The sequence below is a fragment of the Acidovorax sp. GW821-FHT09A11 genome (assembly GCF_059418365.1).
On sequence record NZ_JBWKPS010000001.1, the window covers coordinates 751925 to 808516 of the forward strand.

49 protein-coding genes and 1 tRNA gene (2 of these 50 only partly in view) are annotated in these 56592 nt (G+C 68.0%); 28 read left to right on the forward strand and 22 right to left on the reverse strand.

What is annotated here, in order from left to right:
* From AC07PV_RS03455 to AC07PV_RS03480, 6 genes are all read left to right on the forward strand, one after another.
* On the forward strand, positions 1–376 hold the 3' end of the coding sequence (locus AC07PV_RS03455; RefSeq protein ID WP_494629398.1) for an FAD-dependent oxidoreductase. 926 nt of this gene lie to the left of the window's left edge; 376 of the gene's 1302 nt are visible here — the last part of the coding sequence; the start codon falls outside the window, past its left edge; the stop codon is at positions 374–376.
* A complete protein-coding gene (locus AC07PV_RS03460) occupies positions 373–1419 on the forward strand; it encodes an Ldh family oxidoreductase (RefSeq protein ID WP_494629399.1) in 1047 nt (348 codons plus the stop codon). Before AC07PV_RS03455 ends, AC07PV_RS03460 begins: the two co-directional genes overlap by 4 nt.
* A 128-nt stretch (positions 1420–1547) precedes the next feature.
* Complete coding sequence (locus tag AC07PV_RS03465; RefSeq protein WP_492245325.1) at positions 1548–2186, forward strand: TRAP transporter small permease; 639 nt, start codon at positions 1548–1550, stop codon at positions 2184–2186.
* A gap of 16 nt (positions 2187–2202) precedes the next feature.
* Positions 2203–3468: a TRAP transporter large permease gene (locus AC07PV_RS03470; RefSeq protein ID WP_218295176.1), complete on the forward strand. Its 1266-nt coding sequence runs from the start codon at positions 2203–2205 to the stop codon at positions 3466–3468.
* A 57-nt stretch (positions 3469–3525) separates the two neighbouring features.
* Positions 3526–4527 (forward strand): TRAP transporter substrate-binding protein, encoded by a 1002-nt coding sequence (locus AC07PV_RS03475; protein WP_218295177.1) that lies wholly within the window; start codon positions 3526–3528, stop codon positions 4525–4527.
* A gap of 104 nt (positions 4528–4631) precedes the next feature.
* The gene (locus tag AC07PV_RS03480) at positions 4632–5306 is read left to right on the forward strand and encodes a GntR family transcriptional regulator (RefSeq protein ID WP_218295178.1); all 675 of its coding nucleotides are present in this window, start codon (positions 4632–4634) and stop codon (positions 5304–5306) included.
* A 105-nt stretch (positions 5307–5411) separates the two neighbouring features.
* On the opposite strand, the gene AC07PV_RS03485 is transcribed toward AC07PV_RS03480, so the two are convergent.
* Positions 5412–6830, reverse strand: a complete 1419-nt coding sequence (locus tag AC07PV_RS03485) for an aminotransferase-like domain-containing protein (RefSeq protein ID WP_218295179.1) — start codon at positions 6828–6830, stop codon at positions 5412–5414.
* Positions 6831–7018: 188 nt separating this feature from the next.
* Here AC07PV_RS03485 and gabT point away from each other — a divergent pair, with 188 nt between their 5' ends.
* The 6 genes from gabT (at position 7019) to AC07PV_RS03515 (ending at position 14384) form a co-directional block, all read left to right on the forward strand.
* Positions 7019–8311 (forward strand): 4-aminobutyrate--2-oxoglutarate transaminase, encoded by a 1293-nt coding sequence (gene gabT, locus AC07PV_RS03490; protein WP_494629401.1) that lies wholly within the window; start codon positions 7019–7021, stop codon positions 8309–8311.
* 43 nt (positions 8312–8354) lie between these two features.
* Entirely contained in the window at positions 8355–9455 is a 1101-nt protein-coding gene (locus tag AC07PV_RS03495) for an ABC transporter ATP-binding protein (RefSeq protein ID WP_494629403.1), read from the forward strand.
* A gap of 79 nt (positions 9456–9534) precedes the next feature.
* Entirely contained in the window at positions 9535–10566 is a 1032-nt protein-coding gene (locus AC07PV_RS03500; protein WP_494629404.1) for an ABC transporter substrate-binding protein, read from the forward strand.
* 34 nt (positions 10567–10600) lie between these two features.
* Positions 10601–11866 (forward strand): ABC transporter permease, encoded by a 1266-nt coding sequence (locus tag AC07PV_RS03505; RefSeq protein WP_494629406.1) that lies wholly within the window; start codon positions 10601–10603, stop codon positions 11864–11866.
* Positions 11867–11887: 21 nt separating this feature from the next.
* Complete coding sequence (locus AC07PV_RS03510; protein WP_218338699.1) at positions 11888–12709, forward strand: ABC transporter permease; 822 nt, start codon at positions 11888–11890, stop codon at positions 12707–12709.
* A gap of 184 nt (positions 12710–12893) precedes the next feature.
* Positions 12894–14384: an NAD-dependent succinate-semialdehyde dehydrogenase gene (locus tag AC07PV_RS03515; protein ID WP_492805345.1), complete on the forward strand. Its 1491-nt coding sequence runs from the start codon at positions 12894–12896 to the stop codon at positions 14382–14384.
* Positions 14385–14467: 83 nt separating this feature from the next.
* Here AC07PV_RS03515 and AC07PV_RS03520 read toward each other — a convergent pair whose 3' ends face one another.
* Together AC07PV_RS03520 and AC07PV_RS03525 are read right to left on the reverse strand one after the other, a co-directional pair.
* The gene (locus tag AC07PV_RS03520; RefSeq protein WP_494629407.1) at positions 14468–15694 is read right to left on the reverse strand and encodes a YeeE/YedE family protein; all 1227 of its coding nucleotides are present in this window, start codon (positions 15692–15694) and stop codon (positions 14468–14470) included.
* A 174-nt stretch (positions 15695–15868) separates the two neighbouring features.
* Positions 15869–16834: a sulfurtransferase gene (locus tag AC07PV_RS03525; RefSeq protein WP_494629408.1), complete on the reverse strand. Its 966-nt coding sequence runs from the start codon at positions 16832–16834 to the stop codon at positions 15869–15871.
* A 166-nt stretch (positions 16835–17000) separates the two neighbouring features.
* Between AC07PV_RS03525 and AC07PV_RS03530 the strand changes: the two genes are divergently transcribed.
* A tRNA-Gly gene (locus AC07PV_RS03530) sits at positions 17001–17074 on the forward strand.
* Between the two features lie 101 nt (positions 17075–17175).
* On the opposite strand, the gene AC07PV_RS03535 is transcribed toward AC07PV_RS03530, so the two are convergent.
* On the reverse strand, positions 17176–18090 hold the full coding sequence (locus tag AC07PV_RS03535; protein WP_218338701.1) for a pseudouridine synthase: 915 nt from the start codon (positions 18088–18090) through the stop codon (positions 17176–17178).
* Positions 18091–18390: 300 nt separating this feature from the next.
* Between AC07PV_RS03535 and AC07PV_RS03540 the strand changes: the two genes are divergently transcribed.
* Positions 18391–20730, forward strand: a complete 2340-nt coding sequence (locus AC07PV_RS03540) for an AsmA family protein (RefSeq protein WP_494629410.1) — start codon at positions 18391–18393, stop codon at positions 20728–20730.
* A 53-nt stretch (positions 20731–20783) separates the two neighbouring features.
* Here the strand turns inward: AC07PV_RS03540 and AC07PV_RS03545 are convergent, their stop codons facing one another.
* From AC07PV_RS03545 to imuA, 3 genes are read right to left on the reverse strand one after another with little or no spacing between them, the layout of a single operon-like run.
* Positions 20784–24083: an error-prone DNA polymerase gene (locus AC07PV_RS03545; RefSeq protein WP_494629411.1), complete on the reverse strand. Its 3300-nt coding sequence runs from the start codon at positions 24081–24083 to the stop codon at positions 20784–20786.
* A gap of 20 nt (positions 24084–24103) precedes the next feature.
* Entirely contained in the window at positions 24104–25627 is a 1524-nt protein-coding gene (locus AC07PV_RS03550) for a Y-family DNA polymerase (protein WP_494629413.1), read from the reverse strand.
* Positions 25590–26468 (reverse strand): translesion DNA synthesis-associated protein ImuA, encoded by an 879-nt coding sequence (imuA, locus tag AC07PV_RS03555; protein WP_492245923.1) that lies wholly within the window; start codon positions 26466–26468, stop codon positions 25590–25592. The genes AC07PV_RS03550 and imuA overlap by 38 nt, the downstream gene beginning before the upstream one ends.
* A 167-nt stretch (positions 26469–26635) precedes the next feature.
* On the opposite strand from imuA, the gene AC07PV_RS03560 reads away from it, so the two are divergent.
* Positions 26636–27256 carry an IPTL-CTERM sorting domain-containing protein gene (locus AC07PV_RS03560; protein WP_218295189.1) on the forward strand — a complete coding sequence of 207 codons (621 nt, stop codon included), beginning with the start codon at positions 26636–26638 and terminating at the stop codon, positions 27254–27256.
* A gap of 66 nt (positions 27257–27322) precedes the next feature.
* Here AC07PV_RS03560 and AC07PV_RS03565 read toward each other — a convergent pair whose 3' ends face one another.
* On the reverse strand, positions 27323–28633 hold the full coding sequence (locus AC07PV_RS03565; protein ID WP_494629414.1) for an HD-GYP domain-containing protein: 1311 nt from the start codon (positions 28631–28633) through the stop codon (positions 27323–27325).
* A gap of 473 nt (positions 28634–29106) precedes the next feature.
* On the opposite strand from AC07PV_RS03565, the gene AC07PV_RS03570 reads away from it, so the two are divergent.
* Together AC07PV_RS03570 and AC07PV_RS03575 are read left to right on the forward strand one after the other, a co-directional pair.
* On the forward strand, positions 29107–29394 hold the full coding sequence (locus AC07PV_RS03570) for a DUF4148 domain-containing protein (RefSeq protein WP_492254866.1): 288 nt from the start codon (positions 29107–29109) through the stop codon (positions 29392–29394).
* A 92-nt stretch (positions 29395–29486) separates the two neighbouring features.
* Entirely contained in the window at positions 29487–29783 is a 297-nt protein-coding gene (locus AC07PV_RS03575) for a DUF4148 domain-containing protein (protein WP_494600433.1), read from the forward strand.
* Positions 29784–29913: 130 nt separating this feature from the next.
* Here AC07PV_RS03575 and AC07PV_RS03580 read toward each other — a convergent pair whose 3' ends face one another.
* Genes AC07PV_RS03580 through AC07PV_RS03590 form a run of 3 tightly spaced genes read right to left on the reverse strand, consistent with a single transcriptional unit; the run spans position 29914 to position 33987 of the window.
* Positions 29914–30669 carry a GntR family transcriptional regulator gene (locus AC07PV_RS03580; protein ID WP_218295192.1) on the reverse strand — a complete coding sequence of 252 codons (756 nt, stop codon included), beginning with the start codon at positions 30667–30669 and terminating at the stop codon, positions 29914–29916.
* A gap of 1 nt (position 30670) precedes the next feature.
* Complete coding sequence (locus AC07PV_RS03585; protein WP_494629415.1) at positions 30671–32446, reverse strand: glycerol-3-phosphate dehydrogenase/oxidase; 1776 nt, start codon at positions 32444–32446, stop codon at positions 30671–30673.
* The gene (locus tag AC07PV_RS03590) at positions 32443–33987 is read right to left on the reverse strand and encodes an FGGY family carbohydrate kinase (RefSeq protein ID WP_494629416.1); all 1545 of its coding nucleotides are present in this window, start codon (positions 33985–33987) and stop codon (positions 32443–32445) included. The genes AC07PV_RS03585 and AC07PV_RS03590 overlap by 4 nt, the downstream gene beginning before the upstream one ends.
* Positions 33988–34168: 181 nt before the next feature.
* On the opposite strand from AC07PV_RS03590, the gene AC07PV_RS03595 reads away from it, so the two are divergent.
* The 6 genes from AC07PV_RS03595 (at position 34169) to AC07PV_RS03620 (ending at position 40250) form a co-directional block, all read left to right on the forward strand.
* Positions 34169–35215 carry a substrate-binding domain-containing protein gene (locus tag AC07PV_RS03595; RefSeq protein ID WP_218295194.1) on the forward strand — a complete coding sequence of 349 codons (1047 nt, stop codon included), beginning with the start codon at positions 34169–34171 and terminating at the stop codon, positions 35213–35215.
* Between the two features lie 11 nt (positions 35216–35226).
* Positions 35227–36747 (forward strand): sugar ABC transporter ATP-binding protein, encoded by a 1521-nt coding sequence (locus AC07PV_RS03600; protein ID WP_494629480.1) that lies wholly within the window; start codon positions 35227–35229, stop codon positions 36745–36747.
* Positions 36744–37778, forward strand: a complete 1035-nt coding sequence (locus AC07PV_RS03605; RefSeq protein ID WP_218295195.1) for an ABC transporter permease — start codon at positions 36744–36746, stop codon at positions 37776–37778. Before AC07PV_RS03600 ends, AC07PV_RS03605 begins: the two co-directional genes overlap by 4 nt.
* Positions 37775–38782, forward strand: a complete 1008-nt coding sequence (locus tag AC07PV_RS03610; protein WP_494629417.1) for an aldo/keto reductase — start codon at positions 37775–37777, stop codon at positions 38780–38782. The genes AC07PV_RS03605 and AC07PV_RS03610 overlap by 4 nt, the downstream gene beginning before the upstream one ends.
* Positions 38783–38832: 50 nt before the next feature.
* Positions 38833–39675: a class I fructose-bisphosphate aldolase gene (locus tag AC07PV_RS03615; protein WP_494629418.1), complete on the forward strand. Its 843-nt coding sequence runs from the start codon at positions 38833–38835 to the stop codon at positions 39673–39675.
* A gap of 281 nt (positions 39676–39956) precedes the next feature.
* Positions 39957–40250: a DUF4148 domain-containing protein gene (locus tag AC07PV_RS03620; protein WP_494629419.1), complete on the forward strand. Its 294-nt coding sequence runs from the start codon at positions 39957–39959 to the stop codon at positions 40248–40250.
* 139 nt (positions 40251–40389) lie between these two features.
* Here the strand turns inward: AC07PV_RS03620 and AC07PV_RS03625 are convergent, their stop codons facing one another.
* Positions 40390–41028, reverse strand: a complete 639-nt coding sequence (locus tag AC07PV_RS03625) for a 3-oxoacid CoA-transferase subunit B (protein WP_492244832.1) — start codon at positions 41026–41028, stop codon at positions 40390–40392.
* 2 nt (positions 41029–41030) lie between these two features.
* Positions 41031–41738: a CoA transferase subunit A gene (locus AC07PV_RS03630; RefSeq protein WP_218295200.1), complete on the reverse strand. Its 708-nt coding sequence runs from the start codon at positions 41736–41738 to the stop codon at positions 41031–41033.
* Between the two features lie 77 nt (positions 41739–41815).
* Here AC07PV_RS03630 and AC07PV_RS03635 point away from each other — a divergent pair, with 77 nt between their 5' ends.
* Complete coding sequence (locus tag AC07PV_RS03635) at positions 41816–42358, forward strand: PAS and helix-turn-helix domain-containing protein (protein ID WP_218295201.1); 543 nt, start codon at positions 41816–41818, stop codon at positions 42356–42358.
* Positions 42359–42362: 4 nt separating this feature from the next.
* On the opposite strand, the gene AC07PV_RS03640 is transcribed toward AC07PV_RS03635, so the two are convergent.
* The 5 genes from AC07PV_RS03640 to AC07PV_RS03660 form a co-directional block, all read right to left on the reverse strand.
* Positions 42363–42752 (reverse strand): carboxymuconolactone decarboxylase family protein, encoded by a 390-nt coding sequence (locus AC07PV_RS03640; protein WP_218295202.1) that lies wholly within the window; start codon positions 42750–42752, stop codon positions 42363–42365.
* A 119-nt stretch (positions 42753–42871) separates the two neighbouring features.
* On the reverse strand, positions 42872–45082 hold the full coding sequence (gene katG, locus AC07PV_RS03645; RefSeq protein ID WP_494629421.1) for a catalase/peroxidase HPI: 2211 nt from the start codon (positions 45080–45082) through the stop codon (positions 42872–42874).
* A 275-nt stretch (positions 45083–45357) separates the two neighbouring features.
* Positions 45358–46302, reverse strand: a complete 945-nt coding sequence (locus tag AC07PV_RS03650; protein ID WP_494629422.1) for an NAD(P)-dependent oxidoreductase — start codon at positions 46300–46302, stop codon at positions 45358–45360.
* A complete protein-coding gene (locus AC07PV_RS03655; RefSeq protein ID WP_494629424.1) occupies positions 46299–46985 on the reverse strand; it encodes an RraA family protein in 687 nt (228 codons plus the stop codon). The genes AC07PV_RS03650 and AC07PV_RS03655 overlap by 4 nt, the downstream gene beginning before the upstream one ends.
* Before the next feature lie 275 nt (positions 46986–47260).
* Positions 47261–48268 carry a Bug family tripartite tricarboxylate transporter substrate binding protein gene (locus AC07PV_RS03660; RefSeq protein ID WP_218295206.1) on the reverse strand — a complete coding sequence of 336 codons (1008 nt, stop codon included), beginning with the start codon at positions 48266–48268 and terminating at the stop codon, positions 47261–47263.
* A 133-nt stretch (positions 48269–48401) separates the two neighbouring features.
* Here AC07PV_RS03660 and AC07PV_RS03665 point away from each other — a divergent pair, with 133 nt between their 5' ends.
* The 3 genes from AC07PV_RS03665 (at position 48402) to AC07PV_RS03675 (ending at position 50556) form a co-directional block, all read left to right on the forward strand.
* Positions 48402–49217 (forward strand): IclR family transcriptional regulator, encoded by an 816-nt coding sequence (locus AC07PV_RS03665; protein ID WP_255594671.1) that lies wholly within the window; start codon positions 48402–48404, stop codon positions 49215–49217.
* Positions 49218–49269: 52 nt separating this feature from the next.
* Positions 49270–49851, forward strand: a complete 582-nt coding sequence (locus AC07PV_RS03670; RefSeq protein WP_218295207.1) for a peroxidase-related enzyme — start codon at positions 49270–49272, stop codon at positions 49849–49851.
* 90 nt (positions 49852–49941) lie between these two features.
* On the forward strand, positions 49942–50556 hold the full coding sequence (locus tag AC07PV_RS03675; RefSeq protein ID WP_494629425.1) for a hypothetical protein: 615 nt from the start codon (positions 49942–49944) through the stop codon (positions 50554–50556).
* An 18-nt stretch (positions 50557–50574) separates the two neighbouring features.
* Here AC07PV_RS03675 and AC07PV_RS03680 read toward each other — a convergent pair whose 3' ends face one another.
* Together AC07PV_RS03680 and AC07PV_RS03685 are read right to left on the reverse strand one after the other, a co-directional pair.
* On the reverse strand, positions 50575–50994 hold the full coding sequence (locus AC07PV_RS03680; RefSeq protein WP_218295209.1) for an acyl-CoA thioesterase: 420 nt from the start codon (positions 50992–50994) through the stop codon (positions 50575–50577).
* Between the two features lie 143 nt (positions 50995–51137).
* Positions 51138–51920: an SDR family oxidoreductase gene (locus tag AC07PV_RS03685; protein ID WP_218295210.1), complete on the reverse strand. Its 783-nt coding sequence runs from the start codon at positions 51918–51920 to the stop codon at positions 51138–51140.
* 140 nt (positions 51921–52060) lie between these two features.
* On the opposite strand from AC07PV_RS03685, the gene AC07PV_RS03690 reads away from it, so the two are divergent.
* Positions 52061–53761, forward strand: a complete 1701-nt coding sequence (locus AC07PV_RS03690) for an electron transfer flavoprotein-ubiquinone oxidoreductase (RefSeq protein ID WP_218295211.1) — start codon at positions 52061–52063, stop codon at positions 53759–53761.
* A 71-nt stretch (positions 53762–53832) separates the two neighbouring features.
* Here AC07PV_RS03690 and AC07PV_RS03695 read toward each other — a convergent pair whose 3' ends face one another.
* Together AC07PV_RS03695 and AC07PV_RS03700 are read right to left on the reverse strand one after the other, a co-directional pair.
* Positions 53833–55497 (reverse strand): methyl-accepting chemotaxis protein, encoded by a 1665-nt coding sequence (locus tag AC07PV_RS03695; protein ID WP_494629427.1) that lies wholly within the window; start codon positions 55495–55497, stop codon positions 53833–53835.
* A gap of 101 nt (positions 55498–55598) precedes the next feature.
* A protein-coding gene (locus tag AC07PV_RS03700) for a hydantoinase B/oxoprolinase family protein (protein ID WP_494629429.1) crosses the window boundary here: on the reverse strand, positions 55599–56592 show its 3' end. Its footprint extends 2669 nt past the window's final position; the window shows 994 of its 3663 coding nt (coding positions 2670–3663); its start codon lies beyond the right edge, outside the window; it ends in the stop codon at positions 55599–55601.

A 56592-nucleotide genomic window follows, 5' to 3' on the forward strand; every position in this document is an offset into this window, starting at 1 on the left:
TGCCGCCGCGGGCGACACGGCCCGGGCCCAGGCCCGCCAAGCCGCCCTGGCCCGCTGGCAAGGTTTCGCGGACCTGCTGCACACCCAGTTCGAGCTCGGCGAGGCGGTGCGCCAGCTGGCCGCCCCGGACACCCTCGTCTGCCGCTGCGAAGACGTGCCCTTGCGCGAGCTGGCCTCCCGCAGCAGCTGGATCGACGCCAAGCTGCACACGCGCTGCGGCATGGGCGCCTGCCAGGGCCGCGTGTGTGGTGCCGCCACCCATGCGCTGTTCGGCTGGACGCCCGCCCCACCCCGCCATCTGCTGGCGCCCGCGCGCATCGGCACGCTGGCGCAATGCCCCACCCCGGTGGACGAATCCACCGGCATCCGCCCATGAACGACACCACTCCCCTTCCCGCCCCCGCCAGCTCCGCGATGGTGCACGTCCCCCTGGACGACCTGATGGCCCTGGCGCGTGCCGTGCTGCTGCGTCTGGGCCTGGGCGAAGCCCACGCGGGCGCCATGGCCTGCGTCATCGTGGCCGGGCAGCGTGATGCCTGCCAATCGCACGGCGTCTACCGGCTCACCAGCTGTGCCCACACGGTGCGCACCGGCAAGGTGGAGCTGCAGGCCCTGCCAGTGCTGCAGGCGGGCGCTGGCCCGGTGGTGCGGGTGGACGCCCAGGGGGCGTTTTCACCCCTGGCTTTTGAACAAGGCCTGCCCGCGCTGGTGGAAGCCACCCGCCGCCACGGCATGGGTGCGCTGGTCATCAACCGCTGCGTGCACTTCTCGGCACTGTGGCCCGAGATCGAGGCCCTCACCGCCCACGGCCTGGCGGCCCTGGCACTCACGCCCAGCCACGCCTGGGTGGCGCCGGCCGGCGGGCACCAGCCCGTCTTCGGCACCAACCCCATCGCCTTCGGCTGGCCACGCCCGGGTCCCCACCCCTATGTGTTCGACTTCGCCACCAGCGCCATCGCGCGCGGCGACCTGGAGCTGCACCGCCGCGCGGGCCAGCCCCTGCCCGAGGGCTGCGGGGTGGACGGCCAGGGCCGGCCTTCCACCGATCCGGTGGCCGTGGCCCGGGGCGCCATGCGCACCTTTGGCGGGCACAAGGGCTCGGCCCTGGCCACCATGGTCGAGCTCATGGCCGGCACGCTGATCGGCGACTGGACCAGCCGCGAATCCATCGCCCACGACGCGGGCGCCGGCGCCACGCCCCTGCATGGCGAACTGGTGCTGGCCTTCGACCCCGCCCAGTTTGCGGGCGGCGATGCGGCTCCCCACCAGGCGCGTGCCGAGGCGATGTTCGATGCCATCACCGGCCAGGGCGCCCGGCTACCCTCGCAGCGCCGCTTCGCCGCCCGGGCGCGCAGCCTGGCCGAGGGCGCGGCGGTGCCGCGCGCCCTGTACGAAGAGATCCTCGCGATGGCAGGCTGAACCCGGCAGCGCGGGCGCGCCGACCGGTACGCGCGCCACCCGCGGGCATTCATCTTGCTTCTACATATATCAAGAAGATATTTAAACCGGCGCCCCATTCCCGACACCCAGACCACGGAGCCCACCCCATGTCCACCGCCACCGCTTCTCCCACCCCACCCGGCGGGCCCGCGCCCGCAGCGCCGGCCCGCGCGGTCCTCGCCCTGTCCAGCCTGGTGCTGCGCGCGGAGCGCAACTGCCTCACCGCCCTGATGACCTTGCTGGTGGCGCTGATCCTGCTGAACGTGGCCACCCGCTACACCGGCTTTCCCATTTACTGGATCGACGAGGCGGCGGTCTACACCGTGGTCTGGCTGACCTTCGTGGGGGCCTCGGTGATGACACGGCTGCGCATGGACTTCGCGGTGGGCATGCTGACCGAGAAGCTCTCCGAGAAATGGGCCAAGGCGGCCAAGGTCATCGCCACCACGGGGGTGCTGCTGTTTGGCATCGCCATGCTGGTGATGTGCTGGCTGTGGATGGACCCGGTGGGCATCGCCCGCTACGGCTTCGACGCCAAGGAATTCGGTGCCGAGACCTTCAACTTCCTCTATACCGAGCGCACCCAGACCCTGAACTGGCCCACCTGGGTGCTGCAGCTGATCCTGCCGCTGTTTTCCCTCACCTTCACGCTGCACGCGCTGGCCAACCTCATCGAGGACATGGGCCTGGCACCGCGCCGCAGCCACCCTGGTTTCGACGTCGTCAGCGCCGACGCCGTGAACTGACCCCGGAGCCCGCCCCATGTTCACTTCCCTCTTCTTCTGCGCGGCCCTCATGGTGGGCGTGCCCATCGGCGTGTGCCTGTGCATCTCGGGCATCGCGTACATCTTCAGCACCGGCAACACCGTGCTGTTCCAGTCCTTTCCCATGCAGATGTTCGCGGGGGTGGACAGCTATGGGCTCATCGCCATTCCGCTGTTCATCCTGATCGGCGAGATCATGAACAGCGGCGGCATCACGCGCCGCCTGGTGGACATGTCGATGGCCTTCGTCGGCTCCGTCAAGGGGGGCTTGGCCTACGTGAACATCCTGGCCAACATGCTGGTCTCGTCCATCATCGGCTCGGCCACGGCCCAGGTGGCCATCATGTCCCAGGTGATGGTGCCCGAGATGGAAAAGCAGGGCTACGACAAGACCTTCGCCGCCGGCCTCACGGTCTACGGCGGCATGCTGGGGCCGATCATTCCACCTTCAGTGATGTTCGTGGTCTACAGCGTGCTGGCACAGGTGGCCGTGGGCGACATGCTCATCGCGGGCATCCTGCCGGGCATCCTGCTCACCATCCTGTTCTTCATCATCATCGCGCTGATGGGTTTCATCTACGACTACCCGCGCAGCGAAAGGCGCACGCTGGCGCAGCGGGCCCGCACCGTGGTGACATCCAGCCCCACCCTGCTGATCCCGATCGTGATCGTGGGCTCCATCCTGGGCGGCTTGGCCAATCCGACCGAAGCGGCCGCCGTGGGCGCCCTGGCCGCGGCGCTGGTGGGGCGGTATGTGACCAAGGAATTCCGGCTCGGCTCCATGCCCGCCATCCTGTTGCGCTCGGCCATCTACTCGGCCATCGTGCTGTTCCTGGTGGCCGCCGCCGCGGTGTTTTCCTGGCTGCTGATCTACGGCAAGGTGCCGCAGATGGTGGCGGCCTGGATCCAGACCGTGGCGCACGACCCGATCACCTTCCTGCTGCTGGTCAACGTGATCCTGCTGGTCATCGGCACCGTGATCGACGGCATCCCCGGGCTGATCATGACCGTGCCCATCCTGCTGCCCATCGCCACCGACATCTACCACATCGACCCGCGCCACTTCGGCGTGGTGGTGGTGATCAACCTGGTGCTGGGCCTGATGTCGCCGCCCGTGGGGCTGAGCTTCTTCGTCGCGGCCGCCGTCACCGGCGCCAAGCCCGGCAAGATGTTCATCGTCACCCTGCCCTTCTTCCTCATCAGCTGCGTGGCGCTGGTGATGCTCTCCCTGTTCCCCAGCCTGTCGCTTGCCCTGATCAAGTAAGCGGCTCCATCCCTTCGCCCTCTTCGCATTGCCTCGCACAACTTCCAGGAGTTCACCATGACCATTTCCCGCCGCCACTTCATCCAGTCCACCGCCGCGGCAGCCGCCGCAGCGGCCCCGCTGGGCTTTCCGTCCGTCGTGCTCGCCGCCGATGCCAAGGAATTCCGCCTGGGCCTGATCACCCCGGCGGGGCACTCATGGAACCGCGCCGCGCTGCAGTTCGGCGAAGCGCTGAAGAAAGAGACCGATGGCCGCCTGAGCGTGACCGTGTTCCACTCGGGCCAGCTGGGCAACGAGACGGCCATGATGCAGCAGCTGCAATCCGGCGCCCTGGACATGGGCTGGATCCAGGCCGCAGAGCTGGGCTCGCGGGTGGCGAGCGTGGCGGCCATCAACGCGCCCTACCTGGTGCGCTCGACCCCCGCGGTGGCCAAGCTGGTGCGCACCCCCGCCGCGCTGAAGCTGCTGGAGGTGCTGCCGCGCGAAACCGGCACCATCGGGCTGGGCTGGGGCATCACCGGCATGCGCGCGGTGTTCGCCACCAAGGACATCGCGGTGCCGACCGACCTCAAGGGCATGAAGCTGCGCATCAACCCCACCCCCGTGTACCGCGACTTCTACCAGTTGCTGGGCGCCGCCCCGACGCCCATTCCCACGCCCGCCGTGTTCGACGCCATGAGCAACGGCCAGGTGGATGGGCTGGAAGCCGACATCGAGTTCTCGTGGAACCAGCGCTTCGACAAGGTTTCCAAGACCCTGCTGCAGATGAACGCCCTCTTCATGCCCTTTGCCCCGCTGGTGTCGGGCCGCATCTGGCAGGGCCTGGATGCCAAGGACAAGGAGCTGATCCGCAAGCTGGTGGCCCAGACGCTGGACGCCCAGATCAACGACATCGTCACCACGGAAGCCGGCCTGATCGAGAAGTTCAAGGGCTCGGGCATCGCGTTCAAGAGCGCCTCCAGCTACAACCCCGACGGCATCATCCAGGAGTTCGACAAGCTGTGGCTGCCCAAGGCTCCTCAGATCGCCGAGCTGCGCAAGGCGGGCGCGGGCCTGTAGGAAGGGTGCGGGCGGGAGCGCTCCCCGTGCCACGGACCGCCAACAGGTTCTAAGATGCGGCACCGCGCCCCCGCGGCCAGGACAACGAACGCCATTCCCCCAGCATGAAACCGAGCAGCGCATCCCTCCCGCGAGACCCCGCCCCCAAACGGCGCGCGGCCGACGTGGCCTACGACGCCATCGAAGCCATGATCTCCACGCTGCAGCTGCAGCCCGGCAGTCCGGTGGTCGAGGCCGAGATCGCCGAAAGCACCGGCCTGGGCCGCACCCCGGTGCGCGAGGCGCTGCTGCGCATGGTCTCCATCGGACTCATCGCGCAGCAGCCCCGGCGCGGGCTGCTGGTGTCGCACATCGACCTGGCCGACCACCTGGACGTGATCCAGACACGCCGCGTGCTGGAACGCCTGGTTGCCTCGTGCGCGGCACGCCGCGCCACCGCGCCGCAGCGTCAGGCCATCGTGCGCTGCGCGGAAAAGATGGTGGACGCCGCCGCGCGCGGCCATCTGGACGACTACATGCTGGCCGACCACGAGCTGGATGTGGTGACGCACCAGGCCAGCCAGAACCACTCGGCCGTCAAATGCGTGTCGCCGCTCATCGTGCAGTGCCGCCGGTTCTGGTACGCCTACCAGCACGAGGGCGAGGTGTCCGAGGGCGCGCGCGCCCACATGCACCTTGCCCAGGGCATCGCCACGGGCGACGAAGCGAGGGCCGTGGCCGGTGCGGAGCAGCTCATGGACTACCTGGAGCGGTTCGCGCGGCGCATCATCGACCAGTAAGACAGGGCACAGAGCACCGATTTGCTATAAATAGGATAGCTTCCAGCGCTTTACCACTCTGCGCCCGGGGCCTGAAAGGCACTAAATCCAGCAGCCTGCCGCCAGCTACTCCGCCACCTGCTGCCCCAGCAGGATGCGCTGTTCCAGGAAGCGCCACATGCGCTCGTCCTGGCTGAACGACACGTTAAAGCGCAGCCAGCCCGTGGGGCGCGGCTCCACCAGGAACAACTGGCCCGGGCCGAGCATGATGCCCGCGCCCGTGGCCTCCTTCGACAGCTCCGCGCTGTCGGGCAGATCGGGGTGGCGGGCCCACAGGTACATGCCCGCCTCGGGCTCATGGAAGAGCTCGAAGCCCAGGTTCAGCAACCGCCGCCCCACCACGCCGTGCGCCTCGGCCAGGCGCTCGCGCAGGGACTTGAGGTGCTTGCGCCAGCGGCCATCCGTCACCACGCCGAAGGTGATGCGCTCGGTGATCTCGGACGATGTGAGCCCCGAGATCATCTTGAGCTGCACCAGCTCGTCCAGCAGGTCGCCCCGCGCCGCCACGAAGCCCGTGCGCAGGTTCGGCGAGATGGTCTTGGAGAAGCTGCCCAGGTAGATCACCCGGCGCAACTGGTCCAGGCTGGCGAGCGAGGGGCGCACGCCGGTGTCCATATCGGCATAGATGTCGTTCTCGACCAGCATGAAACCATGCTGCTCGGCCAACTGCAGCAGGCGGTGCAGATGCGCCACCGAGGCCACCGAGCAGGTCGGGCTCTGCAGGCGCGGCTGCGTGAAGAACACCGTGGGCTTGTGCGCGGCCAGCAGGGCTTCCAGCGCGAGCAGGTCATAGCCCCCCGCCGTGCGCGGCACCCCTACCGGGTGCGCGCCCGCGAAGCGCAGCATGAACAGCAGGTTGGGATAGCCGGGGTCATCCACCAGCACCACATCGCCGGGTTTGACGAGGCGCCGCGCCACGAGGTCGAGCGCCTGGCTGGAGCCCTGCGTGAGCAGCACCTGGTCGGCGTCCACCGCCAGATGGTGCTCGGCCAGCGACTCGGCCACCACCATGCGCAGCGCCATGTGGCCATGCGGCAGGCCATAGCCGTCGAGCTCGGGGCCGTCGGAAGACAGCTGGCGCATGCTGCGGCGCACGGCATCGCCGAACAGCCAGTCGTGCGGCAGCCAGCCGCAACCCGGTTTCATGGGCAGGTTGCGGTTTTCAAAGATCTGCTTGAGGTACCAGCGTGCGTCAAAACGGGGCACCGGCCGCTCCTGAGGCCCGGCGCCGGGCACGGCGCCTTCTTCGCTGCGGCGCTTCACGAAGAAACCCGCATTGGCGCGCGACACCAGCCAGCCTTGCGCCACCAGGCGGTCGTAGGCCTCGACCACGGTGAACACGCTCACGCCATGGGCGGCGGCAAAGGCACGGATGGAGGGCAGTTTGCTGCCGGGCTTGAGCACCTGCCCGGCGATGAGACCCCGAAGACCATCGACGATCTGGCTGACCAGGGGAGTCTGGAGGTCCGGGCTGAGAGTGAGCATCAGGAGAGCCAAAAAGGGGGCGAATTGTGCACCGACTTGGCGCACACCAGATCAGGGATTGCCTGTACAGGATTCTAGACCTGCACAGTGCGCGCAAAACCGCACTCCGCTGTACATGGACGGTGCGCGGCGCGGCTTCCAGAATTCGCCCATTCCTTCATTCCGTGTTCACACCACCGCCCACCGCCATGCAGCAAGACCGCCACTTCACCAACGCCGCCCTCCTCGCCCGCCGCCATGCCGCCGTGGCCCGGGGCGTCGGCCAGGCCCACGACATCTTCGTCCAGAAGGCCCGCAACGCCGAACTGTGGGATGTGGAGGGCCGCCGCTTCATCGACTTCGCCGGCGGCATCGCCGTGCTCAACACCGGCCACCTGCACGCGGGTGTGATCGCCGCCGTGAAGGCGCAGCTCGACCTGTACACCCACACCTGCTTCCAGGTGGTGGCGTACGAGCCCTACGTGGAAGTGTGCGAGCGCCTGAACACCCTGGCCCCGGGTGCGTTTGCCAAGAAGAGCCTGCTGCTCACCACCGGCGCCGAGGCCGTGGAAAACGCCATCAAGATCGCCCGCGCCTACACCAAACGCCCCGGCGTGATCGCCTTCACGGGCGGCTACCACGGCCGCACCAACCTCACGCTGGGCCTTACCGGCAAGGTCGCGCCTTACAAGATCGGGTTCGGCCCCTTCCCTGGCGAGATGTACCACGCCCTGTTCCCCAACGCGCTGCATGGCGTCAGCGTGGAGCAGGCCCTGCATTCAGTGGAGCTGATCTTCAAGAACGACATCGAGCCCGAGCGTGTGGCCGCCTTCATCCTTGAACCCGTGCAGGGTGAAGGCGGCTTTTACGTGGCACCCCCCGAATTCATCACCGGCCTCAAGGCCCTGGCAGACCGCCATGGCATCCTGCTGATCGCCGACGAAGTGCAGACCGGCGCAGGCCGCACCGGCACCTGGTTTGCGTGCGAGCAGTGGCCCGTGGCGCCGGACCTCATCACCACCGCGAAATCGCTGGCGGGCGGCTTTCCGCTGTCGGGGGTGGTGGGCCGCGCCGACGTCATCGACGCCCCGGCGGCCGGTGGCCTGGGCGGCACCTACGCGGGCAGCCCCGTCGCCTGCGCCGCAGCGCTGGCCGTGATCGAAGCCTTTGAGAAAGAAAACCTGCTGGCCCGCAGCCAGGACATGGGCGCGCTGCTGGTCAGGGCGCTGAAAGGCATGGCCGCCAAAGTACCCGCCATCGGCGACGTGCGCGGGCTGGGCGCGATGGTGGCCATCGAGCTGTTCGAGAACGGCGATGTCCACCGCCCCGACGCCGCGCTGACCAAGAAAGTCGTCGCCGAGGCCGCCCAGCGCGGGCTCATCCTGCTGTCGTGCGGAACCTACGGCAACGTGATCCGCATCCTGGTGCCGCTGACCGCCTCCAACGAGTTGCTCGACGAGGGCCTGGCCATCCTGGCCGACAGCTTTGCCGCGCTGGGCTGACATGCGGCCCGGCCTTCATTCTGCTTACAAGGTGCCCCCAACCATGAACCCATCGGCAGAGCCCCTGGTCCGCTTCAGCGGCGTGCAAAAGACGTACGACGGAGAACAACTGGTGGTGCGCGCGCTGGACCTGGACATCCAGCGCGGCGAGTTCCTGAGCCTGCTGGGGCCCTCGGGCTCGGGCAAGACCACCACGCTGATGATGCTGGCGGGGTTTGAGTCCCCCACCGCGGGCGACATCCTGCTCGATGGCAAGCAGATCACCAGCACGCCGCCCCACAAGCGCAACTTCGGCATGGTGTTCCAGAACTACGCGCTGTTCCCGCACCTCACCGTGGGGCAGAACGTGGCCTACCCGCTCACCGTGCGCAAGGTGCCCAGGGCCGAGCAGGCCGACCGCGTGAAGAAGGCCCTGGACATGGTGCGCCTGACCGGCATGGCCGACCGCCTGCCCGCGCGTCTGTCAGGGGGGCAGCAGCAACGCGTGGCCCTGGCCCGCGCCCTGGTGTTCAACCCCCAGCTCGTGCTGATGGATGAGCCATTGGGCGCCCTGGACAAGCAGCTGCGCGAACACATGCAGATCGAGCTGAAGGAGCTGCACCGCCAGCTGGGCGTGACCTTCGTGTACGTGACCCACGACCAGGGCGAGGCGCTGACCATGAGCGACCGCGTGGCCGTGTTCAACGAAGGCATCATCCAGCAGCTGGCCGATGTGGAGACGTTGTATGAAGCTCCGTCTAACCGCTTCGTGGCCGGTTTCGTGGGCGACAGCACGGTGCTCACCGGCACCCTGCAGGGCGCGGGCGCCGAGACGGCCATCCAGCTGCCGGGCGGCCACCTGCTGCCCGGTGTCAACGTGAACCAGACCGCCCGGGGTGCCCCCGTGCAGGCCTGCGTGCGGCCCGAGCGCATCGTGCTGCACCCGCACTCGCACTACCCCAGGGGCTCGGCCGTCCCGGCGACCGTGGCGCGCACCATTTACTACGGCGACCACCAGCGCCTGATGTGCGACCTGGGCCACGGCCAGGAGCAGGCCGTGGTGAAACTGCCCCTGAACCCTACCGGCACGGGCATGCATCCGCAGCCGGGCGATGCCGTGCTGCTGGAGTTTCCACCGGCCTCCACGCGCATCTATGCCGTTTGAGCACTGTCCCCGCCACACCCCGTTTCCGAGCCCTGTCCCCGAGTCCCCGTTCCTCCACAACCCAAGGAAAAACTGCACCATGAAAAAAAGCCTCATCGCCTGCGCCTCCCTGGCCGCCTGCCTGGCACTGCCCAGCTTCGCGCAGCAGCAACTCACCGTCGTGAACTTCGGTGGCGCCAACGCCAACGCGCAGAAGAAGGCGTTCTACGAGCCCTACGAAAAGCTGGGCCACAAGATCGTGGCCGTGGAATACAACGGCGAGCAGGCCAAGGTCAAGGCCATGGTCGAGGCCAGGAAGGTTACCTGGGACGTGGTGGAGCTGGAATCGCCAGACGCCGCACGCGGCTGCGACGAGGGCCTGTATGAAAAGCTCGACTACAGCAAGATCGTGAGCAAGGCCGACCTGCTGCCCGCCGCCGTGTCCGACTGCGCCGTGGGCATCTTCGTGTGGTCCACCGTCATGGCCTACAACGGCGACAGGCTCAAGACCACCCCCACCAGCTGGGCCGACTTCTGGGACACCAGGAAGATCCCCGGCAAGCGCGGCATGCGCAAGGGCGCGCGCTACAACCTCGAATTCGCGCTGATGGCCGATGGCGTGAAGCCCGCCGACGTGTACAAGGTGCTCGCCACCAAGGACGGCGCCGACCGCGCCTTCAAGAAGCTGACCGAACTCAAGCCCCACATCCAATGGTGGGAAGCCGGTGCCCAGGCACCGCAGTTCCTCGTGGCGGGCGACGTGGTGCTGACCACCGTGTTCAACGGCCGCATCGACGCGGCCAACCGCGAGGGCCGCAACCTCAAGATCTACTGGCCCGGCGGCATCTATGACCTGGATTACTGGGCCATCCCCAAGGGCACGCCGAACAAGGACGCTGCGGTCAAGTTCATTGCCCACACCCTGCAGACCACCAGCCAGGCCGCCTACGCGCAGAACATCGCCTACGGCCCGGCCAACACCACGGCCCTCGCCAAGCTGGACAGGAAGGTGCTGGACGACCTGCCCACATCGGCCGCCAACGCCAAGGAAGCCATCCAGTTCGGCGTGAGCTTCTGGGCCGACCAGGGCGAAGCGCTGGAGAAACGCTTCGCCGCCTGGGCCACCCAGTAAGTCAGTAACCCGCACCCTCGGAGCGCAAGACACCATGCAAGCCTCTTCTGCCATCGCCCCCGCCGCGCTTGCGCTGGACGCCCACGCACCCGGCGCACTGCGCAAGGCGCTGTCGCGTGCCGAAGCGCGGCGCAAATGGCGGGCCTTTGCCCTGACCCTGCCCTTGCTGGTGTTCTTGCTGCTCACGCTGCTCGTCCCCATTGCCGCGCTGCTGCAGCGTGGGGTGGAGAACCCCGAGGTGGCCAACACGCTGCCCGCCACCATCGAGGCCTTGCATGGCTGGGACCGCCATGAGGCACCGGGCCCCGCTGCCTACGCCGCGCTCATGAAGGACCTGGCCCGCCTGCCCGACAGCTCTGACGCTGGCGCGCTGGCGCGCAGGCTGAACTCGGAAGTGCCCGGCGCGCGCTCGATGGTGATGGGCGCCTTCCGCGCCCTGCCCATGCAGGGCACGCCCGAATCCATCCGCGACCAACTGCTCGGCAAGGACGCGCGCTGGGGCGAAGCACCTTTCTGGCGCGCCATCGCCAAGAACGGCGCGCGCTGGACGCCCGACTACCTGCTCGCCTCGGTGGACCTGCAGCGCGATGCGCTGGGCCATGTCGAGCGCATGCCCGAGGAGCAGCGCGCGTTTGGCGGCATTTTGCTGCGCACCTTTCACATCAGCTTTGTGGTGACGCTGTTCTGCCTGCTGCTGGGCTACCCGCTGGCCTGGTGGCTGGCCTCGCTGCCCGCGCGCCAGGCCAATGTGCTGATGATCCTGGTGCTGGTGCCGTTCTGGACCTCCATCCTGGTGCGGGTGGCCGCCTGGATCGTGCTGCTGCAGTCCGAAGGCCTGGTCAATCGCGGTTTGATGGGCCTGGGCCTCATCGAGCAGCCACTGGCGCTGCTGTTCAACCGCACGGGCGTGGTGATTGCGATGGTGCACATCCTGCTGCCGTTCATGGTGCTGCCGCTGTACAGCGTGATGAAAAGCGTGCCCCCCACCTACCTGCGCGCGGCGGTGTCGCTGGGCAGCTCGCCCATCGCCGCGTTCTTTCGCGTGTATGTGCCGCAAACCTACCCGGGTGTGGGCGCGGGTGCGCTGCTGGTGTTCATCCTGGCCATCGGCTACTACGTCACCCCCGCGCTGCTGGGCGGCGCCGACGACCAGATGCTGAGCTACTACATCGCCCGCTACACCAACGTGGAAGTGAACTGGGGCATGGCCTGTGCGCTGGGCGCCCTGCTGCTGGCCGCCACGCTGCTGCTGTACGGCGTGTACCGCCGCATTGGCAAGGCAGAGCTGAGCCTGGGCTAAACACTTCTGAAGACCCTCACCATGCGCCATTTGCTCCCCCAATTCCCCCTGTACGCCACCTGGGCCGACAAGCTCGGCTGGTGGGCCGTGCGCGCCCTGTGCGTGGCCGTGCTGGTGTTTCTGCTGGCCCCCATCCTGGTGATGGTGCCGTTGTCGTTCTCCGAGAGTTCGTTCCTGGCCTACCCCATCCACGGCTGGTCGCTCAAGTGGTACCGCCACCTGTTCGATTCGCCCGAGTGGGCCCGCGCCACGCGCAACAGCTTCATCGTGGCGCCCGCGGCCACGCTGATCGCCACGGCCCTGGGCACCCTGGCGGCGGTGGGGCTGTCACGGGCGGACTTCCGCTTCAAGGGCCTGCTCATGGGCATCCTGATCGCGCCCATGGTGGTGCCCATCATCGTGGTGGGCGTGGCCACCTACCTGTACTTCGCGCCGCTGGGCCTGGCGGACAGCTATGCCGGCCTGATCATCGTGCACGCGGCGCTGGGGGCGCCGTTCGTGCTGACCACCGTGCTGGCCACGCTCGCGGGCTTCAACCACAACCTGGTGCGCGCGTCGCTGAGCCTGGGGGAAACGCCTTTCAACACCTTCTTTCGCGTCACGCTGCCGGTGATCGCGCCGGGGGTGATCTCGGGGGCGCTGTTCGCGTTCGCCACGTCGTTCGACGAAGTGGTGGTCACGCTCTTTCTGGCCGGCGCCGACCAGTCCACGCTGCCACGCCAGATGTTCAACGGCATCCGCGAGAACATCTCGCCCACCATCGCCGCCGTGGCCACGCTGCTCATCCTCTTCACCACCAGCCTGCTCCTGGCGCTGGAGTGGCTGCGCACGCGCAGGGGCTGAGCCACGGTGAAAACGGCCTGCATCCCTGCCTTCCTGAAAAACTGAAACACTGGCGACAGTGGGCCATTTCACCCGTGATAGCCTGCCCGCTGCGCCAATTTCAGGCACCCGCCGCCCTGCCCGCCTTTGCCGGCGGCGAGCCCTTGCCTACCGCTCATCAACCCACTGCATCTGGAGAAACCTCATGGACATGAAGACCTCGCCCCTCGCCTTGCTCAACGACCCCAGCCTGCTCAAGACCGACGGCCTCGTCAACGGCCGGTGGGTGGCGGGCGGCAGCCGCTTCGACGTGAACGACCCGGCCACCGGCCTCAAGCTGGCCGACGTGGCCAACCTGGGCCCCGCCGATGCCGAAGCCGCGATTGCCGCCGCCAATGCCGCCTGGGGCCCCTGGAAGACCAAGACCGCCAAGGAGCGCAGCATCATCCTGCGCAAGTGGTTCGACCTGCTGATGGCCAACCAGGACGATCTGGGCCGCATCATGACCGCCGAACAAGGCAAGCCGCTGGCCGAAGCCAAGGGCGAGGTCGCCTATGGCGCCAGCTTTGTGGAATGGTTCGCCGAAGAGGCCAAACGCGTGAACGGCGAGGTGCTGCCGCAGTTCGACAACAGCCGCCGCCTGATGGTGCTCAAGCAGCCCATCGGCGTGTGCGCCGCGATCACGCCCTGGAACTTTCCGCTGGCCATGATCACGCGCAAGGTGGCGCCCGCCCTGGCCGCCGGCTGCCCCGTGGTCATCAAGCCCGCCGAGCTCACACCGCTCACGGCCCTGGCCGCCGCCGAGCTGGCCCTGCGTGCGGGCATCCCGGCTGGCGTGTTCAACATCCTGCCCGCCGACAGCGACAACTCGATCGCCATCGGCAAGGTGCTGTGCGCGAGCGACGTGGTGCGCCACATCAGCTTCACCGGCAGCACCGAGGTGGGCCGCATCCTGATGGCGCAGTCGGCCCCCACGGTCAAGAAGATGTCGCTGGAACTGGGCGGCAACGCGCCCTTCCTGGTGTTCGACGATGCGGACATCGACAGCGCCGTGGAAGGCGCGTTCGCCAGCAAGTACCGCAACGCGGGCCAGACCTGCGTGTGCACCAACCGCTTCTACGTGCAGGAAGGCGTGTACGACGAGTTCGTGGCCAAGTTCGCCGCCAAGGTCAAGACAGCCAAGGTGGGCAACGGCTTCGAGGCCGGCGTGAACCAGGGCCCGCTGATCGAGGAAGCCGCGCTGGCCAAGGTGCAGCGCCACGTGGACGATGCCATTGCCAAGGGCGGCCAGGTGGTGGCCGGCGGCCAGCGCCTCACCAGCCTGGGCTCGGGCCAGTTCTTCGAGCCCACGGTGGTGGCCAACGCCACGGCCGACATGCTGTGCGCGCGCGAGGAAACCTTTGGCCCCTTCGCCCCAGTCTTCAAGTTCAAGACCGAGCAGGAGGCCATCGACGCGGCCAACCACACCGAGTTCGGCCTGGCCAGCTACTTCTACAGCCGCGACGTGGGCCGCATCTTCCGTGTGACCGAGGCGCTGGAATACGGCATGGTCGGCGCCAACGTGGGCATTCTGGCCACCGAGCATGTGCCCTTTGGCGGTGTCAAGCAGTCGGGCCTGGGCCGCGAAGGCTCGCACCACGGCATGGACGACTATGTGGAGATCAAGTACCTGTGCCTGGGCGATATCCAGAAGTGACCGGCCCCGGGCCGGGTACCTTTTTGATATGTTTTTGATAGCTGCCCGCGCTTTCTGGATAAGCGCTGGCGGCCAAAAATGCACTAATTCGCCCCCCATCCCTGGCGCCACGGGGCGGCCTTCGCGCGCAGGCCCGCCCATACCGCGAAGAACACCGCCGCCCCAAACACCCAGCCTGACAGCGCTCCGGCCATGCCGCCCGACAGCAGCGTGCCCATGGTGCAGCCCAACCCCGTCATCGCGCCCCAGCCCAGCAACACGCCGCCCGACAGCCCCCGCGCGGCATCGCGCCAGGTGGGCCAGCGGGGGGCCAGCTGGCGGCTGGCCAGCGCCGCGACAAAGGACCCCGCCACCAGCCCTGCCAGCAGCAAGGCATTGGGCGTGAGCCAGGTGGCTTGCGGCAAGGTGGCGCAGCCCGCGAAGCCGTCGAGCCCATCGAGCCGATCGGGAATCCACCCCTGCCCTTGCGCCCACTGGCGCGCCGCGCGGCCCAGCGTGGCCGTCACGCCCAGGGGCCGCATGCGCACGATGGCAAACGTGCCGATCAGCCCCACGGCCAGGCCACCCACCCAGTAGTGCCAGCGCCCGGTCCACAGGTTGCGCCACACGGTGACCAGGCCGGGCACGGGCTTCACCACCCCGGGTGCATCGCCCGCCGCGCCCTCGTGCGCAAAGCCACGCCACAGCCAGGCGCCCACCAGCGCCAGAGCGCTCCATTGCACCAGCAGCGCGCCCCCATACCCCAGGTGCGCGGGCAGCCACACCACGGGCGCATCGGCCACGCTCCAGCTGTACAGCGCATTCCAGGTCCTGAAGCCCGCGATGAAACCCAGCGCGGAGCCCAGCAGAGCGAAGGGCGACACCGCCGAGCCCTCGGCGAGCCGGTACCAGTGCGCGCTGATGCAGGAGCCCGAGACCACCATCCCCGCGCCAAACGAAAGCCCCGCCGCCACCAGCACCCAGCTCACCGGGCCGATGTGCATGTCCGGCGGCAGCTTGCCCGGCTGCGGCACGGGCAGCCAGCCGCCCAGCACCACGGTATGGCCCAACACGCCCACGGCCAGCGCCAGCACGATGGCCAGCAGCCCGCGCGGGTTGCGGTCTTCGAACCAGTCGCGCGCGTGGCAGTAAAAACAAAAGCGCGAACGCTGCAGCACGACGCCAAGCACCGCGCCACAGGCCAGCGCAAACACCAGCGTGCGCCCGCCCGCCTGGCCCTGCAGCCACGGGACGGCCGCCAGCAGGGCGGCCAGCAGCGCCAGCGCGATATAGGAGGAAGTGGCTGGAACAGTGCGCAATGGAAGGCTCATGGGTCGTCGATGGTTCGCTGTGTGGCCCGCGCGGCCATCGCGGGCACCGAGAAAAAAAGCCCGCACGAAGCGGGCTGTAAAGGAGACCCCTACCAAAAAATCGTGGCCTTTCGCCGTCTCCCGATCGCCGCTTCATTCACCCCCTCAATCCCGGGCGTGGCACGGCCCGCGGGCTCATTTGGCCGCCCAGACGGTGCCCGCCGGATTCGTGATGGGAACGCCCACCGAGTTGCCATATTCCGTCCAGGAGCCGTCGTAGTTCTTCACGCTGTAGCCGAGGATCCTGGACAGCGCGAACCAGGTGTGGCTGGAGCGCTCGCCGATGCGGCAGTAGGTGATGATGGGCCGGCTGCCGTCCACGCCCGCGCTGGCATAGAGCTTCCTGAGCTCGTCGGCGGACTTGAAGGTACCGTCCTCCCTCACCGCCTGCCCCCATGGCACGTTGGCCGCGCCTGGAATGTGGCCCGCGCGGATGCTGAGCTCCGGCACACCGGCAGGCGCGAAGATCTTGCCGGTGTATTCATCCGCCGAGCGGATATCCACCAGCTTCGCATTGCTCTTGCCCTCGGCGGCGGCCAGCGCGTCCGCCAGGCGTGCGCGCAGCTGGGTATTGACCTGGCCCACCCTGTAGCTGCTGGCGGCGAACTCGGGCACGCGGTTGTTCAGGGGCAGGTTCTCGGCCTCCCACTTCTTGCGCCCGCCGTCGAGCAGCTTGACGTTCTTCACGCCGTAGATGTCGAACACCCAGGCCCCCCAGGCCGCAAACCAGTTGTTGGTGTCGCCATACAGCACCACCGTGGTCTCGGGCGACACGCCAGCCCTGGACAGCAGCGCCTCGAAGCCTTCCTTGCCCACGATGTCGCGCCGCACGCGGTCGTTGAGGTCCTGGTGCCACGAGAAATTGACCGCCCCAGGCACATGGCCCCGCTCGTACAGGCCCGGGTTCACGCTCACCTCGACGATGCGCACCTGCTGGTTGTCGAGGTTCTGCGCGAGCCATTCGGTGGTCACCAGGGGGCCAGCGGGAATGGGAGTGGCGGCCCACAGCGCTTTGCAAAAGAGCACCGTGCTTCCTGCCACGCAGGCGCGAAGCCAGGCACGCCAGCCTGATGGCATTGAGGAATTGCGTTGCATTGTCATTCGCGTCCTTTCGGTGAAGAGCCTGCGCCGCGCTGCAGGTGAAAGGAATTTAGAGCCCGCAGTGCATCAGACCAACCAACAAGATCGGCTATGCATATGCGTTTTGCGCGTTTGCACCAGGCGCCCGTCGGGGACCGGGCGGATGCTGCCTATAATTGCAGGCTTCGCGGGTGTAGTTCAATGGTAGAACGGCAGCTTCCCAAGCTTCATACGAGGGTTCGATTCCCTTCACCCGCTCCAGATTCTGAAACCTGCCCTGCATTGCTGCATGGCAGGTTTTTTTATTTGCGTCACCCGCAAGCCCTGCTGTACCTTGGCGGCGTCTCTTTAAAATCCAGCCCTCAGGGCAGGCCCAGCCGCTGCCCGCTCTCGAACACCCGCCGCGCACCCGACAGCGGGTCCACGAACTCCAGCGAGCGCGCCAGAAGCTGCAGCGGCCGTGAATAGTCGCCCTCGGGCGGATCGTTGACGACCGGGTAGAACGGGTCGTTGCGCAGCGGCAGCCCCAGGGCCGCCATGTGCACCCGCAGCTGGTGGCGCTTGCCCGTGACCGGCGACAGGCGGTAGCGCGCCCACCCGCTCGCGCCTGCCACGTCCAGCACCTCGATGCGCGTGTGGCTGTTGGGCTCGCCAGGGACTTCCTGCATGCGAAAGAACTGCGGGCTTTCCTCCAGCCGGCTGATGTGCTCCCGCGGAAAGGCGACATCCGCGCGCCAGGGGGCGATCGCGTCGTAGTGCTTGGTGATCTGGCGGTCGCGGAACAGCGCCTGGTAGGCCCCGCGCGTGCGCTGGTGCACCGACAGCAGCACCAGGCCCGCGGTGTCCCGGTCGATGCGGTGCAGGGGCGAAAGCTCCGGCAGGCCCAGCTGGCGCTTGAGCCGCACGAGCAGCGTGTTGTGAAGGTAGCGGCCGGACGGTGTCACGGGCATGAAATGCGGCTTGTCGGCCACTACCAGGTGCTCGTCCTGGTAAAGCACCGTTTCCGTGAAGGGCAGCGCGGGCTCCGCGGGCAGGCTGCGGTAGTAGTACAGCCTGAGGCCGCCTTCAAACGGGCGAGCGGGCGCCACGGGGTCGCCGCGCTCATCCACCACGTCGCCCGCCTGCATGCGCCGCAGCCACTCCTCACGGGCCACCGCCGGGAGCCGCCGCGCCAGGAAGTCGAGCATGCTGCCCTGCCCCTGGCTGGGCAGCACCACGCAGCTGGGCCCCACGCCATCGCGCACGGCAGGGGCATGGGTATGGCGGGGGTTGTGCATGGTGGGCACATTTTATGAACCCTCTCCTTCGATGCCGCACAACCCGTCTGCACCCGAGAAGGCAGCCCCCTTGACCTTGCGCGGACCCGCCGGGGCCCACGGGCATGCGGGGTTCTTGCCCCTGTAGGACAAGGGCTGCAGTTGCGCCCGTGCTGCTGCGATACGCGCCGATGCGGGCTAGCATGAACGCCAAAAGGCCCCGTGGACGCGCACACCGCTCCCCCTGGGCCGGATGCGCTTACCGCTGAAAACACGCCCAACAGCCCCACTCCACCCCCACGCTGCCCGCCGACTGCCTTCATGCCATCCACACCTGCCGCGCCTTCCACCGACATGCCTAGCCCCGCCGTGGCCCAGGCCCGCCAGCGGCCTGCATCCGGCATCGGGAGGCGCCTTGTGGTGTGGACCTTGTGGGCCGTCGGGCTGGTGGCGATGGTGCTGGTGCTGCTGGGGGTCCTGCTCGCCTGGATCGACTGGAACCGCGCGAAGCCCTGGGTCAATGAAAAAGTGAGCGAAGCCACGGGCCGGCACTTTGCGATCGAAGGTGACTTGTCCGCGCAATGGCGCTGGCCCCAGCCCCTGGAAGAAGGGTGGCAGCGCTGGGTGCCGGACGTCACGGTGAAGGCCGAACGCCTGGTGATGGACAACCCCTCCGGATTCACGCCCCCCTTCCAGCGTGCCAATGGCAAAGCGGCTTCAAAAGGCGCAGCCGGCCCGGCCGAGACGGCCGGCAAGACCGACGGCAGCCCAGCCACCATGGCCCGCATCGGCAGCGCGACCGCCACCGTGCGCCTGCTGCCCCTGCTGGGGCGGCATCTTTCCATCGACACCGTGGCGCTCACCGGCCCCCAGGTGGCGCTGGCCCGCACGGCCAGCGGTGCGAGCAACTGGACCTTCGAGCGCAAGGACGGGCCCAGGAGCGGATGGAGCTTCGAAGTGGACCGGCTGGTGGTCCACCAGGGCGTCCTGGCCTATGCCGACGGCATGAAGGACCTGGACCTGCAGGCCCGCATTGACACCACCGAGCCGGTGCTCCCCGGCGGGCCGGCGGCCACGCCATCCGGCACCTCCGCCGCCGCATCGACCCCGGCGCAGCCCGCGCTGGCGCGGGCATCCTCATCCGCGAGCGCCGCTGCCTCCGGGGCCGATGCGGCGGCGGGGCCGGTGCCCTATGGCCTGCGCTTCGAACTGCAGGGCCGGTATGCCAAGGCCCAGGTCAGGGGCCAGGGGCGAGCGGGCCAGGTCATCAGCCTGCGCAACAAGGTGGTGAACTACCCCCTTCAGATCGACGCCAGCGCCGGCAGCGTGTCGCTGTCGGCGCAAGGAATTCTGGCCAACCCGGGCGCATTGTCCGGCCTGGACTTCCAGGTCCGGCTCAAGGGCGGCAGCATGGCCGACCTGTACGACCTGACCGGGCTGGTGCTGCCCAACACCCCGCCCTTCGAGACCACCGGCCGGCTGACCGGGAGCCTGGAGCCCGAACGGGCGGTCTGGGAATACAACGGCTTCCGAGGCAAGGTGGGCCAGAGCGATCTTCAGGGGTCGCTCAAGTACACGTCGGGCAAGCCGCGCCCACGGCTCACCGGGACGATGGCGTCCAACCAGTTGCGCCTGGCGGACCTGGGGCCGACCATCGGGACCACCAAGTCCGACAACACGCACCGTGGCCGCGACCAGCGTGGCAAGGTGCTGCCGGACTCCAAGTTCGCGGCCGAGCGCTGGAATGCCATGGACATGGACATCGTGTTCAAGGGCCGCCACATCATCCGCCCCGAGAGCCTGCCGCTGGAAGACCTGAGCGTGCGGGCCGTGATGGAAAACGCGCAGCTCAAGCTCGCGCCCCTCACGTTTGGCGTGGCGCAGGGCAAGATCGAATCGCAGGTGAGCATCGACGGGCGCGCCGCGCCCTTGAAGGCGCAGATACGCGGCACCGTGCAGGGCTTGCAGCTTTCGGCGCTGTTCCCCAAGGTACAGCTCATGCAGAAGAGTTTTGGCCACATGGACGGCGCCATCGCACTGGAGAGCCGCGGCAACAGCCTGGCCGGATTGCTGGGCCAGGGCACGGGCGAGATGCGCCTGTACGTGCGGGACGGCACGCTGAGCAAGCAGATGCTGGACCTGGCCGCGCTGAACGTGGGCAGCATCATCGTGGGCAAGCTCTTTGGTGAAAACAAGGAAGTGCACCTGCGCTGCGCGGTGGCCGATTTCACGGTGGTGGACGGCCTGGCGACCACGCGCGTGGTGAAGATGAGCACCGAAGACGCGATCATCGAGGCCACCGGCACCATCGACCTGGGCACCGAGGAGATGAACCTGCGCATCAAGCCCGAGTCGCTGCAATGGAAGTTCTTCTCGCTGCGCTCGCCCTTGTACGTGAAAGGCACGTTCGGCGACCCGAAGGTCGGCGTGGAAGCCGGCCCGCTGCTGCTGCGCGCGGGCGCGGCGGTGGTGGCAGCGGCCGTGGCTCCCGCCGCGTTGGCGCTGGTGCCCATCACCGTGCCCGCGGCCGACGACGACACGCATTGCAAGCCCCTGCTGGATCTCGCCAGGGAACCCGTCAAGCCCGGCGCCCAGGGGGCCGCGGGCACCGCCTCGCAACCCGCGCGGCAGGCCGCCAGCAAAGCATCGCCCGCGCGCTGACCTGACCGGACGGCGCCCGCTCAATTGCGGGTCAGGGGGGCCACCCTCCTTCATCAATGGAAATCGCGGCTCCCCTGCAGCGCATGGGCCATGCGGCCGAGCAGCGGGGTCAGGTCCTTGAAACGCTGGGCCACCAGGTGACGCACCACCGTGGGTGCCGGCGCCTGCGGGGACGATGGCGGAATGGAACCCGGGGCGGGCGCGCCGCCGCCTTCCGGCACGCTGCACTGCCACATGCCTTCCACCGCCAGCAACTGCGAGCGCAGCAGCGCGTTGCGCCAGGTGTCCACCAGCGCGGGCCACACGATCACATTCACGGGGCCGGTCTCGTCTTCGAGCGTGACGAACATCGTGCCCTTGGCCGTGCCGGGGCGTTGGCGCACGGTGACGATGCCGCAGGCGCGCACCTTGCGGCCATGGGGCACGGCATTCAATTGCAGCGCGCTCAGCAGGCGCCAGCGGTCCAGGCGCGGGCGCAGCAGGGCCAGCGGGTGGCGGCGCAGCGTGAGGCCGGTGGCGGCGTAGTCGAACAGGATTTCCTCCCCTTCGGGCGCGGCTGGCAAGGCAAGCGGCGCTTCGTGCACGGGCACATCGCGCAGCAACGCGGGGGCGGGGTGCTGCGCGGCAGCGTCCCACATCTGCTGGCGCCGGTGGCCCGAAAGGCTGGCCAGGGCATCGGCAGCGGCCAGGGCCTGCAGGTCCTGCGGGCTCAGGCGGGCCCGCAGGGCCAGGTCTTCGGTATTGGCAAAGGCAGGGCCTGCGACGCGGACTTGCACCAGGCGTTTGGCAGCCTCTTCCTGCAGGCTGCCCACCAGCCGCAGGCCGAGGCGCACAGCAGGCTGCGGTAGCAGCGGCGTGGGCAGCCCCTTGGCAGGTCGCAAGTATTCGGCCGGACCTTCCAGCGTGCAATCGTGGTGGCTGAGGGTCACGTCGATGGGCAGCACGCGCACGCCGTGGCGGCGCGCGTCCTGCACCAGTTGTGAGGCGGTGTAGAAACCCATGGGCAGCGAGTTGAGCAGCGCGGCCAGAAAACACGCGGGCTCGTGGCATTTGAGCCAGCTGCTGGCATAGGCCAGCAAGGCAAAGCTGTGGGCGTGGCTTTCGGGAAAGCCGTATTCGCCGAAGCCCAGCATCTGCTGGAAGATGCGGTCGGCGAATTCGGCGGCATAACCACGGGCGACCATGCCGTCTTTCAACGGCTTTTCAAACCGGTGCACGCCCCCCTTGCGCTTCCAGGCCGCCATTGAGCGGCGCAGGTCATCGGCTTGGCCCGGCGTGAAACCGGCGGCATCGATGGAGATCTGCATCACCTGTTCCTGGAAGATGGGCACACCCAGCGTGCGTTCGAGCGCGTTGCGCAGCTCCGGGTACTCCAACGAAAAAGGCTCCTTGCTGCCCGCACTGCGCATCTGCCGCTCGACCTCTCGCGCCTTCAGGTACGGATGCACCATGCCACCCTGGATGGGCCCGGGCCGCACGATGGCCACCTCCACCACCAGGTCGTAGAACTTGCGCGGCCGCAGGCGCGGCAGCATGCTCATCTGCGCGCGGCTCTCGATCTGGAACACGCCCACGGTGTCGGCGGCGCAGATCATGTCGTAGGTGGCAGGGTCTTCGCGGGGGATGCCCTTGAGATCCCAGCGCTCACCCCGCAAGGCATCGCGCAAATCCAGGCAGCGGCGCAAGGCACTGAGCATGCCCAGGGCCAGCACATCGACCTTGAGCAAGCCCATGGTGTCCAGGTCGTCCTTGTCCCACTGGATGACGGAACGATTCTCCATGCTCGCCGGCTCCACCGGCACCAGGCGCGTGAGCTTGCCCTGCGTGAGCACGAAACCGCCCACATGCTGGCTCAGGTGGCGCGGAAAGCCTTTCAGGTCCGCCGCCAGTTCCAGCCACAGCTGGGCCGTGTGCCGGTGCAGCGGTGCGCCCAGGCTTTCCGCCAGTTCCTGCAGCCGGTCGGTGGCGAACTGTTCGTCAAACCAGTGGTGGTCCTTGGCGAAGGCATCGACCAAGGCCGGCGCCACGCCCAGTGCCTTGCCCACATCGCGCAGGGCACTGCGCGTGCGGTAGGTGGTGACCACGGCAGCGATGGCGGCGCGCTCGCGGCCGTATTTTTCGTAGATGTACTGGATGACCTCCTCGCGCCGGTCGTGCTCGAAGTCCACGTCGATGTCGGGCGGCTCCTTGCGCTCCTTGCTGATGAAGCGCTCGAACAGCAGGTTGGTGTTCTCGGGCGGGACGGCCGTGATGCCCAGCATGTAGCAGACCACCGAGTTCGCCGCCGAACCGCGCCCCTGGCACAGGATCCCCTGGCTGCGCGCGTAGCGCACGATGTCATGCACCGTGAGGAAGTACATCTCGTACTGGCAGTGCGCGATCAGATCCAGCTCCTTGCGGATCTGCACCCACACCTTCTCTGGCGCGCCTTGCGGGTATTCACCTCGCACGCCCGCATCCACCAGCCAGGCCAGGGCCTGTGCGGGCGTCATGCCGGCGGGCACGGTCTCCAGCGGGTACTGGTACTTGATTTCATCCAGGCGGAAAGTGCAGCGCCCCGCCACCGTGAGCGTGGCGTCCAGCAACTCGGGCGGGTAGATGCCCGCCAGCCGCACGCGCCGGCGCAGGTGGCGCTCGGCATTGGGCTGCAGCGCAAAACCACATTCACCCACGCTGCAGCCCAGGCGCACGGCGGTGATCACGTCCTGCAGCGGCTTGCGCGAACGGGCGTGCATGTGCACATCGCCCGCTGCCACCAGTGGCAAGCCCAGCGCCGCGCCCGCACGCTGCAGCGTGGCCAGCCACAGGCTGTCGTCCGGGGCCAGGTGCAGCTCGACCGCCAGCCAGAGATGGCCGTCAAAATATGAGCCAAATTGGCCTTTGGCGCTGGATAGGCAAGCGCTGACAGCTATCAAATCAGAAGCATCAAAGCCATGCCGGCAGGGGAACAGCAACAATTCGCACCCCTTCAAAGCCGCCCATGGGCTGGCCGCGCCCACGTGGTACTGCCCCTTGGGCGCGGCCGCGCGGGCGGCGGTGATGAACTCGCACAGGTTGCCCCAGCCCTCGGCATCCCGCGCCAGCACCACCACCCGCAGATCACCCCACACAAACTCGCTGCCCACGATGAGGTGCAAGCCGCATTCCAGGGCCGCCTCCCAGGCCCGCACCACGCCCGCGACGGAGCATTCGTCGGTCAGTGCCAGCGCCCGGTAGCCCAGCTCCAGCGCACGCGCCACGAGTTCCTGCGGGTGCGATGCCCCGCGCTGAAAGCTGAAGTTGGACAGGCAATGCAGCTCGGCGTAGTCCGGCAACCCGGCCACAGCGGCATTCCCTGGCATGGGCGAAGACATGGTGAAACTCCCTGGCGCCATCATCCGAAGATTCCATGCAGGAACCAGCGGTGGGGGCGCGCCGCGGCCCGCGCGCCCTCCGGCACGGATGCCAGGCGCTCGCGAAACACCCACACCAGCCCCGCCACATCGTTGTGCGCGACGAAGTAGTCGCGCAAGGCCAGGCCGGCGCAGGGATGGGCCGGGTCTGCATCGTCGCTGCCGGCCCCGGACCACCAGCCCGCCTCGAAACGGTGGGGACCGGCCAGCAGGCGCAGCAGGCCGTGGTGGCACGGGCGGTTGCCCTGCACGGCCAGGCGCCGTGGCGGGTTCAGCAGCCAGGTGGGCTGCAGCAGCCCGCCGGGCGTGGCGTCCAGGGCCGCGTCGGAAGCGCTGGAGGATGCACCCCGGGCCGCGGGGCGGGGGGGCGCCGCCACGCGCAGCACCTCGGCCGCCGGGCGCCACTGCTGCATGCGCTCGGGGCGGTGGTCGGCCTGCAGCACCGGCGCCTGCACATGCTCGGCCCCCAGCCGGGCGGACAGGCGCTCGAGCAGCTGGTGCAAGGCCTCGCCTTGCACGCCACCCGGCAGGCCCGGGTCGCTGCCCCCACGGCCATCCGGCGGCAGGAGGCTGGCGCTGCGGTGCGCCAGCGGGGCCGCATCCAGCAGGCGCAGCGTGATCTGGTTCGCTGGCGCGGCCAGCGTGGTCCGCGCCAGGTTTTCCGCCAGGAGCCGCCGCAGATGCGCCATGTCCTGCGTGGCCTGCGCCGTGCGCACCTGCAGCGCCTGCACGGGCGCGATCATCACGCCGTCGATGCGCCGCAGGTCGTGGCGCCACGCCAGCTCCAGCCCCAGCACACCTTGCTGGCGTGCCTGCAGCCAGCCATGCAGGGCCGCGATGCCACGGTGGGCGCTCCAGAGCAGCGCATCGGCCGACACCGCCAGCGCGGGCAGCTCCAGGGTCAGCGCGAACTGTTCGGGCAGTTCCAGCCACGCATGCGCTTCGGGGGCATCGCCAAAGGCCTGGTCCAGGGCCCGCAGCACCCCCACGCCAAAACGCCGCGAGACCCCCGGGCGCGGCAGCGCACGCAGCGCCCCCCAAGTGCGGCAGCCCATGCGCTCCAGGCTGGCCACATGCGGGCGCAAGGCGGTCAGCGCATGCAAGGGCAGCCCTGGCGGCCCCTGCGCAGGCGGCGCCCGGCCCGCCAGGGCCAGCCTCAGAAAGCCGTGCGCCACCAGCGCCGTGGGGCCGCAGCCCCACGGCGGCTGCGCACAGGGCCTGCTTCCTTCAGAAAAAACAGGCTCTCCCTGCCCGCCCGACGTGGAAGCCGCCACAGCCCAGGCCTGCAGCACCTGCGCCAGCAAGACATCGCGCCCGCCCCAAAGCCGTTCGGTGGAGGACACTTCCAGCAGCACGGCCTCATCGTCCACCAGCGCCACGCGCGGTGTAAAACGCAGCGCCCACCAACCCGCCGACGGCTCCATCGCCACGGCGGCTCCTGCCGGCGCCGTGGAACCGCCCTCCCCCTCATCCGGCCGTGGCCATGGCAGCGCGATCCAGTGCATGCCCCCTCCCCCCTGGCGATGCGGGCGCGGGCGCCCGACGCGGCACGGCGCCCCCGGCGGGGAGTGCAACGGCCAATGCGCCCCGGCCTTCCTCCATCATGCCCACCGCCGCGGCCTGGGCAGCACGCCGCCGTTCGGCCTGCGCCGCCAGCACCTGCGCCAGCAGAAGGTGGCATCCGGGCAATGGCAGCCCCTGCGCCAGGGGCGGCCCCCGGCGCTTGAGAATGTGCACCTGCATCCCGGGGAACACGGGCGTGCCCGCGGGCATGGGCATGCCCTGGACTTGCAGCCGCAGCAAGGCTGGCGACGCCTGGGGGGCCGCGCTGACGGGCCGAAACACCCACAGCAGCTGCTGTTGCTGGGCCGCGGCCAGCTGCAGCCGGCGCAAGGCCGCCGGCTGTGCCTGCGGCAGCCAGGCCATGACGGCCAGCACATCCCGGCACCGCAGCGCCTGCTCGGCGGCCCACAGCGCCGACATGGCCGTATCCGCCCGCACCAGCCCCAGCCGCCCGGGGGGCAGCCCCTGGGCCTGGAGCGCCGGGCCAAAAGGCTCGCACGGGGGCGCCACCACGACCACGGCCCCATGCCGCGCGGCCGTGGCCTGGGCCAGGGCGGGCAGCACCAGCTGCCATTCATGCAGGCCCGCCAAGGGCTGCAACACCTCGCTCAGCGCCCCGACAGGCCACCCTCCACCCGGTAGCTGCGCATCCAGCAGCGCATACCCCGTGGGTTGCGCCTGGTGCTGGCCCGTGCCCACCAGCCCGTCCGCGTGCCAGACGCCAGGCACGGCAAATGGCAGATCGGAGGCGACAACCCGCAGGGAGTGGCGTTGCGCAGGCATGGTGGGAAGAGAGGGTCCGAAAACACGAATACTGTAAATATAACCAGTATTTTGCCAGCAGCATGAAAACCTCGGAAAGGCCCGGGAAGGCCCTGCCATTCAAAGCTGGGCGGCACACGCCGCGCTCCCTACAATGGACCGCAAAAGGAAACAGAGGGAGTCGTTCAATGAAGGCAATCCAGTCGGCAGCAGTCGCCCTGCTGCTTCTCCTGTCGGGCAACACGTTCGCCGCCTATGCGGTCTACGTTTTCGAAAGTGGCGGCAATGTGGTCGCCAGCGGCAGCGGCCGCATGAACATGGCAGCCCTCACCCCGGCCGGCAACGGGCCTCTTTTCTCCGTGGTCATCCCCTCGGCTGCGCTGATTTTCACCGGCACGGCCGGGACGGTGGAGGCCTACATGGGCGTCTCCGGGCCTCCCATGCTGGGGGCGGGAGGCCCTGTCCTCGCCGATACATCGTCGGGCGACATGGTGGGACTGGACGGCATGATGGCACCGGGGTTTGTCTTCGCCCCCCTGGGCTACGTCTCCGGATCGGCGCTCGCTTCCTCGGCCACGTGGACGGGGACCTCGCTGGCCAGCCTGGGGCTCACGCCAGGCTCCTACACCTGGACCTGGGGCGCGGGCCCCACCGCCGATTCGTTCACGGTCCACGTGGGCATCGCGCCACCCGCCGCCCCGGCCTCCATTCCAACGCTGTCCGAATGGGGCCTGGCGATCCTCTCGGCCCTCATGGCGGGATGGGCGATGCGCCATCGCCTCCCGCGGCGCCGCAACAAGGCGGCCTGAAAACACGTTGACTCACGGGCCCCGGCAAGGCGCTTGCGCGCCCCCGAAAAGATCCTGAACAGGTTCTCAGAGCTTTCGGAGGGCCCAATCACACCAATCCGCCACCGCCCCATCCGCGGGCGTGGCGCGCTGCGCCAGTTGCGGCCAACGGCGGTGGCTGGCATTCAGGATGCTCTGGAGCTGCCACAGCGCCTCGCGCCCCACCAGGGCCACTTCGGCCATGCCCATGGTGTCGCCCCGCAGCTGCGCCATGAACTCGCCCTGCTGCTGGGGGTGCGAACCAGCTTCCGTCAGGGCTTTCTGAAGGGCCAGCAGGCGGGCATCGACAAATGCGAGGGCGCTCCCCGGCAGCGTCTTCGCGCTGGTTCCGGGGGGCAATGCGGCCTTGAGCTGGTCCCAGCAGGCAAAGGCCTCGGCGAGAAGGTCCATCTGGCGCGGGGCATCGTTGCCCAGGGGCATGAGCGCGGAGTCGCGGGCGACCTCCTCCTGCAGCAGGGGCAGGAGATGCGCCACCAGCGCCGATGGGAACTTGCGATGGTTCAGCCGCAGCACCAGTGACAGGCGCTGCGCGGGCATGTCGTCGTATTTCTCGTAGAACGCAGCCACCACTTCGGCCAGCAGCAGGATGCGGCCCAGCACCGAGATATCCGCACCCGCCAGCCCGCGCGGATAGCCGCTGCCATCCATGCGCTCGTGGTGTTCCAGCACCGCCACCTCCACCGGCCGGGGGTAGGCCTGGGTGTCGCGGATCATGAGCATGGCGGTGATGGGGTGCGCCACCAGGTGCTTGCGCTGCACGCCAACGACCTTGTGGTCGGGATCGCTCCAGGCCGGGTCCATGTGCAGCACGCCCAGGTCGTGCAGCAAGGCTGCGGCGGCGAGGTTGGCGCAGTCGCGCTCGCCCAGCTCGCTCTTGATGGCCAGAAACACGGCCACGGTCATCATCTGCAGGCTGTGCTGGAAAAGTTCAGGCCGCTGCTCGCGCATCACGGTGAGTTTGCAGGCCATGGAGGGAGGCAAGGGCAGCGAGCGCAGCGGCGCCAGCAGCCGGGCAGCCGAACCCAGCGTTTCGGCCAGCAGCCGGGGCAGCACCTCCCGCTCCACCAAGGCCTGCCCCGCAGCCAGCAAGGCAGGCACATCCACGGGATTGTCGATGGACAGGTGCCGGTCAATCGGCTCGCGCAGCTTGTGCTGCACCAGGCGGTCGTACAGGCGGCCATCGATGCGGGCCCCCTTCTCGACCAGCTTGATGCCGTTGTCGGTGTAGATGGCGGCGTCAGCGACCACCATGCGCCGATCGGCCATGTCGGTCAACGCGCGCAGGTAGTGGGGGCTGCCCGCGGTGTCGATGCCCGCAGGTACAAGAGAGTCTGTCATGCAAGAACACAAAGGGTTACCTTGGACTATATGACGTTCCCTCCCTGTGTATCGCCCCGGCCGCCTTGGGCATGCGGTACCTTGATGCAGATCAAGCGCCTGGCGGCAGTACGCGGATGCCGGGCGCAATCCTGGGGGCGCCACGTAGGCGGAACTCGCGCCAGCCGTCCTTCGCATGGGCATTGCCCCGGTTTCCCATCGTTCCTGAAAAACGCCCTACTCGCCAGGATTCGAGGCGCCAAAACCCCATTGCTGCCACAAAAATGTGGGTAAACCCTGCCTTTTCACACCCTCATTGTTTCCAATACCGGAACAGTTAGTTTGCGACCCGGTGGTTTTTCTTCGCGCCCCATCCACGTACAGTTCATCCCATCGATGAGCCGAACCCGCAAGGCGACTCACCGAACCCGGTTCAGAAATGGTTTTTGTCCCGGTTTTTCTGAGACGCTTTTTTCTTCCTGAAGGATTTCATCATGAACAAGACCGCCCGCTTCCTCTCCATCGCCGCCGTGGCCGCTTTCGCTTCTTTCGGTGCCCAGGCTGATGAAGCCGATGCCTCGCAGTTCGCCACGAAGTTCGAGACGAACCGCACCCGCGCCGAAGTGGCCGCCGAAGCCGCCACCGTGGCCCAGACCCGCTCCATCGAGCCCGCAGGTTCGCGTGTGGTGACCTACAAGTCCACGGCCGACCGCGCCGCCGTGCGTGCCCAGGCCGCCGATGCCGTGCGCACCGGCCAGATCCCTTCGGGTGAGCGTGGTTGATCAGCGTTTGATTCGCTGAATCCAGGCCCTCTCCTGCTGCGTATTTCCAAGTACATCGCCCTCATTTTTTTGAATTTCACCGGAGTTTCACCATGAACAAGACCGCACGTTTCCTCTCCATCGCCGCCGTGGCCGCTTTCGCTTCTTTCGGTGCCCAGGCCGACGAGGCCGATGCATCGCAGTTCGCCACGAAGTTCGAGACGAACCGCACCCGCGCCGAAGTGGCCGCCGAAGCCGCCACCGTGGCACAGACCCGCTCCATCGAGCCCGCAGGTTCGCGCGTGGTGACCTACAAGTCCACCGCCGACCGCGCCGCCGTGCGTGCCCAGGCCGCCGATGCCGTGCGCACCGGCCAGATCTCGGCGGGCGAAATCGGCAACGCCATGTAATTGCTGTGCGGCGGGGCGGCCATGCCCCCCGTTCCTTCCGCGCGGTGGTTGCCATGAAGGCATGAATGACAAACGGGCTCCTGCGGGAGCCCGTTTTGCCTGGAGAGACTGCCCGCGCCTCAGGGGGTCATCATGTCGTTGTCTGCACGTGCAGGCGGCTCGACTTGCAGCGGTGCAAGGCGTTGTAGTACTCCAGGCGGCGGCCGTTGGCGCCATAGGCGATGGACTCGATGCGCAGCAGCGGCTCGGGGCTTGCCAGCTGCAGCAGTTCGCAGGTCTCGGCGTCGGGCAGCACGGCGTCGATCCAGCGCTCGGCGCGCACCAGCCGCACCCCGTACTGGCGGCGCAACACGTCGTAGAGCGAGCGGTCGTCCAGGCGCATGCGGTGCAGGCCGGGCGCCAGGTCGGCGGGCACCACGGTTTCCACCAGCAGGCGCAGCTCGCCGTCCACGCTGCGCAGCCGCTTCAAGGCCACCACCTGGGTGTCGTCCGTGAGGCCCAGCGCGCTGATCTCCTGCGGCGTGGGTGCGCGCAACTGCTGACCAAGGACCTGGGTGCGCACCGAACGGCCCTTGCGCTCCATCTCGTCGGAGAAGCCGAGCACGGTGGAAACGAAATCCTCGTCGCGCTCGCGCGCCGCGACAAACGCACCACGGCCCTTGATCTTGTAGATCAGGTTGTTGCGCACCAGGTCGGCCAGCGCCTCGCGCACCACGATGCGCGAGATGCCGAACTGCTCGCCCAGTTCGGCCTCGGACGGCAGCTTGGCGCCGATGGCCAGTTCGCCCTGCAGTATCTGCAGGCGCAGGGCATCGCGGAACTGCGCCCACAGGGGCGATTCGGAGTTGCGGTCGAGCAGGGGCTGGAGTTCGGTCGGTGAATTCACGTCAGGACGGGCTCAGGGCCGGGTGGATGGTCAATGATGCATGGAAAGCCGGCGCTGCATCGGTGTGATCAGGGACTGCGGGAGCCAGGCGCACGCCATGGCGTTCGCGCAGTGCGGTGGTGCAATTGTGCAGTTCCTGCCGTTCGCGCCCCGCATCCCAGCCCAGCGCCCGTGCGGCGATGCCCGCCATCTCGGCCAGCGCCGCGTCCGTGACGAGGCCACGGATGGCCAGCAGCGTGCGGCGGATCACCAGGTCGTCGAGGTGGATCACGCCGGTGTCGGTGCACAGCCAGGCCACCTCCGCCGCCGAGTAATCGGGTGCATGCTGCAGCGGCAGGTCCCCCGCCACCTTGAAATGCGGGGCCATGCCCAGGGCCTGGGAGCCGTAGCGGCGCAGCAGTGCCTGGGCGCGGCCGCGCGCCAGGCCGGAATCCTGGACGATGCGGTCGATGAAGTGTTCGGTCGCCTGCTCGCCCTGGGGCATGTCGGTGCCGCCGCCAATGGGCAACTGCCGGGTCGAGGCCGTGCGCCCGCGCCCCAGCAGGCGCAGCACCTCGTCGGTGGCCTCCTCGGCCAGCGCGCGAAAGGTGGTCCACTTGCCCCCCACCAGGCCCACGACCGGGATATCGCGCGATGGGGACGGTGCATCGATCACCACCGAATGGTCGCGCGAGATCTGCCCCGGCTTGTCGGCGTCCGAGCGCGCCAGCGGCCGCACGCCCACATAGGTGTAGACCACGTTACCGCGGCCGAAGGAGAGGTTGGGAAACACCTCGCCCAGCACCTCCAGCAGGTAGTCCACCTCGGCAGGTTCGGTGGCGATCTGGTCGGGGTCGTCCACCGGAATGTCGGTGGAGCCTACCAGCACCCGGTCCAGGAAGGGGTAGACGATGCACACGCGCCCGTCCAGCGCCTCGAAATAGGCCATGCGCCCGCCCAGCGCGTCGCGCAGCAGGGGGTGGTCGAGCACCAGGTGCGAGCCCTTGGTGCCCATCACGCGCGGGCCGGGGCCGCCCAGCAGTTCGGTGCTGCGGTCCAGCCAGGCGCCGCTGGCATTGACCACCGTGTCGGCCGTCACCTGCACCACCTCGCCCGTGACTTCGTCGCGCAGCGTGAGGGTCTTGCCCGCGCAGCCCGTCACGCGGCAGTGGTTGACGGCCGCCGAGCGGGGCTGGTCGCGGCAGGCGTCGCGCACCAGCTCCAGCACCAGCCATTCGGGGTGGCTGATCCAGGCGTCGAAGAAGGTCGCCGTCCAGCGCACGGCCGCCCGGAACAGCAGGCGGTCGGCCGGCTGCACGCGGCTGATGCGGTGGTTGGGCATCACGCGCTGGCGCCGGCCTAGCAGGTCGTACAGGCGCAGCCCGGTGGCCACGGCCAGCAGGCCGCGCGTGCGCTGGGGCGGCGTGCGGCCCAGGAACTTGAGCGCGCTGCTCATCAGCCCGCCGAAGAAGCTCGACAGCGGCACCACGGTCTTGAGCGGCTGCACCAGGTGCGGCGCGTTGCGCAGCAGCAGGTTGCGCTCGCGCGTGGCCTCGGCCACCAGCGAGAAGCTGCCGCTTTCCAGGTAGCGCAGGCCGCCGTGGATCATGCGCGAGGGCGCGCTGCTGGCACCCGCACTGAAGTCGCCCTTGTCCACGATGAGGCAGTCCACGCCCTGCAGCGAGAGGTCGCGGAACACGCCCACGCCGTTGATGCCGGCGCCCACGATCACGGTCGAAAAATGGTGCCCCGACACGGCGGCCGGACGCACGAAAGGCAATGGTGCAGGCGTGCTCATGGCAAGGCCTCCACGCGCTGCGCGGGTGTGGGGGTGGGCGCAAGCGCTGGCAGCGGCGCAGCAATGCCCGGGGATGTGCCCGCCAGATGGCCGAATACAGGGGACATGGTGGCTATCAGTTCGTTGAAGTTGGCATTGAAGTCCGCATGGGCCCGCGCCTGGCTGGCATCGGGTTCGACCGTGTCGCAGGGCGCGCGCAAGGGGTGGGTGTCGATGCCTTGCGACATCGCCGCGTAGATCGCCGCGCCGCGCGCGCCGGTCTCGTCGTCGGCGCAGCGCTCCACCGGGTGCCCGAGCAGGCCCGCGAGCAGGCGCACCAGGCGCGTGTCGCTGGCGCCGCCACCGAGCACGGTGGAGGCCGACACCGGCAGCCCGCCGGCCGCCAGGCGCGCCGTATGGCGTGCATGCAGCGCCGCGACCGCATCGACCACGGCACGCGCCATGTCGCCGCGTGTGTGGTGGCTCTGAAGGCCGACAAAGCCGGCCGAGACGCCCGCACCGCCGTTCACGAAAGGCAGAAAGCGCAGTCCTCCGGCCCCGAACGGCACCGACATCGCCAGGTCGACCACGGCCCGCGCATCGGGCAGGCCGAGCACCCCGGCCAGCCAGGCGATATTGGCCATCGACGAGGGGCTGTTCTCCATGTACAGGCGCCGGTCGCCCGGCCCGAAATTCACGACGGCCACCACGTCGGGCCGGGGTTCCACCACCGGGCCGATGACGGCATTGACGCACCAGGTGCCCAACACCGAGACGGCGCGGCCGCGCTCCTCGGCACGGATGGCGGTCATCGACGCCAGCAGGTCGATGGCGCCCATGGCCACCGGGATGCCCGCTGGCAGGCCGTGCGCCTCGGCCGCCGAAGTGTGCAGCGTGCCGATCACCTCGCCGCTGTCCACCAGCGGCCCGAAGGCCTTCGGTGAAAGATCGGCGACGCCCGAGGCCGCAAAGGCCAGCGGCGACCATGTGCCGGTGGCCACCGAGAGCAGGCCCGCCGTGCTGGCGTCGCTGGCGTCGGTGGCGATCTCGCCCGTGAGCAGAAAGCCCACGTAGTCCTTGGCGAACATGAGGCGTTGCAAGGCACCGCTGCGCACAGCGTCGCTGCCCAGCAACTCGGCCGCGATCACGGTGGGCTGGCCCGGCCAGGGCTGGCAGCCGACCTCGGCGCGCAGTTGCAGGCCATGGCTGCTTGCCAGGGACTCGGCCCGCGCGCCGGCGCGCTGGTCGGTCGAGGCCACGGCGCGGCCGCCGGCCAGTTCATTGCGGGCATCCAGCGCATACAGGCCCGCTCCATGCCCCGTGCAGCCGATGGCACGGACATCGGCCACGCGGTCGCCGAGCTGGTGCGCCACATCGCGCAGCACGGTGGACAGGGCCGAGCGGATCATGGATGCCCCCACTTCGCAGCCACCACCGGGCAGGCGGTCGTGCTGCAGGGGCATGCGGGACAGGGCGACGGTGCGGCCGCTCGCGGCCTCCAGGGCCAGGGCTTTGAGGCTGCTCGACCCGAGGTCGATGCCAATCAGTAGTTGGGTCTTCATGTCATAACAGCTTCCACCGAACCAGCCGGCATATCCAGTAGTGTTTCCCCTAACTATCTGGCGCTTCGATCCAAGATTACATTCTACCTGTCATAACAACTGTCGTGACACCAAGCACCCCATCACAGCCCTGGAGAAAGCAGCAATCACACGCTGCTCCGTTCAACAAGAGGAGACATCAATGAGGCGTAATTTCCTGAAGTCCGCAGCCGCCGCCGGTATCGGCCTGGCCGGCACCAGCGCGTTCGCGCAGCAACCTGCAGCAACCCCCGCCGCCGCGGGTGGCCTGCGCGGCAACCCCAGCGACGTCTACGTGATGAACGTGATGGTCTCGGGCGTGGAGTACTGGTTTCCGGTCTACGAGATGATGAAGCAGCTGGGCCGCACGCTGGGTGTCCGCACCCGCTACACCGGCACCCCCGAGTACGACGTGAACAAGCAGCTGGCCTCGTTCGAGCAGGAGCTGGCACGCAAGCCCGCCGGCATCCTGCTGCACCCCATGAACCCCGACCCGTTCATCGAGCCCATCAACCGCGCAGCAGCCATGGGCATCCCGGTCGTCACCTTCGCGGCCGACTCGCCCAACTCCAAGCGCACCTCGTTCATCACCTCGGACAATGACCGCGAAGGCGCGCAGGCCGCCGACGCGATCGCCGCATCGCTGGGCGGCAAGGGCGAGTTCGCCGTGCTGGAAAACCCCGGCCAGGACAACCACGACCGCCGCATCGCCGCCTTCATCAACCGCATGAAGACCAAGCACCCGGGCATGAAGCTGGTGGGCCGCGCCGCGAGCAACCAGGACCCGAACAAGGCCTACCAGGCCGTGCAGAGCCTGGCGCAGGCCAACCCCAACCTGGGCGCCCTGTTCATGCCCGAGGCCAACTCGGCGCTCGGTGCGGCCCAGGCCAAGGTGGAGACCAAGAAGAACATCAAGGTGATGTGCTGCGACGTGAACGCCAAGATCCTGGACATGATCAAGTCCGGCGACGTGTTCGGCGCCATCAACCCCAACCAGGGCATGCAGGGCTACATGGGCATGATGATGCTGTTCCTGGCCAAGAACCCCGGCCTCATCGACCCGATGAATGACGCCAAGCGCAACGGCACCAACCCCATGGCCGTGCCCTTCCTGGACAACGGCCTGGCCGTGGTCAGCAAGGCCAACGCCGACGACTTCTACTGGGACAAGTACCTCGCGCGCCGCGGCACCAAGGGCATCAGCGAGTGAGCACCACCACCATGGGCGCCCCCCTGCTCACGCTGCGCGGCATCAGCAAGCGCTTCGGCGCTTCGCATGCGCTCTCGGGCGTGGACTTGTCGCTGCAGGCGGGCGAGATCCACGCCCTGTGCGGCGAGAACGGCGCGGGCAAGTCCACGCTGATGAACATCATCGATGGCATCCACCAGCCGGACGCGGGCGAGATAACGCTCGACGGCCGCGTGGTCACCATCGATGGACCGGCCCAGGCCATGCGCCTGGGTATCGGCCTGGTGCACCAGGAAATAGCCCTGTGCGCCGACGCCACCGTGGCCGAGAACATCTTCATGCCCGAGACCAATGCGGGCCGGCAGACCTGGATGGACTACGCCGACCTCAACGCGCGCGCCGCCAAGGTACTGCAGCGCCTGGGCCAGGACATCGCCCCCGCCGCGCGCGTGGGCGATCTGCCCATCTGCAGCCAGCAGCTGATCGAGATCGCCAAGGCGCTCACGCTTGACTGCAAGGTGCTGATCCTGGACGAGCCGACCGCCGCTCTCACCGACAACGAATCGGCCGCCCTGTTCAGGGTGCTGCACGACCTCCGGGACCAGGGCATCGGCATCATCTACATCAGCCACCGCATGGCCGAGATCTTTGCGCACTGCACGCGCGTGACCGTGCTGCGCGACGGGCGCAACGTGCACTCGGGCCCGCTGGCCGAGCTCGATGCCGACGGCCTGGTGCGGCGCATGGTCGGGCGCGACCTGGGCAACTACTACCCGCCCAAGCAGCAGGACGCAGACCCCGGCGAGCACGTGCTCGAAGTGAGCGACCTGGCCGACGGCGAGCGCGTGCACGGCGTCTCGTTCACCCTGCAGCGCGGTGAGATCCTGGGCATCGCCGGGCTCATGGGCGCCGGGCGCAGCGAGCTGGCGCAGACCCTGTGCGGCCTGCGCCCCGCCACTGGCGGCAGCGTGCGCCTCAACGGCAAGCAGCTTGCCATCCGCAAGTACAGCGACGCGCTGCGCGAAGGCATCGCCTACCTCAGCGAGGACCGCAAGGCCGCAGGCGTGTACCTGGACCTGCCGATCGCGCAGAACATCGCCTCCATGGCGCTGGCGCGTGTGAGCTCGCGCCTGGGCCTGCTGCAGCGTGCGACCGAGCACCGGCTGGCGCAGGAGCTGGGCGCACGCCTGAAGCTCAAGTCCGACGGCGTGCAGATCGAGGTGGCGAGCCTGTCGGGCGGCAACCAGCAGAAGGTGGCCATCGCCAAACTGCTGGCCACCAACCCGTCGGTGCTGCTGATGGACGAGCCCACGCGCGGCGTGGACGTGGGCGCCAAGTCGGAGATCCACCACATCCTGCGCGACCTGGCCTGCCAGGGCGTGGGCGTGGTGGTGATCTCCTCGGAGCTGCCCGAGATCATCGGCCTGTGCGACCGGGCCCTGGTGATCCGCGACGGGCGCGTGGCGGGCGAGCTGCAAGGCAAGGACATGACGGAAGAGGCCCTGCTGCGGCTGGCCTCGGGACTGGAACGACAGCAAGAGGAAATCGCATGAATCACCCCGCACAATTGGACGCCGGCTCCGTCGCCGGCCTGCAGCCGCCGCGCGAGGCGCCCGGGGGGCCGGGCAAGCCCGGCGCCCCCAAGCTCACCAGCATGCGCGAGATGGGCCTTCTGGTCATCATCCTCGCGCTGTGCGTGGGCATGAGCTTCGCGTCGCCCTACTTCCTGACCTGGGACAACATCCGCGCCATGCTGCTGTCCTTCTCCATCGAAGGCATCGTGGTCGTGGGCATGACCATCCTGCTCATCGTGGGCGGCATCGACCTGTCGGTGGGCTCGGTGGTGTGCTTTGCGATGGTGGTCACGGGCAAGCTGTTCCTGATGGGGTTCGATCCCTGGACGGCCGGGCTCATCGCGATCGCCGCCAGCGCGCTCATCGGCGCCATGATCGGCGGCTGCGTGGTGCGCATCGGGCTCAACCACTTCATCGCCTCGCTGGCCTTCATGGTCATCGTGCGCGGCCTGTGCCTGGCGCTCACCCAGGGCACGCCCCAGTCGCTGTTCTCGCTGCCGGCCTCGTTCAAGTTCATCGGCCAGGGTACGCTGTTCGGCATCCCGGCGGTGATCCTGATCTTCCTTTTCATCGTGGTGGTCAGCGATTTCGTGCTGCGCCGCGCGAGCCTGATGCGCCGCGTGTTCTACACCGGCAGCAACGAGAAGGCGGCGCTGTACTCGGGCATCCGCGTGGGCCACGTGAAGTTCTGGGTGACGGTGCTGTGCGCCGCATCCGCCGGCCTGGCCGGGGTGATCTACACCGCGCGCTTCGGCGCGGCCACGCCCACCTTCGGCGTGGGCATGGAGCTCAACGTGATCGCAGCGGCCGTGATCGGCGGCGCCAGCCTGAAGGGCGGCTCGGGCACGGTGCTCGGTGCCGTGCTGGGCCTGGCCCTGCTCTCGGTGGTGACCAGCTCGCTGATCCTGCTGGACGTATCGCCTTACTGGCAGGACGTGATCAAGGGCCTGATCCTGCTGGCCGCCGTGACCATCGACCACCTCATGAACACCCGAAAGACCCAACGATGAATGCCGTGATGATGAACGCAGCGATGAAGACCACCACCCTGAGCCCGTCGGGCATCCAGTGCTCGGCCATCGGCCTCGGTACCTGGGCCATGGGCGGATGGATGTGGGGCGGCCAGGACAGTGCCGCCGCCACCGACGCCATAGCCGCCTCGCTCGACGCCGGGGTGACGCTGATCGACACCGCGCCGGCCTATGGCCTGGGCGCCTCCGAAAACATCGTTGGCGCCGCCCTCAAGGGCCGCCGCCATGAGGCGGTGATCGCCACCAAGTGCGGCCTGGTGTGGCACACGCAAAAGGGCACGCACTTCTTCGACGAAGACGGCCACCCCGTGTACCGCCACCTGGGCCGCGAATCGATCTTCCACGAGGCCGAGGAGAGCTTGAAACGCCTGCAGACCGACTACATCGACCTGTACATCACCCACTGGCAGGACGCCACCACGCCGGTCGAGGAGACCATGGACGCCCTGCTCACGCTCAAGCAGCAGGGCAAGATCCGCGCCATCGGTGTGAGCAACGCGAGCCCCGAGACGCTGGCCGAGTACCTGCAGTACGGTCCCGTGGACGCGGCGCAGGAGCGCTACAGCCTGATCGACCGCGAGATCGAGCAGACGCTGCTGCCCCTGTGCAGCCGCCATAACGTGGCCATGCTGGGCTACTCCTCGCTGGCGCTGGGCCTGCTCGCCGGCCCCATCGACCCGGCGCGCGAATTCACGGGCGACGACCAGCGCGCGAGCAACCCGCGTTTCAGCGCGGCCAACCGCGCCAGGCTCAAGGCCTTCTTCGACGAACTCGAACCGGTGCGCCGGCCACTGGGCTGCTCCTTCGGTCAGCTGATGATCGCCTGGACGCTGGCCAGCGGCAATGTATCGGTGGCGCTGTGCGGTGCACGCACGCGGGCACAGGCCACCGAGAACGCCACCGCCGGCGCGCTGGACCTGCCCGAGGAGGCCGTGTTGCGCATCGACACGGCCGCCGCCCGGCACCTGAAGGCGCTGGCCTGACGAACCTCTTCCCCCTTTTTCTTACTCCCACCAACCAAGGACCTCTTCGTATGTCGAAGGACAAGACCGCACGCCTGAACCGCCTGCTGACCCACGGGCGCTGCCTGGACATCGCCCTGGACCACGGCGTGTGCAACGAACCCTCGTTCCTCAACGGGCTGGAGGACATGCCCGGCGTGATGGACAAGCTCGTGGCCGCCGCGCCCGACGCCATCCAGCTCAACTACGGCCAGGCCGACCTGCTGCAGGACCGCCCGGGCCGCAGCAAGCCGGCGCTGGTGATGCGCATCGACATGGGCAACCCCTACAACGCCACGGCCCACCGCGTGATGTGGGCCCTGCTGCAGAACGAGCACGATCCCGTGCTGCCGGCCGTCCAGCGCGATGCGGCCTGCGTGGTGGTCAACCTGTTCATGCTGCCCAATGAACCCGACCTGTTCCGCCAGTGCGTGCAGAACATCGCGCGCGTGCGCGCCGACTGCGACCGCTACGGCATGCCGCTGATGATCGAGCCGCTGGTGATGCGCCCGCACAGCGAGCAAGGCGGCTACATGGTCGATGGCGACGCCGAGAAGATCGTGACCCTGGTGCGCCTGGCGCGCGAGATGGGGGCCGACATCGTGAAGGCCGACCCCACCACCGACCCCGCCGAATTCCACCGCGTGGTGCAGGCAGCGCGCTGCCCGGTGCTGGTGCGCGGCGGCGGTCGCGAAGACCTGCAGCAGGTGTTCGCGCGCTCGCGCGTGCTGCTGGACCAGGGGGCCGTGGGCATGGTCTATGGCCGGAACGTGTACCAGCACGCCAACCCGTCGGCGGTGGTCAACGCACTGATGGCGATGATCCACCGCGGCGCGAGCGCATCCGAGGCCTGGGAGCTCTACACAGCGGCGTGAGATGAATCCCTGAAACCGGAGGGCCTGTGGTCGCCAGACGCCCACAGGCCCTTTTTTGTTGCCCCGGCGCAGGACGCGGCGTGTGCCGCCATGCGCCCGTCAACTGTTGCCAAAACTGGAACAGTTAGTTCGCGACCAGATGGTTTTTCTTTGGATACCCCAGGCGTACAGTTCAACCCATCGATGAGCCGAACCCGCAAGGCGACTCACCGAACCCGGTTCAGAAATGGTTTTTGTCCCGGCTTTTCTGAGACGCTTTTTTAACTTCAAGGATTTTCATCATGAACACGACCGCACGTTTCCTCTCCATCGCCGCCGTGGCTGCTTTCGCTTCTTTCGGTGCCCAGGCCGATGAAGCCGATGCCTCGCAGTTCGCCACGAAGTTCGAGACGAACCGCACGCGCGCCGAAGTGGCCGCCGAAGCCGCCACCGTCGCACAGACCCGCTCCATCGAGCCCGCAGGTTCGCGCGTGGTGACGTATCAATCCACCGCCGACCGCGCCGCCGTGCGTGCCCAGGCTGCTGAAGCCGTGCGCACCGGCCAGATCCCCGCTGGTGAAATCGGCGCGATGTAAAAGGCCACCGCCATGCGGTGCAGGCGCACCGCAGCCGCCACGCAAAAGGCCGGAGCCCCGTGAAGGGCTCCGGCCTTTTTGTCTTGCATGCCTGAAGGGTCAACCCGCCGCCGCATGCGGCGGCGCATGAAGCAACGCCTTACGGCAGCAGCGTCACGCCCGTCTTGCCCTGCAGGGCTTCGAAGGTGACGCCGGGTGCCAGTTCAATGACTTTGAGGCCTTCGGGGGTCACGTCCAGCACGGCCAGGTCGGTGATGATGCGGTCGACCACGCCCACGCCCGTCAGGGGCAGCGTGCACTGGGGCAGGATCTTCAGGTCTTCCGTACCGTCCTTCTTCTTGGCCACATGCTCCATGAGCACGATCACGCGCTTGACGCCGGCCACCAGGTCCATCGCGCCGCCCATGCCCTTGACCATCTTGCCAGGGATCATCCAGTTGGCCAGGTCGCCCTTCTCGCTGACCTGCATGGCACCCAGGATCGACAGGTTGATCTTGCCGCCGCGGATCATGGCGAACGACTGGTCGCTGCCAAAGATCGACGAGCCCTTGATCGTGGTGACGGTCTGCTTGCCGGCATTGATGAGGTCAGGGTCCACCTTGTCGTCGGTAGGGAAAGGGCCGATGCCCAGCATGCCGTTCTCGGACTGCAGCCACACTTCCTTGTCGCCCGTGAAATTGGCCACCAGCGTGGGGATGCCGATCCCCAGGTTCACATAGAAGCCGTCTTCGAGTTCTTGCGCCGCGCGTGCGGCCATCTGGTCTTGGGTCCACGGCATGGTCAGGCTCCTGCTTTCTCGGTGATGGTGCGTTTTTCGATGCGCTTTTCAGGGTTGGCGTTGAGCACGATCCGGTGCACGTAGATGCCGGGCAGATGGACGTCATCGGGCGCGAGCTCGCCCGTTTCCACGATGCGCTCCACCTCCACGATGCAGACCTTGCCGGCCGTGGCCGCGGCGGGATTGAAGTTGCGCGCGGTGAGGTTGAAGCGCAGGTTGCCGGACTTGTCCGCCACATCCGCCTTGATGAGCGACACCTCGGGTACCAGGGAGCGCTCCATCACATAGGTTTCGCCGTCGAACTCGCGCAGCTCCTTGCCGTCCGCAACGATGGTGCCCACGCCGGTCTTGGTGAAGAAGGCCGGAATGCCCGCACCGCCGGCGCGCAGCTTCTCGGCCAGCGTGCCCTGGGGCGTGAACTCCAGTTCCAGTTCGCCCGCGAGGTACTGGCGTTCGAACTCCTTGTTCTCGCCCACGTACGAAGAGATCATTTTCTTGATCTGGCGGGTCTCGAGCAGCTTGCCCAGGCCAAAGCCGTCGACGCCCGCATTGTTGGAGATCACGGTGAGATTCTTGGCACCCGAATCGCGCAGCGCATCGATCAGCGCCTCCGGAATGCCACACAACCCGAAACCGCCCACAGCCATGAGCTGGCCGTCTGCAACCACACCCCGGAGGGCCTCGGCCGCGGAGGGGAATATCTTGTTCACCACGATCTCCTTGTGAATTTTGGATGCGCTACGATACTACGTACCCGAATAAGTAGTATCCCCTAAAGATTTGCACTATGGACGTTGATTACCGGCTCGCTTTCGACATGGCTCCCGTGGGCCTGGTGCTGTCACGCAACCGCACCATGGTCGATTGCAATCGGCAGGTCTGCGAGATGTTCGGCGCCTCGCGCGAGGTGCTGATCGGCCAGTCCTTCCAGGTACTTTATCCGAGCGCCGACGAGTATGAGCGCCTGGGCGCCCACATGGAGCCCATCCTGAACGCCAAGGGCCACTACGCCGACAACCGCATCATGAAGCGCGCCAACGGCGAGGTCTTCTGGTGCCATGTGTCAGGGCGCGCGCTCAATCGCAATGCACCGCATGAATCGGGCATCTGGAGCTTCGAGGACCTGAGTTCCCAGCGCCCCGTGAAAGCGGAGCTGACAGGCCGCGAACGCGAAGTGGCGGCACGCCTGCTGGAAGGCCTGACCTCCAAGGAGATCGGCCGCACGCTGGAGATCAGCCACCGCACGGTGGAGATCTACCGCGCCCGCCTCATGCGCAAGTACAACGCGTCGACCGCAGCCGATCTCGTGCACAAGCTCCTGGCGGGCTGAAGCCTTATTTTTTCGGCCCGTCGATCACGTCGGCGGCCGTGCGGAAAGCCTCCACGGCGGTGGGCAGTCCGCAGTAGATGCTGGCATGCAGCAGCACCTCCTGGATCTCGGCCGCCGTGGCGCCGTTGTTGAGTGCACCGCGCACATGGCCCTTGAGCTCGTGCTGCTTGCCCAGCGCGGTGAGGAACGCCACGGTGATCAGGCTGCGCGTCTTCATGTCCAGCCCCGGGCGCTGCCAGACATCGCCCCAGGCATTGCGGGTGATGAACTCCTGGATCGGCTGGGTGAACTCCGTGGCATTGCCAAAGGCATTGGCCACGAAGTCCTCGCCCATGACCTGCTTGCGCGTGGCCAGGCCTTTGTCGAAATCCTTGGAGGATGGGGGTTGCGTCATGCGGGCTCTCCGGTTCGGTTTGGGGCCGCCATGGTAGCCGCCCTGCCCGCCCGAAAAGCACAACGCCACCAGCCCCGCCCCAAGGAGGCCAGGCCAGTGGCGTCGTCAGTCCGGGGGGCTCAGGCCTGTGCTGGGTGTGCCGCGGGCGCGAGATCAAAGCGGTCCAGGTTCATGACCTTGGTCCATGCCTTCACGAAGTCCTGCACGAACACCGCCTGCGCATCGCTGCTGCCATACACCTCGGCCAGCGCGCGCAGCTGCGAGTTGGAGCCGAACACGAGGTCGGCCACCGTGCCCGTCCACTTCGGAGCGCCACTCGCACGGTCCACGCCCTCCAGCACGCCGGCCTCGGAGGCCGATTTCTGCCACCGGGTGCGCATGTCCAGCAGGTTCACGAAGAAATCGTTCGTGAGCACACCGGGACGCTGCGTGAACACGCCGTGCCGGCCCTGCCCTGCATTGGCGCCCAGGGCGCGCAGGCCGCCCACCAGCACGGTCATCTCGGGGCCGGTCAGCGTGAGCTGGTTGGCGCGGTCGATCAGCAGCTCGGCCACCGCGCCTTCGAGGCCGGGGCGCACATAGTTGCGAAAGCCATCGGCCAGCGGCTCCATGACCTCGAACGAAGGCACATCGGTCTGCTCCTGTGAGGCGTCCATGCGGCCTGGCGTGAAAGGCACGACCACTTCCTGGCCTGCGCTGCGGGCGGCCGACTCGATGGCCGCAGCACCGCCCAGCACGATCAGGTCGGCCAGCGAGACCTTCTTGCCGCCGCTCTGCGCGGCATTGAAGTCCTGCTGGATCGCTTCGAGCTGGCCAAGCACCTTGGCCAGTTGCACAGGCTGGTTCACTTCCCAGTCCTTTTGCGGTGCCAGGCGGATGCGCGCCCCGTTGGCCCCGCCGCGCTTGTCGCCACCACGGTAGGTGGAGGCCGAGGCCCAGGCGGTGGACACCAGCTCGGGCACCGTGAGGCCGGACGCCAGGATCTTCGCCTTGAGCACCGTCACGTCCTGATCGTCCACCAGGCCATGGTCCACTTCGGGAATCGGGTCCTGCCAGATCAGCACTTCGGCCGGTACCTCAGGGCCGAGGTAGCGCACGCGCGGGCCCATGTCGCGGTGCGTGAGCTTGAACCAGGCGCGCGCAAACGCGTCGGCGAACTGCTCGGGGTGCGCGAGGAAGCGGCGCGAGATCTTCTCGTAAGCCGGATCGAAGCGCAGCGACAGGTCGGTGGTGAGCATGGTGGGCACGCGCTTCTTCGAGGGATCGTGCGCATCGGGAATCGTCGCCTCGGCGCCCTTGGCCGTCCACTGGTGCGCGCCAGCCGGGCTCTTGGTCAGTTCCCACTCGAAGCCGAACAGGTTCTCGAAGAAGTTGTTGCTCCATTGCGTGGGCGTGGTGGTCCACGTCACTTCCAGGCCGCTGGTGATGGCGTCGCCGCCAAAGCCGCTGCCGTGCTTGCTGATCCAGCCGAAGCCCTGGTCCTCGATGCCGCCGCCTTCGGGCTCCTTGCCCACCAGGGCCGCGTCGCCCGCACCGTGGGTCTTGCCGAAGGTGTGGCCGCCGGCGATCAGCGCCACGGTCTCTTCATCGTCCATGGCCATGCGGGCAAAGGTGTCGCGGATGTCGCGCGCCGCCGCGATCGGGTCGGGGTTGCCGTTGGGTCCCTCGGGGTTCACGTAGATCAGGCCCATCTGCACGGCGGCCAGGGGCTTGGCCAGGTCGCGCTCGCCGCTGTAGCGCTTGTCGCCGCCCAGCCAGGTGGTCTCTGCGCCCCAGTAGACGTTTTCATCGGGTTCCCACACGTCGGGGCGGCCGCCGCCGAAGCCGAAGGTCTTGAAGCCCATGGACTCGAGCGCCACATTGCCGGTGAGGATCATCAGGTCGGCCCAGGAGATCTTGCGGCCGTACTTCTGCTTGATGGGCCACAGGAGGCGCCGCGCCTTGTCCAGGTTGGCGTTGTCGGGCCAGCTGTTGAGCGGTGCAAAGCGCTGCTGCCCGGCCCCCGCGCCACCGCGGCCGTCCGCCAGGCGGTAAGTGCCGGCGCTGTGCCAGGCCATGCGGATGAACAGCGGGCCGTAGTGGCCGAAGTCGGCCGGCCACCAGTCCTGCGAGTCGGTCATCAGCGCGTGCAGGTCGGCCTTCACGGCGGCCAGATCCAGGCTCTTGAATTCTTCGGCGTAGTTGAAGCCGTCGCCCATGGGGTCGACGAGCGGAGAGCTCTGGTTGAGCGGGCGCAGGTTGAGCTGATTGGGCCACCAGTCCGCGTTGCCACGGCCCTTGGGCGCGGCGGCCTTACCGTGGTCGAAAGGGCATTGGGCTTCTGTCGTCATGGGTCTCTCCTTGTGTAAGCGGTTCAGGCACTTGGCGAGACCAATGGTAGGAAGCAATCCATGACACGTAAATTGAATCGATTGAATTCGATTGATAGTCAATATTTATCAAACCACAAAGGCCGGTAGCTTCACGGGCTTGGATGGATAGTCGCCAGCCTGCGCAAGGCACGCTGCAGGCGCTATCAATAGCGTAGCCTCCAGCGCCTTGCAGGTAAGCGCTAGAGGCCATTTTTGCTTGAAAATTTTGCTCACGAGCATGTCCCCCGCCCTGGCTACGCGGCTGGGGCGGCTGCCGCCTCACGGGCCAGCACGGCGAGCAGGTTCTGAGCCGCGCCCACGCCCATGTTCACGTAGGCGTCGCTCGTCACGCCGCCGATGTGCGGGCTGAGGATGAAATTCTTCTCGCCCTGGAACGGGTGGCCGGCCACCATGGGCTCCACCGCAAAGCTGTCCAGGCCCGCCGCCATCACCTGGCCCGAGCGCACGGCCGCCAGCAGCGCGGCTTCGTCGATGAGGCCGCCGCGGGCGGTGTTCACCACGATGACGCCGCGCTTGCACTGTGCGAGCGTGGCGGCGTTCAGCATGCCGCGGTTCTCGTCGGTCAGCGGGCAGTGCAAGGACACGGCATCGGCCTCGCGCCAGATCGTTTCGAGCGGAACGCTCTGCACGTAGTCGGGCAGGTTCTTGGCGAACGGGTCGAAACCGATCACGCGCATGCCCAACGCATCGGCCATCTTCGCAAAGCGCAGGCCGATGGCGCCCAGGCCCACCAGACCCACCGTGCGGCCGTAGAGCTCCAGGCTCTTGTGCGTGGCCTTGTCCCAGTGACCGGCGTGCATGCGTGCATCCAGCTGCACCACCGACTTGGCACAGGCCAGCAGCAGCGCCAGCGCCTGCTCGGCCACGGCCGCGGCATTGGCGCCCACGGCAGCCACCACCTCGATGCCGCGCGCCTGGGCCGCCACCTTGTCGATGGTGTCGGTGCCGCTGCCGTGTTTGGAGATCACCTTGAGCGAAGGCGCCGCGTCCATCACGGCCGGGCCCACCTTGCCGTAGCGCACGATGATGGCCACGGGGTCATGTTGCCTGGCCAGGGCGACCATGTCGTCTTCGGTCGGCGTCTTGCCAGCGTAGACGATGTCGTAGCCGGTGAGCAGGCCGAGCGCCTGCTGCGCCAGGTCGGCGCCCGTGACGATGATGGTGGATTTCGTGCTCACAGCGACTCCCCTTCCGCCAGGACACCCGCCGCACGCAGCGCGGCGGGCAGCCACTTCGAGGCGGTGTCGCCGCGGGCGATGGCGTCGATGCGGGCGGCTTCATCAGCCACCTTCTTGTCGGCCAGGGCCATCATGCCGGGGGCCTTGGCGCGCTCGATCACGACCACGCCGTCGGCATCGCCCACCACCAGGTCGCCGGGGTTCACCGTGGCGCCGCCGGCGGAGATGGGGTGGTTGATGCGGCCGGGCACGTACTTGGTGGGCCCGGCGGGGTTGAAGCCTGCGCTGAACACGGGGAAGTCCAGTTCCAGGATCTCGAGCTTGTCGCGGATGGCCGCGTCCACGATCACGCCGGCCAGGCCTCGCTTCTTGCAGGCGCTGAGCATCAGCGTGCCCATGAGGGCGGCAGTCAGGTCGCCCTTGCCGTCGATCACCAGCACGTCGCCCGGCTGGGCCAGCGCGATGGCGGCGTGGATCATGAGGTTGTCGCCGGGGCGCACTTCCACGGTGAAGGCCGGGCCGGCCACCTTCATGCCCTGGTGCACCGGGGCCACGCGGCCGTGCATCGTGCCGCGGCGGCCCGCCACGTCGGCCAGGATGGCGGCCTGGAAGGTCGCGGCTTTGCGCACGACGTCGGTGCTCACGCGGTCGATGTCACGGATGATGTCGGGGGGTTGGCTCATGGTGAATTCCTTGTAGAGAGCACGGAAAACGGTGGGGCCTGCGCGGCTGCGGCGGTGGCACGGCGTCAGCTGCGCAATGCCCATGCCGCAGCGCGACCGCGGACGTGGAGCGGCTGCAGGCAATGCGGTTGGAAAAAGATGGACGGGCGACGTGTGGGGCCCGGGCGTGGGGCGCGCTTGGCATTTCAACGGATCGCTGGGCGGGGAGCCGCAGGCAGTGCGGTACACGGCAAGGCTCCCCAAGGAGACGGGCCTGTTGAAGGCAATGCCCTAAATCAGTCCAGGCTGGCGCCCGAGTCCTTGACGATCTTGCCCCAGCGCGGCACTTCGGTGCGCAGCAGCTGGCCGAACTGATCGGCCGGGCCGCCCAGCACGTCGCCACCTTCGGAGCGCAGCTTGTCGGCCACTTCGGCGTGCTGCAGCGCCTGGTTGATCGCCTTGTTCAGCTGCGCCACGATGGGTGCGGGCGTGCCGGCGGGCGCCAGGATGCCGAACCAGGTCACGGCCTCGAAGCCCTTGTAGCCGGACTCGGCCAGCGTGGGCACATCCGGCAATTGCGACGAGCGCTTGGCCGACGTGATGGCCAGCACCTTGAGCTTGCCGTTGCGCACCTGGCCCAGCAGCGTGGGCACGGAGGACATGTACAGGTCGATCTGCCCGCCCACCAGGTCGGTCATGGCCTGGGCCGCGCCCTTGTAGGGGATGTGGCGCAGCTTGATGCCCGCCGCGTTCTCGGCCAGCTCGCCGGCCAGGTGGGCCACCGTGCCGTTGCCCGAGTAGCCCAGCGTGAGCGCGTCGGGCTTGCCCTTGGATGCAGCCACCACATCGGCAAAGGTCTTGTAGGGCGAATTGGCCGGCGCGGCGATCACGATGGGCGACGACGACACCAGTGCCACGGGCACCAGGTCCTTGATGGGGTCGTAGGGCAGCTTGGGGTACAGCGTGGGGTTGATGGCCAGGTTGCTGGTCTGGCCCATGACCAGCGTGTAGCCGTCGGGGGCCGACTTGGCCACGGCGTCCACGCCCAGGTTGCCGCCCGCGCCGGGGCGGTTGTCCACGATCACGTTCCACTTGTTCTGGTCCGTGAGCTTTTGCGCCACGGTGCGCGCGATCATGTCGGTGCCGCCGCCGGGCGGGAACGGCACGATCAGGCGGATGGGCTTGTTCGGGTAGGTGGCCTGCGCCAGGGCTGCGCCTGCGGGTGCGGCCAGGGCGGCAAGGCCCAGCGCCGCATGGCACAGGTGCGCGCCGACGGCACGCGAAAGCGATGAAAAAGCTGGCATGGATTTGTCTCCGTTTATGGTGGTGCTTCACGCCGGTCCGCAGAACCTGCAAGGGCCCGGCGCCGTGGCCGCGACTTTACGCAGACGTTTCAACCCATACAATGCAGTTGCATACAGTGAAACGAATGGCACCATGAGCAACAGCCCCCGCCAGCCCGCACACCCTCCGCTGCCCCGCGCGCCCCAGCCTGCCGCACCGGCCTCCGCAGGCGAGGCCGAGCCCTCCGGGGGCGTCATCGCCGTCACCCGGGCCCTGCAGGTGCTGGAGGCCTTTGCCCTGGGCGAGTCCAGCCTGCCGCTGGCCGAGCTGAGCCGCCGCTGCGGCCTGCACAAGACCACGGTGCTGCGCCTGGCGCGCACGCTGGCGCAGTCGGGCTTCATGGTGCAGCGCGAGGACGGCGACTGGCGCCTGGGCCCGGCCGCGGGCTGGCTGGGCGCGCGCTACCAGGCGGGCTTCGATGTGCAGAACGTGCTGGAGCCCGCGCTGCGCGAGCTGACCCACGCCACGGGCGAAAGCGCGGCCTTCTACGTGCGCGAGGGGAACGTGCGGACCTGCCTGGTGCGCGTGGAGGGCCCCCAGGCGCTGCGCCACCATGCCCGCATGGGCGAAGGCCTGCCGCTCGACAAGGGCTCGCCGGGCCGCGTGATCCTGGCGTTCTCGGGCGAGCCGGGCAAGGCCTATGAAGACATCCGCAGGAAGGGCTACCACTGGTCCATCGGCGAACGCGAGCAAGGCGTGGCCACGGTGTCGGCGCCGGTGTTCGGCATGCACTGGCGCCTGATGGGCTCGGTGTGCATCTCCGGCCCCGCATCGCGCCTGCCGGCCGAAAAGCTCGAAGCCCTGGCCCAGACGGTGATCGGCGCCGCGACGCAGCTGTCGTATGCGCTGGCGGGCAACACGGCAGCGCCCGCGCAAAGCCCCGTGCGCGCCACGCAGTGGCATCCCTGAATCCCGGATACTGATGCCTGCCACCTACTGAAAAATCGACAAGGAGACCCCTGTGACCCGCTACCCTGTGCCCTCGCTCGACAGCCTGCCCGAAGACATCCGTGTCCGCATCCTCGAAGTGCAGGAGAAGGCTGGCTTCATCCCCAATGTGTTCCTGGCGTTTGCCCGGCGCCCGGCCGAGTGGCGCGCGTTTTTTGCGTACCACGATGCGCTCATGCTCAAGGAAGAAGGCAGCCTCACCAAGGGCGAGCGCGAGATGATCGTCACCACCACCAGCGCCGCCAACCAGTGCCTGTACTGCGTGGTGGCGCATGGCGCCATCCTGCGCATCTACGAAAAGAAGCCTTTCCTGGCCGACCAGGTGGCGGTCAACCACCGCAAGGCCGACATCACGCCGCGCCAGCGCGCCATGCTCGACTTCGCGATGAAGGTCTGCGAACGCTCGCACGAGATCGAGGATGCCGACTTCGCCGCGCTGCACGCCCACGGCTTCGACGACGAGGACATCTGGGACATCGCGGCCATCACCGCGTTCTTCGGCCTGTCCAACCGCATGGCCAGCTTCGCGGGCATGCTGCCCAATCCCGAGTTCTACCTGATGGGCCGCGTGCCCAAGGCCAAGCCTGCCGCCTGACGCCATGCGCGCCGCGCCCGGGGTCTTGCTGCTGGCGCTCGCCTTCACGGCGGGTGCGGCGGGTTCGGGCCTCCCGCCGGAACGCTGGCCGTGCACCCACTGCCCTTGGCCGTGCCCCCCGGCGCGCTGTCGCCGCTGCTGTCGTCCACGCTCTACCGCAGCGGGGACGCGGCACCGGCCTACTACCTGGGCGCGGGCGTGGGCATACCACGGCTGCAGATCGCGGACTCCCCCGGCGCCACGGCATGGAAGGTGGTGCCTGACACGGACTGCGCCCACCTGGAACCGGTGCCCGTCGCAGCGCTGCAGGCACCGGCCGTGCAGCCCGTCATGGTGCGGCAGAACCCGCTGCCCATGGATTGCGCGGCCGCATTCGAGGGCAGTTGCACCAGCCGCGACGGCCAGCTGCGCATCGCCACCACGTTCCAGGGCACGCACCGCAAGGCCCGCGTGGGCGGCGGCTTCTTCGGCACCGAAGGCCGCATCGACAGCACTTTCTATACGGGCGTGCGCACCCTGGCCATCGAACACCGGCCAACGGGCCGGATGCTGCGCATGCAGGAAAGCCTGTCCGACACCAATGGCTACAGCGCACCACAGACCGCGGTCCGCTACCTGCCCGAGTTGCGGCGGGTGCTGCTGCTGGGCGCAGCGCAGGAGCGCGGCGTGCCGCTGGCCCACTGCATCGCGCTGCCGGCCGATTGAGCCCGCGGGCCGTCCGCCTCAGCTGACCAGCGCCCGCATCCAGTCAGGCAGTTCCGTGGCCTTCTGCTGCGGAAAATCCACCCAGATCGTCGTGGCGCCGCCCGCGGCGCAGACCACGCCCGGCTGGTCCGCCCGCTCCATCGTGCCCCAGGTCTCGAACGTGGTGCGGCCCGGATCGCTCACATAGAGCTTGAGCAGCACGTCGGCCGGGTATTCGAGCTGGCGGTAGAAGTTGCAGAAGGCGTTGACGATCACCGGACCCTGCCCGCGCGGGTCGGGGTTGCAGCCCACGGACACCATCCAGTCGATGCGCGCCGTTTCCAGGTAGCGGAAATACACGGTGTTGTTCACATGGCCCATGGCGTCCATGTCGCCCCAGCGCACGGGAAAGCGCATTTCATGGACGAGTTTCTTGACCTCAGGGATTTCGATCTTCATCGTTGACTCAGTTGTTTGCACGATCACGGCCTACGCAGCTGGCGCGCCCCACCCAACACCCGTGCCACCAGTGGAACTGGCCCTGCCAGACCGCGGGGTGGAGTCTCCCTCAGGGAGAAGGCGCGCAGCGACTCAGGGGGAACCTATACCGCAAAACCGTCGTCCGCCGCAATGACCGCGCCGTTGATGAAATGGCTCTGGTCGCTGGCCAGCATCACCAGCAGCGCGTCCAGGTCTTGCGCGTTGCCCACGCGCTTGCGGGGCAGCATGTCGATGAGCTTCTTGCCCTGCTCGGTGTTCCAGTGGTGGTGGTTGATCTCGGTGTCGATGTAGCCGGGGCAGATCGCGTTCACGTTGATGCCGAACTTGCCCCACTCCATGGCCATGGCCTTGGTCATCTGCACCACGGCGGCCTTGCTCATGCAGTAGGCGCCGATCTGCGGCAGCACCTTGAGTCCGGCCATCGAGGCGATGTTGATGATGCGCCCGCCCGTGAAGCTGCCAGGCGCGGCGCCGCGCGAGCGGGCCAGCATGCGCTTGCCCACCTCCTGCGCGACGAAGAACGCACCCTTCACGTTGGTGTCGAAGATGAAGTCGTAGTCCTCGGGCGTCACGTCCTGGATGCGCTGCGTGGTGCTCACGCCCGAGTTGTTCACGAGGATGTCGATGGAGCCCATCTCCGTCTCGGCATGCGCCACGGCGGACTTGATCGAGGCATGGTCCGTCACGTCGAGTTCGATCACATGGGCATCGCCGCCCTCGCCTTCGATGCGCGCGCGCAGTTCCTTGAGCTTTTCCACCCGGCGGCTGGCCAGCACCACACCCGCACCGGCACGCGCCAGCGTGCGGGCGAACTGCGCGCCCAGGCCGCTGGAGGCGCCCGTGATGAAGGCCACGCGGCCGGACAAGTCGATGCTGTAAGCCATTTAGAGTTTCCCCACTGATCAAAATAGAACGGTCGTTCGATTGTCTCTATTCCGTGAATACAATCAGTCGCCAGCCAGACAGGGCATTGCACCCTGCTCTGTAGAAAATAGCCCATTATCAAACGCCCGACGAGAAGCCCATGACAAACGAAGAAATCATCGCCCAGTATGGTCCCCGTGAATCGATGGAATACGACGTGGTGGTCGTTGGCGGCGGCCCCGGCGGCCTGGCCACCGCGATCCGCCTGAAGCAGCTGGCCGCTGAAAAAGGCCAGGATGTCTCGGTGGTGGTGCTGGAAAAAGGCTCCGAGCCCGGCGCGCACATCCTCTCGGGCGCCATCATGGACCCCAAGGCGCTCTCCGAGCTGATTCCCGACTGGAAAAAGCGCGGCGCCCCGCTGAACCAGCCGGTGACCGATGACGCCTACATCTTCCTGTCGGAAAAGTCGGGCTTTCGTGTCCCCAACGTCTTCCTGCCGCCGTTCGCGCAGAACCACGGTAACTACATCGTTCGCCTGGGCGACGTGACCAAGTGGATGGCCGAGCAGGCCGAGGCGCTGGGCGTGGAGATCTTCCCCGGCTTCGCGGCCGCCGAGGTGCTCTACAACGACAACGGTTCCGTCAAGGGCGTGGCCACCGGCAACATGGGTGTCGGCAAGGACGGCGAGCCCACCGAGAACTTCCAGCTGGGCATGGAACTGCTGGGCAAGTACACCGTGTTCGCCGAAGGCGCACGCGGCCACCTGGGCCGCCAGCTGATCGCGCGCTACAAGCTGGACGCAGACCGCGACCCGCAAAGCTTCGGCATCGGCGTGAAGGAGCTGTGGGAGATCGACCCCAAGAAGCACCAGCCCGGCTTCGTGATGCACACCGCCGGCTGGCCCATGGAGAACGACACCTATGGCGGCGCGTTCCTGTACCACCTGGACGACAACAAGGTCGCGCTCGGTTTCGTGACCGGCCTGGGCTACCAGAACCCCTACCTCAGCCCGTTCGAGGAATTCCAGCGCTGGAAGACGCACCCGAACGTCCGCTACTACTTCGAGAACGACAAGGGCGAGATCACCGCCAAGCGCCTGTCGTATGGCGCGCGCGCCATCAACGCCAGCGGCATCAACGCCCTGCCCAAGACCATCTTCCCGGGCGGCGCGCTCGTGGGCTGCAACGCGGGCTACCTGAACGTGGGCCGAATCAAGGGCAGCCACGCCGCCATCAAGACCGGCATGCTGGCCGCGGAGGCTGCCTACGACGCCATCGTGGCCGGCCGCCAGCACGACGAACTCAAGGCCTACCCCGAGGCATTCGAGGCCAGCTGGCTCTACACCGAGCTGAACAAGGACCGCAACTTCAAGAACTGGTTCAAGTACGGCCTGACCACAGCCACGCTGATGAACGGTTTCGAGCAGTTCGTACTGCGCGGCCACATCCCCTGGACGCTGCACCGCGACAAGCCCGACCATGCCTACTTGAAGCCCGCGGCCGAGTGCAAGCCCATCGTCTACCCCAAGCCCGACGGCAAGCTGACCTTCGATCGCCTCTCCAGCGTCTTCATCAGCAACACCAACCACGAAGAAAACCAGCCCGCCCACCTGACGCTCAAGGATGCGAGCGTGCCGGTCAACATCAACCTGGCCAAGTACGCCGGCCCCGAGGCCCGCTACTGCCCGGCGGGTGTGTACGAATTCGTGCCCGACACCGCCAAGGGCGGCGATGCGCAGCGCCTGCAGATCAACGCGCAGAACTGCGTGCACTGCAAGACCTGCGACATCAAGGACCCGACGCAGAACATCGTGTGGGTCACGCCCGAGGGCGGCGGCGGCCCCAACTACTCGGGCATGTAACTATAAAAATCATAGCGCCTTGCGCTTGATGGGCCTGCGCTGCAGGCCCTTATTTATTGGATTTTCCAAAATCAAACCGCTGCACGGACGAGCTGGAACTGCCCCATGGCCTGCGCCAGCCGGTGCGCCTGGTCCTGGAGGCTCTGCGCGGCCGCCGCGCCCTCTTCCACCAGCGCGGCGTTCTGCTGCGTCATGTGGTCGAGCTGGTCCACCGCCTGGCTCACCTGGCCGATCTGCGTGCTCTGTTCGGTGCTGGCCTCGTTGATCTCGGACATCAGCGCGGTCACGCGCTCCACGCTGCGGACGATGTCGTCCATGGTGGAGCCCGCGGTCACCACTAGCCTCGCGCCGTCGCTCACCTTGTCCACGCTGTCGGCGATCAGCGCCTTGATCTCGCGCGCCGCGTTGGCGCTGCGCCCGGCCAGGCCCCGCACCTCGCTGGCCACCACGGCGAATCCGCGGCCCTGCTCACCGGCACGGGCCGCCTCCACCGCCGCGTTCAACGCCAGGATGTTGGTCTGGAACGCGATGCCGTCGATGATGCCCACGATGTCGGCGATCTTCTGGCTGCTGGCATTGATCTCTTCCATCGTCGTGACCACCTGGCCGACCACCTCGCCACCTTTGCTGGCCACCCCCTTGGCATTGCGCGCCAGCGCATGGGCCTGGCCGGTGCTGTCGGCATTGGCCGCCACCATCTGCGCCAGCTGGGCAATGCTCGCCGCTGTCTGCTGCAGGCTGCTGGCCGCATGCTCGGTGCGCGCGCTCAGGTCGGTGTTGCCCGCCGCCACCTCGGAGCTGGCCACGTGGATGGAATCGCCCGCATCGCGCACCTCGGTCACCACATAGTGCAAGGACTCGACCATGGCATTGAGCGCGGTGAGCAACTGCCCGATCTCGTCCGTGCGGCGGGTCTCCAGGTGCACCGTGAGATCGCCGTTCGCCACCTGCGCGGCGGCCTCGCACGCCTGGCGCAGCGGCAGCACGATGGAGCGCCGCAGCAGCCACCCGCACAACCCCGACAGGCCCACCACCACCAGCACGGCGATGGCGCTGATCCATTGCGCGCGCAATGCGTCGGCGACCATGGTGTCGGCCGCCGCCAGCGATGACTGCTCCGACGCATCGAGCAACAGGTCGATCGCCTGCAGGTAGCGCGTGAGCGCTGCGGCATGGTCCTGCAGCTCCTTCTGGCTGATCACCTTGGACTCCAGGGCGTTCTGCACCAGCGTGTCGCGCAGTGCCGCGTACTGCTGGCGCTGCGCCTGGGCCGCCGCCCACAGGGGCTTGGTGTGCTCGGCGGTGGAAGCACCGGCCAGCGCCGCCTCGATGCGCCCGCGCATGGCGTCTTCATCCGCCAGCTGCTTGCGCAGCTCGGCCACCAGGGGGAAAACGTCGGACGACACCGTGGCGCGCAGCGCGATCTGGCCGATGGTGACGGACTGCGTCTTCCAGTCGCGCACCGAGCGCTCGATCGGCAGCTGCTCACCCGCAAGCAGAGCGGCCTGGCGGCGGGTGCCCTCGCCTGTCATCCAGGTCATCGCACCCAGCAGGGCCACCGCGCAGCCCAGCAGGCCAAAGCTGGTGGCGAGCTTCTGGCCCACGCTCAGGTTGCGCCGCCGGGGGGGCGCCGCGGTGCCGCCGCCGCCGGCGGTGCGCGCCGACGCCTGGGCCCGTGGCGAAGCCCTTGCCTGGGCGGGCAATGCCGACGCGGTGGTGGCAGGCAGAGAGCTCATGAAAATCCCTTCCCTGGTTCAACATGCGCCCCACGGGGGCGGCTGGCGTGCAGGAACGCAAGCGCCGTGCCTGCCCCTGGCCGCGGCGCTCCTGCCCCGGCTCAATGCGCCGCACATTCCCCATAGCCGCCGCCGCCGGGCGTGGAGATCTCGAACACATCGCCCGGCTCCATGAGCGCGGCGCCGATGTGGCCCAGTTCCTCAACCTGACCATTGGCGCGCAGCACCCGGTTGGACCCGGCGCGGCCCGGCTGGCCGCCTGCCATGCCAAAGGCGGGATTGAGCCGGCCGTTGGACAGGATGCTGGCGGTCATGGCCTGCAGAAAGCGCACGCGCCGCACGCCGCCATCGCCGCCGGCCCAGCGCCCGGCGCCGCCGGACCCGCGCTGGATCTCGTAGCTGTCGAGCACCACCGGGAAGCGGAACTCCAGCACCTCGGGGTCGGTCAGGCGCGAGTTGGTCATGTGGGTCTGGACCACGCTGGTGCCGTCGAACCCGCGCACCGTGCGGCCCGAGGCATCGAACACCGCGCCCGCGCCGCTGCCGCCGGCGATGGTTTCGTAGTACTGGTACTGCGCGTTGCCAAAGGTGAAGTTGTTCATGGTGGGCTGGCTGCCCGCCATCACGCCCAAGGCGCCGAACAGCGCATTGGTGATGCAGGTGGAGGTCTCCACATTGCCCGCCACCACCGAGGCCGGCGGGTTGGGGTTGAGCATGGAGCCCTGCGGGATGAGGACCTGCAAGGGCTTCAAGCACCCGGCGTTGAGCGGAATGTCGTCGTCCACCAGCGTGCGGAACACGTACAGCACCGCGGCCATGCACACTGCACGCGGCGCGTTGAAGTTGTTGGTCTGCTGCGCGCTGGTGCCCGCGAAGTCGATCACCGCGCTGCGCTCGGCCACGTTGACCTTGACCGATACGCTGATCTGCGCGCCGTTGTCGAGTGGCAGGGTGAATTGCCCGTCCTTGAGCTGCGTGATCACGCGGCGCACCGATTCTTCGGCGTTGTCCTGCACATGGCGCATGTAGGCCTGCACGACGGGAAGGCCGAACTGCTCCACCATCTTCGCGAGCTCCTGCACGCCCTTTTCGTTG

Excerpts from the sequence above, each read along its gene's own strand:
- AC07PV_RS03545 (WP_494629411.1), bottom strand. The coding sequence starts at position 24,083 with ATGTCTTCGCCCATGCCAGGGAATGCCGCTGTGGCCGGGTTGCCGGAC.
- AC07PV_RS03460 (WP_494629399.1), top strand. The coding sequence starts at position 373 with ATGAACGACACCACTCCCCTTCCCGCCCCCGCCAGCTCCGCGATGGTG.
- AC07PV_RS03600 (WP_494629480.1), top strand. The coding sequence starts at position 35,227 with ATGGGCGCCCCCCTGCTCACGCTGCGCGGCATCAGCAAGCGCTTCGGC.
- AC07PV_RS03505 (WP_494629406.1), top strand. The coding sequence starts at position 10,601 with ATGCAAGCCTCTTCTGCCATCGCCCCCGCCGCGCTTGCGCTGGACGCC.
- AC07PV_RS03665 (WP_255594671.1), top strand. The coding sequence starts at position 48,402 with ATGAGCAACAGCCCCCGCCAGCCCGCACACCCTCCGCTGCCCCGCGCG.
- AC07PV_RS03480 (WP_218295178.1), top strand. The coding sequence starts at position 4,632 with ATGAAACCGAGCAGCGCATCCCTCCCGCGAGACCCCGCCCCCAAACGG.
- AC07PV_RS03540 (WP_494629410.1), top strand. The coding sequence starts at position 18,391 with ATGCCATCCACACCTGCCGCGCCTTCCACCGACATGCCTAGCCCCGCC.
- AC07PV_RS03605 (WP_218295195.1), top strand. The coding sequence starts at position 36,744 with ATGAATCACCCCGCACAATTGGACGCCGGCTCCGTCGCCGGCCTGCAG.
- AC07PV_RS03550 (WP_494629413.1), bottom strand. The coding sequence starts at position 25,627 with ATGCACTGGATCGCGCTGCCATGGCCACGGCCGGATGAGGGGGAGGGC.
- AC07PV_RS03495 (WP_494629403.1), top strand. The coding sequence starts at position 8,355 with ATGAACCCATCGGCAGAGCCCCTGGTCCGCTTCAGCGGCGTGCAAAAG.
- AC07PV_RS03615 (WP_494629418.1), top strand. The coding sequence starts at position 38,833 with ATGTCGAAGGACAAGACCGCACGCCTGAACCGCCTGCTGACCCACGGG.
- gabT (WP_494629401.1), top strand. The coding sequence starts at position 7,019 with ATGCAGCAAGACCGCCACTTCACCAACGCCGCCCTCCTCGCCCGCCGC.
- AC07PV_RS03625 (WP_492244832.1), bottom strand. The coding sequence starts at position 41,028 with ATGCCGTGGACCCAAGACCAGATGGCCGCACGCGCGGCGCAAGAACTC.
- AC07PV_RS03560 (WP_218295189.1), top strand. The coding sequence starts at position 26,636 with ATGAAGGCAATCCAGTCGGCAGCAGTCGCCCTGCTGCTTCTCCTGTCG.
- AC07PV_RS03640 (WP_218295202.1), bottom strand. The coding sequence starts at position 42,752 with ATGACGCAACCCCCATCCTCCAAGGATTTCGACAAAGGCCTGGCCACG.
- AC07PV_RS03635 (WP_218295201.1), top strand. The coding sequence starts at position 41,816 with ATGGACGTTGATTACCGGCTCGCTTTCGACATGGCTCCCGTGGGCCTG.
- AC07PV_RS03610 (WP_494629417.1), top strand. The coding sequence starts at position 37,775 with ATGAATGCCGTGATGATGAACGCAGCGATGAAGACCACCACCCTGAGC.
- katG (WP_494629421.1), bottom strand. The coding sequence starts at position 45,082 with ATGACGACAGAAGCCCAATGCCCTTTCGACCACGGTAAGGCCGCCGCG.
- AC07PV_RS03475 (WP_218295177.1), top strand. The coding sequence starts at position 3,526 with ATGACCATTTCCCGCCGCCACTTCATCCAGTCCACCGCCGCGGCAGCC.
- AC07PV_RS03660 (WP_218295206.1), bottom strand. The coding sequence starts at position 48,268 with ATGCCAGCTTTTTCATCGCTTTCGCGTGCCGTCGGCGCGCACCTGTGC.
- AC07PV_RS03500 (WP_494629404.1), top strand. The coding sequence starts at position 9,535 with ATGAAAAAAAGCCTCATCGCCTGCGCCTCCCTGGCCGCCTGCCTGGCA.
- AC07PV_RS03525 (WP_494629408.1), bottom strand. The coding sequence starts at position 16,834 with ATGACAATGCAACGCAATTCCTCAATGCCATCAGGCTGGCGTGCCTGG.
- AC07PV_RS03690 (WP_218295211.1), top strand. The coding sequence starts at position 52,061 with ATGACAAACGAAGAAATCATCGCCCAGTATGGTCCCCGTGAATCGATG.
- AC07PV_RS03695 (WP_494629427.1), bottom strand. The coding sequence starts at position 55,497 with ATGAGCTCTCTGCCTGCCACCACCGCGTCGGCATTGCCCGCCCAGGCA.
- AC07PV_RS03590 (WP_494629416.1), bottom strand. The coding sequence starts at position 33,987 with ATGAAGACCCAACTACTGATTGGCATCGACCTCGGGTCGAGCAGCCTC.
- AC07PV_RS03570 (WP_492254866.1), top strand. The coding sequence starts at position 29,107 with ATGAACAAGACCGCCCGCTTCCTCTCCATCGCCGCCGTGGCCGCTTTC.
- AC07PV_RS03685 (WP_218295210.1), bottom strand. The coding sequence starts at position 51,920 with ATGGCTTACAGCATCGACTTGTCCGGCCGCGTGGCCTTCATCACGGGC.
- imuA (WP_492245923.1), bottom strand. The coding sequence starts at position 26,468 with ATGCCTGCGCAACGCCACTCCCTGCGGGTTGTCGCCTCCGATCTGCCA.
- AC07PV_RS03470 (WP_218295176.1), top strand. The coding sequence starts at position 2,203 with ATGTTCACTTCCCTCTTCTTCTGCGCGGCCCTCATGGTGGGCGTGCCC.
- AC07PV_RS03510 (WP_218338699.1), top strand. The coding sequence starts at position 11,888 with ATGCGCCATTTGCTCCCCCAATTCCCCCTGTACGCCACCTGGGCCGAC.
- AC07PV_RS03465 (WP_492245325.1), top strand. The coding sequence starts at position 1,548 with ATGTCCACCGCCACCGCTTCTCCCACCCCACCCGGCGGGCCCGCGCCC.
- AC07PV_RS03680 (WP_218295209.1), bottom strand. The coding sequence starts at position 50,994 with ATGAAGATCGAAATCCCTGAGGTCAAGAAACTCGTCCATGAAATGCGC.
- AC07PV_RS03485 (WP_218295179.1), bottom strand. The coding sequence starts at position 6,830 with ATGCTCACTCTCAGCCCGGACCTCCAGACTCCCCTGGTCAGCCAGATC.
- AC07PV_RS03535 (WP_218338701.1), bottom strand. The coding sequence starts at position 18,090 with ATGCACAACCCCCGCCATACCCATGCCCCTGCCGTGCGCGATGGCGTG.
- AC07PV_RS03595 (WP_218295194.1), top strand. The coding sequence starts at position 34,169 with ATGAGGCGTAATTTCCTGAAGTCCGCAGCCGCCGCCGGTATCGGCCTG.
- AC07PV_RS03515 (WP_492805345.1), top strand. The coding sequence starts at position 12,894 with ATGGACATGAAGACCTCGCCCCTCGCCTTGCTCAACGACCCCAGCCTG.
- AC07PV_RS03585 (WP_494629415.1), bottom strand. The coding sequence starts at position 32,446 with ATGAGCACGCCTGCACCATTGCCTTTCGTGCGTCCGGCCGCCGTGTCG.
- AC07PV_RS03655 (WP_494629424.1), bottom strand. The coding sequence starts at position 46,985 with ATGAGCCAACCCCCCGACATCATCCGTGACATCGACCGCGTGAGCACC.
- AC07PV_RS03575 (WP_494600433.1), top strand. The coding sequence starts at position 29,487 with ATGAACAAGACCGCACGTTTCCTCTCCATCGCCGCCGTGGCCGCTTTC.
- AC07PV_RS03565 (WP_494629414.1), bottom strand. The coding sequence starts at position 28,633 with ATGACAGACTCTCTTGTACCTGCGGGCATCGACACCGCGGGCAGCCCC.
- AC07PV_RS03520 (WP_494629407.1), bottom strand. The coding sequence starts at position 15,694 with ATGAGCCTTCCATTGCGCACTGTTCCAGCCACTTCCTCCTATATCGCG.
- AC07PV_RS03620 (WP_494629419.1), top strand. The coding sequence starts at position 39,957 with ATGAACACGACCGCACGTTTCCTCTCCATCGCCGCCGTGGCTGCTTTC.